Source organism: Haladaptatus salinisoli, assembly GCF_020614375.1.
In the GTDB taxonomy this organism is placed as follows: domain Archaea; phylum Halobacteriota; class Halobacteria; order Halobacteriales; family Haladaptataceae; genus Haladaptatus; species Haladaptatus salinisoli.
This window is the reverse complement of record NZ_CP085328.1, coordinates 228,144-285,814: the sequence shown is the minus strand read 5'-3', so window position 1 is coordinate 285,814 and position 57,671 is coordinate 228,144. Positions and strand designations below refer to the sequence as shown.

Below are 57,671 nucleotides of genomic sequence, written 5' to 3'. Positions count from 1 at the left end.
TCGGGCAACAAATGAACGCAGATTGTGTCTTGCCCTTCTTTCTAAGGATACGGTTTTTGAGCAACTGCACTTTCTCGCCACAAGTCAGGCAAGGCAACACCTGAGTTTGGAACGAATACAAAATCTCTGATTCTCTTCCAGTCCGCGGGTCTGTGGTCTTATAGAGAGAGCCGAGTTCTTTTTGTACACTCTTAAGGAGTTTCTCAGCCGATGCCTGGAGTTCAGTAGTATCGACCTCGTCAATATTTTTCTTGTTTACCCACCAAGCGACTGGGTTTAGTTCATACCCAATGGTCTGGGCTCCCAAACGGTTGAGTTCAAACAGAGTAGTTCCGCCGCCTGCGAAGGGGTCAAGAACGGTTTTGTCGCTGAATTTGTTTTCTTGAGACTGGAGGTACATCCCTTCGTACCGAGTCTCCGATTGGTTCATCCGGAGAATATCGTCCTTAGTTGTGCTATCGTCCGTGAGAGCGGCTAATCCAAGGATACGAAAAGTAGAACCTGGTCGTCGTGCCCACCACTTGTGCAAGGAGTAGATGGGTCGGTATACGTCCACTCTGTATTTCTCGCGCTCAGCTAGGTCATCCATATGGTTTAGCGGAAGTTTATCCCATGTTTCCATTTTCAGTTTCCTCCAGTCGTGTTGATACGCAGTACCGGAGTCATACACTCAGGGAGACTGAACCCACCGTGCATGATTTTCTTCGCCGCGCCTCGCTTCGTCCACTTGTGGTGGCCGCGTACGACGTAGTGGTTATCTATTCGTTTAATAATGTTCGCACGCTCAAGTAGCTGGAACGCTTGGCTGTTGGAAACTTCGGTGAACCGACTACTAAACTTGCCCTTCAGCGATTCTTCCAACTCGTCCGAAAGCGTGTATGGAGAAGTGCCGAGGTGGTTCACGTACCCGTGGTCGCTCGTCACGAGGAACTCTGTGTGGACGCTCTCGTAAACGATGTTCTCGAGAAGACCCTTCACATCCTCGTAGATGTCTTCTATCTCTTCGGTCGAGTAATTACCCTGAAGCGCTGCTTCGAGTCTCTTATCTGGGTGTCGTGTCCAAACGTACTCCGGCGACGTACCTGGAAGCTGTGGTACGTCGAGATCGCCGATGTAACGGTAGTCGTCGCGGTTGACCGCCGACGGGCTGTGTGCGTCGAACCATTCTTGGCAGACGAACTGCGTCTCACTCGGGAGGCGTTCGATAGGTGCCCACGTGAGCGACACGTCCCAGCCGTGTTCATCCGCGAACTCACGTTCGAGGCGAAATCCCTCGCGGAGACTGAGAGCGTCCATGATGACGCCACAACCCTCTTCAAGCGACGTGATGGGGTGGTCACCCATCTGCTCGGCTAGCTCGTCGTAGAGTGGTGGGTACAGCTTGGCGAGTTCGCGTTCGAGGAGCCGAGTCTGATATTCCGACCCTCCGAGTTCGCGCTCACCGAGTGCATCCTCCTCACCCCAGATTCGTCGGAGGCACTCGAAGACGCCATCGAAGATGCTCTCCTCGGTCAGGAGAGCATCGAACTCCGACCGTCCGTAGAGTCCGTCAGTCACCTTTGTTCACCTTCAGCTTGACTGAGAGGGAAGCGTGTTCTGGGACGTTCAAATCCATCACGAGACCGAGGAACGATTGCTTGTTCATTGGATCGTCAGGCCTGATAGTGAACGTCTCTTCGAGCGAGACGCTCTGGTCAAGGGCACTCACATTGATACCGTACTCTGAGAGTTCGTCCGCGGTTAGCGTTCCATTCACGGTAATCTCTGCTTCGTGGATGTCCCACTCCAGTCCAAGTTCGCGCTCCAGCGTGTCGATGATGTCTGGCTTGTTGTCGGCATCAAGCGTCCCCATAATCGGGTGCGGACGAATCTTCGGCCCGCTCTCTTCCTCGATACCGAACACATCGAGCATTTCCTCCGCATCGAGTCCTTCAACGGAGATCTTGCCTTCTCGAACGTCGCTCGCGCTGAACTCGAAGCCACACTCACTACATTCCGAACCTTCCAACTCGGCACCGCACTGCGGACAATCGAATGCGGTCGGAGTCTTATCCATAGTGCGGCCCCCGGTCTCAGTCGTCGACCCCGTTGCCGTGGTACCACCGTTACTGGCTTTCGAGGGTTTTGGCGATGGATTGGACGACGATGAACCGGACATGTCGATGGTGATGGTCGACTCGTCCTCGTCATCTTCCTCCTCTTCAATATACTGCTCGTGGACGAGACTCGTGTCGCTCCCAAGACTCCTGATGCGTTCCTCGAAATAGTTCCCAACCTCGATGACGCCATCACGGCAGAGCGAGTCGATGGCGTCTTCAAGGTCGTCTTCACTGGTTAGCGTTGTGAACTTCGGGTTGCGGTAGAAATCATTCTTGAGGTGTTCATACTGAATCCCCTTCGCTCCAGCCTCTTTAACGACATTCTTGACCTCCGAACGAAGTTGACTGCTGTCTGGTTCGACAACTTTAACGGTCGCTGCGTAGAAATCGAGGTTCCCACTGGTAGGGAGTTCTTGGGGGAACAGACCGCGCTCTGTCGACGTGTGGACTGTGCCGTACTTGTCGCGCACGCGGTCTCGAAGACTCTGGTAGTTCTGGTCGTGAATTTCGTCGAACCCTTCTGGGAGAACGTCTTCTTCACGCTTGAGCTGTTCCCCAGCGATGACTTTCCGGGCGAGTTCGATGATTCCCGTATTCGTATCGACGCTCGACCGCTTCTCGGGTGTGACGAGGACGAGTGTGTTGTTGTACTCCCTGCTCTGCCCTGTTGTGAGTTCCTCGAAGTCTTCGTCGTAACTCCGCTTCGCGCCGAGTGAGACGACAACCTTCAGTGCCTTGTTGTCGGGAATGTTCTGTTTGGTGTTGACCGGGTCGATGATGTGGACGTTGTTGTGGCCGCCGAAGAGATCCTCACGGATGAGCGACTCGACGCGATGAATCGCGTCGTGCTTGTGAATATCTTGTGCCTTTTTCTCGATTCGTGCCGCCGGGTTCTCGTCTACGTCGAAGGCATACTCGCCATTAATGCGGTGAATGTGCCACGCGTGACCGTAGACCTCCTCAGTAAACACCTGGATGATTCGATGGGCGTTGACCCCTTTCCGCATCGTACCCATCAACATCTGGCGCTTGTTCGCACCTTCCTCTCCCGCGCGTGCCAGACTGTGGAGTAGAACAATGTTGAGAAGTTCTTCATGGAACTCCTCAAACGTCTCGTCGGGCTTCTGAAGCCGATGGTAGTCGTTGACGTATTTCCCGACCAACTCGCCGTCGATATACTGGAAGCGGTCGGTGTAGGAGAACACGTCCACGTCTCCGGAGAGGATGAAGTCTACCTCTGAGAAGTTATCTCGGAGAATCTCGGTGAGGAACCGGAGTAAACCACGTGCGTCCGAACTGATGCGCTGTTCGGAGTACTTCTCCATCAGGAGGTTCAGCAAGAGCGGGTGGAACGGGTAGTACCGCTCGATCCGCTCCTGCATGTCGTGGTAGTCGTCGAGTTGTATCTGGTCGTTCTGCCGATAGACGTCAGTGTACTCTTTCGCTAGAGCGGCGACGCCGTCTGCGTCGTCGACAGACCCGATGAGTCGGTGGAGGATAAAGTCGATTTTTTCATCCCGTCGGGACGAGAGGTCGTGAGTAAATGGGTTCGTCCGCTGAGTAATCGCTTGCACCTCCTCGTCGTTGTAGAGCAGTGAGACGAACACACTCAGAGGGGTATCGTCACGGCCAGCCGCTTCGAGCAAATTCTGTAGGAACGCAAGATTGTCGTCTTGGTACTCGGCGCGGTTGGCCATGCCGAACCACCGCTCAAGCTCGTCGATGAGGATGAGTGTTGGCTTATCTTCGAGTGTGTCCCTTATTTCGTGAACCTGTGGTAGATCCGTACCCTCTGCCCACTGGTCGATACCAAGGTAATCGCCAACAGCCTCGGACAAGCGGTTGTAGTTCTTGTCCAAGTTGAACATCTGGAGCGCCGCTGTCCGCGTCTCGTTCGGAAGCTCCACGTCGATACCACGTTGGTCAAGCCAACGTTGTCCGAGGTCGGGAGAGTTAAACAGATGATATACCACGAGTTCGATGTGACTTTTCCCACTGCCGTACCCACCACCGACAATCTGACTGCCCTCTGAGAAGTCGACGTCTCCGTCGAGCTTGCGAGCGGTATTCTTTATGATTGATGTGAGTGTCTCGGTCGGGTATGTGATTTCGAGGATTCGCTCTGCGTCCTGTTCGGGCGAATCTCGCTCGTCATAGAGGTTGTAGAGCGAAATCTCGTCGAGTAAACCAGATGGATCTATGGTTCCATCAGCTGCTCGAATCTCCTCGCTTGGGGAGATGTAGTCTGCGATGACGCTCTCAGCCATTGATTCCCTCCTTAGAGTAGATTCTGAAGATTGAACGCATATTCCAACCCATTTCGTTATACTGGCATATATGTTGTGGTGTTAGTATTTCAAAAACAATTGAGACTCTAGTTCATTAGCTCATTCATAATGTTAAAATTACAGTCATGTGAATACCCTGTCTGATATATTAGTTCGACACCAACGTGGCCACAATTCCGAGATGTACTCAGGGTAGATGAGATCATCTTCTTCGTGGGTGGCTCGCGGGAAGTCTTATAAATCAGACAGAAGATAGTCGAGGTTCAAAGACAGCCCGAAACGCATTCATTTGCTGAACAGCCCACTCAATGAGCGACTCCTTTTGCATCGCACTCAACTCTTCGATGTTATCCTCGATTGACTGAGTGACTTTGATCCGACACGCTTGCTTGTCTGGAAGTTGCTCCCAAACCACGTTGCCCAACTCAGACTCAATGACATCCTGGTCAGCTTTGAGTTTGGAGTAGATGGCCTCGTTCCGTTCTTTGTCACTCGTGTCGATATAGAGTTCAACAGCCAATTCCGGACCATGATGAAATGCCCAGTTAAATGTGCAGCCACTTACTCCAGCACCGAACCCTAACCAGCCCTGGGGCTGTGCTTTGACTCGATACCAGCGTGGGTTTGCGTCCGCATATGCATCCGCCAAATCCGAGAAGAAGTCCTTGTAGGCTTGCTCTCGCATACTCAACGACTCTGAATCCTGTAGTTTTCGTTCCCAATCATTAGGTTCGACGACGACCATAAAATCGAAGCCCAACTGCTCAGCACCATTCAGACGCAGCACTCGTGGCTTCACACCGAAGAACATCGCACCACCCGGCGCTGCTGTGTTCAACCATTCAAGAACTGAACGGTGTTCATCTCGAAATTCCTCTGCAAGCCAAATAACGAATTCTGCGTCGATCCCGGCGGCATACGTGAGGAGTTTCCCGAGGTGATCATGATCAGTAGTTCCAAACTGATTCTCGATGACAACCTTCCCATCAGTGTTCACTTCCGTCCCTGTGATGTCCGCGCTATATCCTCCGACAGCGTCCTCTCGTTCAACGTCGTCAAGTTCAATTCCGATCGTTCTCCCAAGTTGGTCAATGTGTTCGACAATCCACGGTGTAAAATCGTGTTCCTCGTGATCCCAGATGGTGTTCGCACTGAGATATTCAACCGGATGTAGTTCCTATGGATTCATGTTCTATATCGTTGTAGACTAGACGTAAATATTGATCTATCCCATCAAACTGAACTTACTTATCCACGAGAAGCTGCCAAATAACCGCTTGTAAACTCATTGTCCCCATCCCGTTCGCCATACTCGTAGTGCTCGCCTTTACTGGTGAACACACTTATTGTGCTCTTTTCGCACATTACAATATGGCCTCTACGCAAATTCTTTCGACTGATTCACAAGCAATAGTAGAGAAATGGAGTGAGGTCGCCCACCAATACCGACAGGGAATACATTTCACACTATTCGGTGATTATACCCCGTCCAACGCACGCACGCAGCTCAACCAGTTACTCGAGAATCCAAACCATGATTCCTTCTCCAACCTCTGGGATCTTCTCCATAGCGCCCAACGCTCGGGAAGCTCGGAGGTTATCTATGAAAAGTGGCGAACCGAGAAAGGCAATAGTGATCAAGAATTAGCCGATCTCTTCACGGAGATCAGAGATGCAGATCAATACAACCGAGCGTGGCAATCCCGTCTGGGCGCACGAAAGACCTTGTGGGAACTATTCGGCCTTATCCACAACGAATCGTATCCCATTATCAATGGCTCTGCTGAACGCGGACTTGCGTTCTTCGGGTATCCCCGACCAAGCACCTATGAGAAAGGCGTTGAGATATTTGAGGACTTCAAAGAAGCCTACCTAGAGATCTGTGGTCATGCGACCGCTGGAACCGATCATGAAGTCCCCGTTAATCTCGAGATCGACCAACTGCTGAACGTCATCGACAAAGTACGTCCGGGCGATGTCGAACGTGAATCCCACGAAGAAGCCAAGGAACTGTATCGAATGGTTCTCGAAAAGAAAGAGAAGCAATCAGACGATGATCTAGCAGACACCGAAGCCTCGGTTTCCATTTGGCAGATAACTCCCGGGCGAGATGGAAAGTATTGGCCATACTGGAACGACAAGGGCGTTGTCTCTATTGGTTTTGACTCCGCGAAAACGGATGATACTGGTACAGACCTCACCACAGAACAAGCCACCTCTGATCCAGCATCTGCACCAGTCAATCATGGCGATGGCATGTTGTATCGGTTCCAACATGAGATCAAAGAAGGCGACCTCGTCGTCGCAAAACGAGGAACACGGGATCCAGAATCCGTAGATACTATTTACGGTATTGGCGTCGTCACCAAGCCGTACTACGCCACCTCAGACCAAGAAGAGATTCACCATACCAAATTCATCGATGTCGATTGGATCGCGACATTCGGTCAAAATGGAGTTCAGCTCAGAGTCAACGAGTCCTCTGATACGATCAAATCGTACACGCTTGACGACTTGTCCCCAGAGTACTATCGTACACTCGTTAGTGAGCTTGCCAATCACAAGGAGCTCGATCAACAAGCGCTCCTCGAACCACTCCAGGACTCACCAGAGACACAGTACTACTGGGTCAATCAAACAAACAGAGCAGAAATCGACGAAGGCTATCTTAGTGCGAGTGTAGACAACCACTGGAGTCATGACTTATCTATTCTCGACCGTGGTGACGTCGTCTTCCACTACTACGACGAAGCGTTAGTTGGCTACTCAACAGTCACAGAGACCGCAATCACACATAGATCAGGAGACGAAGAACGATACCGTGTCGAAGTTGATTTTCATCCATTCAACGACCCTCGACCACTCTTAGAGATCCGTGACGAGCTTTTACGAGAGGAGCTTCGAGGCGATCGGAAATACTACCCACTCGATCGGAATGGAAACGTCGTCCAAGCCTACCTTTGCCAATTGCCCACTGCCGCTGGTGAATATCTCCTTGAAGAACAGACCGAGACACAGTACTTCTGGGTCACAGCGAGCCCGAAAATCTGGGAAGTAAGAGAAATCGAAGGTGGTGGTGAGATATTCTACACGGCCTACAATGAGAAAGGCAACAAACGACGCATCCGTAGTGCGTTTGAACGTGCATCGCAAGGAGACCGTATCCTATTCTATGAATCACACCCTGTCAAGAAGATCGTTGCAGAAGGAGAGATTGTCGAGGGACTACACAAAGAAGAGCCAGAGGGATATGACGGACCAGTCGAAGGAATACGGATTAGACACAAACGGCCCGTTGATGAGATAAGTTGGGAAGAGCTCACTCAGATTCCTGACTTAGAAGATTCAGAGCCCATCGCGAATCGTGCTCAGGGGAGCCTTTTTGAGTTATCAGTGGAGGAATTCGAGACGATACTCGCACTTGAAGATCCAGTCGAAACCCCACAAATTCGCACCGAAACCTTTGAACAGAAACTCCAACCACTCGATGTCTCGATCGACATTCCCGAGGAACTCTACTTCGAGAACAGCGATGCCATCCGGAGACAAGTCGAGGCTACACTCAATTCCGGCAAACACATCATCTTCACCGGGCCACCAGGAACGGGGAAAACCAAGCTCGCCAAGAGTATCTGCAATCAGTGCACCGAATACCCCCAAGTCAACGACCACACGTTTTTGACCGCCACCTCCGAGTGGACAACGTTCGATACAATTGGTGGCTATGTTCCCTCTACAGGTAGTGAAGGCGATGAACTGGTATTCCAACCCAGAGTGTTTCTTAACTGTCTACGAGATGGCAGCGTCACGAACGATTGGCTAGTCGTCGACGAAATCAATCGCGCCGATATTGACAAAGCCTTCGGACCTCTGTTCTCGGTTCTCGCCGGTGACTCCGTGACACTCCCCTATGAACGTGAGAATCCGATTGAGATCCGCCCAGTTGATGCTGATGCCGATCAAGACGAACTCGAGGATATCCTCACGAATCCCAATTGCTTCCCAGTGACGCCGTCGTGGCGTCTCTTAGCGACAATGAACACATTCGATAAGACTTCGCTCTACGAGATGTCCTATGCGTTCATGCGTCGCTTCAATTTCATCCACATCGGTATTCCATCGCTCGAGGATGAAACAGGCGTAAGAACCTCGCTACTCGATCCCAGCGAGAATGAAAACTATGCATCCGTCTGGATTGCGGATGACCCATCACTCGAACCTGTGCTTAATGCGGTCTACAATGAGGTGAGCGCTATCTGGGCGACGGTCAACTCATACCGCCAGATCGGGCCGTCGATTGTCCGAGACATGCTTGGGTACCTGAAAGCCTACGGAATCGCTGAGGACACCACTCATAAGGGAGAGGCACTGTCCTCAGCACTTGTCGCACTCGTGTTCCCACAGCTCGAAGGACTTCGACCGGAACGTCAACAAAAGCTGATCATTTCTCTCATGGATGGATCTGCAAAAGGTACCGAACTTGATCTTGACGACCAGTTCCTGCAGCGGAAAGCAGCCGACTACTTTGACATCGACTTCAGCACCGATGAGTAAACTCAGTCAAGACGATCTCATTCTAGGGGTCCAATCTGAATTAGTCACATTCCTCCAAGCAGGGACGATCAACGAGCGTTCGATTGCGAGAGCACTGGACTTTACAGCACTCGATATTGCGGACTTCGATCGACTCAAACGGATTCACTTCTGTCTTTCAGAGCAAGCCGTCGAGTTCGTCCGAAAGCTCCCAGAGCGTCTCCGGCGCATTAAGACAGTAACACAGCGGGAAGCACAAACGAGTCGGAATGAGGTTCGGGGGGCGATCAACTGGAATCAAACAATGAAACTCCGATCGACGACGAGCTATGGCGATCGCTCGGTGTTTGCCTGTGAGACTCCCGGTGTTGCCTATGATATCCCTGAGAATCGAGTTCTCAAGAAATTGTTGTCGGTGATTGAACAAACACTTTCCCGTGATCTCACCCAGACGGATCACGAATGGCGAATTCAACGCTGGGACGAGTCACTCATTGATGAATTCCAGCGACTGTTCGCACAGAACGTGCACTTGAATCGGATTCCAGACGCAAACGAGATCCAATTGACCCAGCGGGATCTGAACGCTGCTCGGACGTCTCGACAGGAGTTGTATGCCGAAGCATACGAACTTTATACGCTATACGAGCAACTGCTTGCGAACGAGTTTACGGATGAGGCAGTGCAAGAACTATTGCGGTCAACACTCGTTGTTCCAGATCGACTTCCCCGGCTGTTTGAGTTGTTCTGCGTGTTCCGACTAATTCGGGGTCTTGCCAAGGACTATCCAGGGGTCGAATTACAAGTGATCGAACCCGGCGCAGATGAGATAGCCGTGCTCGAGAGCGAAGATCTTCGGGTCGATGTTTACCACGATAAGAGTGGCCCACTAAGGTTCTATGAACCACTCGACGAGGAGCCAATTGAGCATCCGTTTTTCGAACGGTATCGAGAAGTGTTAGAGACCCATAGCGAGATGATCGAGTCATTTTTCAATCGATCTGCTGATTCACGCCTGTATCAAGGACGCCCCGATATTGTGATTACAATACATCAGACAGTGGGCGGAAGCCAGACGCTACAGGAAGTCACGCTTGGAGAAATCAAGTATTCAGATAATGACCGAACGTTTGGACGAGGGTTGAAAGAACTCTTAGAGTATATGAAGTACGCTAAAGTTGGTAAATCCTATTTAGACGAGACTGATGTCGTACTGAAGGGCGTCTTGATTACGGATGGTGTGGACGCTGCGTCTAATGTTGGAAGGATCAGTCATCAAACTGCCACTGAACTCGGTTCCGATACCATGATTGGTAGAATAGACAACTAATCTCACCTATTTAGATCGAAATTGTGAGACTCACCATCGTATACTATTTTTTCAAGGTTATATCACCAACTCATTGAGCATAATTCTCGGTTAGTATTCTATACTAACGAGTGCAGGTCGTGTTCTTGTCCCAGATGGTCATATTCATGGCGTTAACCTATCTCTCAAGCCATAGTTTCAAGTATGATTATTTTCTTTATCAATTCATGACCCAACTCTGGCTCATTCCAGTCGACGAACGGTCGTTCCAACGGACGCTCAATCAGAAAATCGATGTAAGTGACCGAGATGAGAAACCAAACAGATTCCCTGATCAGGCCCGTGTATGGGGTGTGCGGACTGATCAAGAGCAGGGCGATTGGGAGCGGAATCGTCGTAATTTCGACCGCATGGAGACTGGTGATCCGTTACTGGTGTATCGAAACAAAACGAGTCAGTACCACGCAAAGGGATGAATCGGTGAATTCTGGCAGACGGAGTATATTCGCGATGAATACTGGGACGGTGGCCCAGCAATAGACGTCTTTGCCGTCGACCAGTACGAAGAGATCGACATGCAGCCAGCAGAAGTCAATGCAGTTCTAGATTACAAAGAGCAATTCTGGCCGCAGGGTCTCTGGCGTGTCGCTGACGATCGACCGACTGACCGACTCGTACAAAAACTCGATATCTGAGACTCGGTGAGGTGAGCGTTACTCTTGGAATTCGTTTTACGAGTTCCGGAGTAACCCTAATGGGAGGACTGATCCCGATAGTGACCACCACGGGAAAGAGGGCACTATCACGAACGTCTTGCAGGACACTCTCGGAGACGAGACTGGGCGCGGTCAATCTCTTGGCGGATGTATTGCTCACCACCTTCGAATACCGCCATTCGTGTAACTTCTTATGCTCAGTCGCAATTATAAACACTTGGTGGATGGAATATAGACTGCTGAATTTGGAGCAGGGATTGAGTTGTATGGTCTTCGGAGTACTGTATGGCTTGCACCAAGAACACTGGATTGATCGATATCTTTGATATTTGCTGATGGCTCTTCAGGAGCAGAATTAAATTCTGGTACTGCTCGATCAACTACACTGACATCATCGAAGAGTTGATTAAACCCGACACTAGGACAGCACTATGCAGACTCACTCTCAAGATTTAGAATCATTATTTCTCGATGGGCTATTCGATATCCCAGAATATCAGCGCAGCTATGCATGGGAAACAAGCCAACTTGACGACTTAATCGATGACTTGCGATATCTACCGAAGGATCGCACTCATTTTTTCGGCAACGTAATTTTAGATAAGGAAAACGAGTCGTACACTACGGAATCCGGACGCCAACTTACCGTGTACCGGATCGTTGATGGACAACAGCGATTGACGACCGCGTTAATTCTATTGGATGTGCTGGGCGAGCATGATGACTCCGTACATACTGCTCTCGACGAAGCCAATCTAATTCAACTTCCGCGCGACCGCCCTAGACTCCTACCTCAAGGGCAGGACACAGAATTCTTCCAGGACTGTATTCTCGGATCTATGAATCTCGAAGCAAGTACACCCTCACAGACACGACTAGAGAACGCAAGAGATCACTTTGAAACCAAAATCGAGGAACTAACTGATGAAGTATCGCCACTACAACTTGCTAGTCGTCTCCGGTATAACTTCCAATTAAACGTCGTCGAAGTCGACGATGATTCAGAGGCGGCGTCAATCTTCGAGAGTATCAACGACCGTGGGAAGCCACTTTCGTCATTAGAGAAAACCAAAAGCTTCCTAATGTACATGCAGAACCGCGCGGGGGGTGGCCAAGCTCTCAGAGATCAGATTAACAAGCGCTTTGGTGGTATATACCGCGATCTCAACGTCTTCGAGAATGGACACAGTCGAGTGACGGATTTCACCGAGGATAGCGTTCAACAGTTTCACTGGGGATTGTACAACGGCTTTGATTCGAATGAGTACTTCAACAATCTCGATACACTGAAAAAACGGTTGCATGAGAAATATCGAGCTGGGGAGTATGACCAGACGCGATCGACTATCGATAATTACACAGCAGGACTTCGAGAGGCCGCTACAGCGTTTGATTCGATATTCAGACCGAGTCAGAAATCAGGGCGATTACAAAAGCGGCTGCTGCGATTGCTGACGTTAGGACGACTTGCGAACATCCTTCCAGTCTTGCTAGCCGCCGAACTCAGGTTTGGAGATAACCCCAATGATCTGACCGAGATCGTAGCGGCATGTGAGACGCTCGTATTCCGTATGTATGCCATTGATCGACGGCGTTCGGACACGGGGCAAGGAAAACTCATCCGACTCGCTCATGATATTCATACCAGCTCAGAATATACTGTTAAAATGGCGATTCAGCGGCTTGAGTCTATAACACGTGATTACACTGATGATGATCGTTTCGAGCGAGCCCTTCGTAGCCCAGACTTCTATAATTCAGTCGCGAGCCGTGATATCCGGTATTTATTCTTCCACTATGGGCAAGCGTTAGAAGCCGAAGACCGAGAGTCTGTACATCAGAATCTCGAGCAGATACTCTCTTCGGAGTTTCAGGTTGAACACGTACTGGCACAAGCCCTTGATGAAACTCACATCCCGCCAGACTTACAAGGCGAGTACGAAGATTTCGTCCATCGACTTGGGAACTTGACGGTCGCAAGTCGTTACTGGAACAGCACCTACGGCGCCATTCCGTTTGATCAAAAGAAGCGTGTGTCTGATGTTGAGGATGAAAATCGGCAAACAGCGTACGCAAACTCGATGCTGAAGGTCCAAAAGGTGCTTGCGGATATCGAAACGTTTGATCGAGAAGCCATCGAACGTCGGGAGTCAGAGATCGTCGAGTTTGCGCTTAAGGAGTGGTCACTTAATGCCGACCCGCGTCCATTTCCGGTGGCAACCGAACTTCGCGACATCTATGATGCGTACAATCAAGGTGACGTAGACGAAGCAGAAATCTCACCAGCTGAGTTGGCCGTGATGCGTGCACTCCTTGATAAGCCGGGTTGGGCACTCAGAAGCATACACAAGAAGGCAGCTTCATACGAAGACTCACCCATCGAGTGGACAGACCGCTGGAGCAATCAACGAACTTCCGTACAACAAATTCTCTACGAACTCCGTCGCGAGGGACTTGCATACACGAAGCAAAAATCCTGGTATCCAGCCACTGGAGAGGAATGAGTGATAGCGAATCGACTTCTCGTAGCAAGGCTGGACGGAATGTCTGCTCTGCTTTCACAGATCATTGGTAACGAGGATTTTCTCGATTGGAGCCTCCTCGGTGCTCGCTAGCTGATGGGCAAGCTCCCAATTACAGTTTTTATCCTACCTTCCGGCAAGGAGCGAACAACGGTCGCCCGCTTAGGTGTCGCTCCATGCGAGTTCGAACAACTGTCGGATCGTGTTCTGCAACTGCGAACTCTGAGTCGCCATTGCCACGAACCGATCTTCTTGGTCGCTCAGCCACGTCACGAGAACGCGCTTGGAGTCAAAGAGGTAGATGCGGCCCTCAATGGCGTCCCCGTTCTGGACGGTGGCCCACTTGTTTGCGGTGTCCAGCACGATATCTCTGACTTCGTCTTTCGGGACGATGATGCGAATGTCGACGCCGTGGTCGTGGCGGTCACGGAGTGTTTCTTTGTGAGTACTGACAACGCGCTCGAAGCTGTTGCCCTTGGTTATCATCAGGACTTCGTCGGTAGCGCTACGACAGTACTGGCCGAACTGCTTCAGAATGTAGTTCTTGCCTTTGTACGACCAGAACACGTCGATTTCATCGTTCTGGCGGTATTGGAACTGCTGGCCATCAAGCGCGTCGAGGAACTTGTCACCGATGTTCCGGCTACGTTTAATTTCGGCTTCCATGTTGCTTCGCTTGTGCTGGACGAACTGCGTGATGGCCAGTTCTGGTTCTATTGGGCCGAATTTCTTCGGTCGCCCCGGCTGGATGGTGACGAATCCCTTCGATTCGAGTGATTCAAGGACATCGTACACTCGTGACTGGGGGATGTCAGCGGCATCCGATATCTCTTTAGCGGTCGTCGTCCCGCTCTGTAGGACGCCGAGATATGCACGTGCTTCATACTCTGAGAGTCCGATTTCGTGGAGGTATATTTCGAAGTCGTCGGCAAGTGATGTTCCCATGTCTACGCGAAACATTATTTTGTTTGCATAAACCTATTAGCTAAATTTTCATACCTCGTATAATTCTGGACGCTTATGTGTGAGTGATGGCAATTCTTTTTGCACTTGTTGGAGGTAGTTGAAGTCGAGATCGGCAGTCGTAACTCCGACCGTGTCGCTGGCCTTCGCGACCACGTTTCCCCATGGGTCTACGATTAGCGACCGCCCGTAGCTCGGGACTGAGTTCGGCTTGTCGCCGATCTGGCCCGGTGCGAGGACGTATGACTGGGTCTCTATCGCCCGAGCGCGAAGGAGTGACTCCCAGTGGTCCTTACCGGTGTGTTTTGTGAACGCCGCTGGGAGGACGATGACGTCCGCTCCTTGCTTGGCGAGAGTACTGAAGAGTTCCGGAAACCGCAGGTCGTAACAGATGCCGAGACCGATCGTCGCGAATCCAGCATCGAACGTCACGAGATCATCGCCGGGGACGACCCGGGCGGACTCCTGTGTCACTACCTCGTCGCCGATTTCCACGTCGAAGAGGTGGACCTTCCGGTACTGTGCGCGCTGGTCGCCGTCGGGACCGAGCACCACGGTCGTATTGTGAACTTTCCCCTCTTCGTCAGCTACCTCGAACATGCTCCCTCCGTGAACCCACATATCGTGCTCGTTCGCCTTCGCCGCGAGTTTCTCGGTGACTGGTCCAGGAACCTCTTCGGCTGCTCCTCGGTACTTGTCTTTGTCCCCCATGAAGGTGAACATCTCCGGAAGGGCGGCTAAGTCGGCTCCCTCATCGGCTGCCTCGTCGAGCAGCGCTAGCGCTGTCTCGACGTTGGCTTGTTTGTCGTTTTTCGAGTCCATCTGACAGACCGCAACCCTTGTCTTCGCCATAGGCCATGGTATCCACCCACACATAAAATACGTAATTCACTACCGCAGAGTGGTCGTAAACCATCTTATACAGCGAATTGCCTTCACATGCCATGGTCATCAACGACCTCGACCGTCCCGAGGAACGACTCGTCGAACGACTCGCTAGTATTTCGCCGAACGACGTCGGCCACCACCGCCACTTCGGCTTCCCATCCGCGGACGTGGAGTACATGGGTACTGGACCGGAAGGACCGCTGACCGTCGCCGGTCCCGCACTGACCGTCCGCATCCCGCCAGAAGACTCTACGATGGTCCACAAAGCAACCGAACTCGCCGAACCGGGCGACGTTATCGTCGTGGACATGCAGGGCCACACCGAGAACGCACCGTGGGGGGAAATGACGACGCGGGGTGCGATGGCGAGTGGTGCCGCGGCTGCCGTCATTGACGGTGCCATCACAGACTCGTGGGACATCGACGACCTCGACTTTCCAGTATTTGCCCGCGGTCGGTCCGCCCGGACAACCCGACTTCACGGACGCGGTGGCGACATCAACGTCCCGGTGCAGGTCGGTGGAGCGGTGGTCGAACCCGGCGACGTGGTCTTGATGAACGAGGACGGTGTCCTGTTCCTCCCGCCCGATAAAGCCGAACGCGCGCTCGAACAGGGCGAGACTGCCCTCGAAAGCGAAGCGGCGACGATCGACCGCATCGAAAACGGCGAATCGGTCGCCGACATCTCAAATGCAAATGACCTCGTCAAGGAGATGCGATCGGACTGACTATGACGTCGATTAGCCTCAACGCCGTCGGCAAGCGGTTCGGGAGTCTTCAAGCGGTTGAGAGCGTAGATGCACAGATTCAGGACGGTGAGTTCATCAGCATCGTCGGCCCGAGCGGCTGTGGCAAGACCACCACGCTCCGCATCATTGCAGGCCTTGAAGAGGCATCCAGCGGCACAGTCTTGTTTGGTGGAGAGGACGTAACCGACGCACCGCCAGAGAAGCGTAACGTCGGAATGGTGTTCCAGAACCTCGCGCTCTACCCGCACATGTCCGTCCAGAAAAATATGGAGTTCGGCCTCAGCGTCGGCGGCGTCTCCAAAGGTGAGCGCACCGACCGGGTGGTTGAAGCCGCGGAGATGCTCGACATCGCGGATCTGCTTGACCGCAGTCCGAGTGAACTTTCCGGTGGCCAGCAACAGCGCGTTGCCATCGGTCGAACGACCGTCCTCGACCCGGACGTGTTCCTCCTTGACGAACCGCTCGCGAGCCTCGACGCGAAACTCCGTGTCGAGATTCGCGAGGAGTTACAGGAACTCCACCGCCGCATTGGCGTGACGACGGTGTACGTCACCCACGACCAAGAGCAGGCGATGACGATGAGCGACCGTATTGTCGTTATGAACGACGGCGAAATACAGCAGTTCGCCGCACCCGAGGAGGTGTACGCCAACCCGAACAACGAGTTTGTCGCCCACTTCATCGGCACGCCCTCGATGAACTTCTTCGACTGTGAACTCGCTGGCAGTAACGATGACCTCCGCGCCGATCTCGGCTTCAACTCGGTCCGCATCGACGGGAACGAAACTGACCAACTGCTGTCATCCGGCGAATCGATGCGCTTCGGCGTCCGCCCTGAACACGTTGATCTCGTGGGCGACGATGGCGAAGAGGGCTTCGACGCTGATGTAAAATTCGTCGAACCGACCGGCAAAGACAAAATTGTCCACTTTGATGTCGGCGACCACGCATTCAAGGCCATTGTGGAAGGCGAAGAGCGCGTCGACGCAGGGGAGACCCGCCGGGTGACCTTCCGCCGCGAGCGCATCCACCTCTTCGAGACCAGATCCGGCGACTGCGTCTACTGACCGCTCTCCTTGTTTCCACAGTAGTTTGGCACAGTCTCTGTTCTTCCTAACTCGCTATTCGGGGTGTGACCTCGGCCACCCGCGTATGACTCCATCCCGTCCCGGACTCCTCTGTCTCGCGTCGTCCTGACGAGGAGAAGCACCTCCGCTGTCGCCGATCGATGGTCGCTAGCGATCCGACGCCGCCAGTTTACCACCGTGCGACCCGAACGTAGGCAAAGCTACTGCCGACATGAGCAAGTTCGTACTTCTAGACGGACCGTCAAGCGCCTCGCTGGTCGCGAGGGCGACGTTCAATAAAAAATCGCGAGAAAGAACGGAGCGTCCGCGTTACAAGGTGCTGACGCTGAAGCCTTCTAGGAGGTAGTCATAGAGGAAGAAGATGAGTATCATCGGCGGCAGACTCATTATCATCACCCCACCGAGAATCAACCCCCAGTTGGTCGTCGCGATATTGACGAGGTTCGCAATGCCGATTGGGAGCGTGTAAAGGCTATTGTCGTTCATCATCAGGAGTGCGAAGAAGTACTCCTTCCACGACAGCGCCATGACGAAGATGACCGTCGCCACGATACCAGGGAGCGACAGCGGCAGGATGATCTTGCGGATGATGGTGATCCGGCTCGCACCAACGAGTCGCGCAGACTCCACGATCTCGGGTGAGATGTCGTTGAAGAACACCCGCAGTAGCATCAACGCGAATGGGAGCGCGAACGCCGTGTGCGTCAGCGCCAGTCCGATGCGGGAGTTGGTGAGGCTGAACCGTGAGAAGATGACGAATAGCGGCAGCCCCAACAGCACGAGCGGGAACATGTAGATGATCGTGCTGAGATTAGTGATGTACTTCCGGCCGTGGAACTCGTAGCGTGTTACTGCGTAGGCGGCCGGGGTCGCGATCGCCAGTGTAAATACCATAGCGAGCACGGCCGTTATCAGGCTATTCGTAAAGTACTGGATGAAATTCGTTGTCTCGAATAGTAGCCGATAGTTTTCGAGCGTTAGATTCGATGGGATGATCTTCGGTGGCCACGAAAACAGCTCTCGCGAGGGCCGGATCGTCGAAAGAACGCCCCAGATCATCGGAATCATCAGGATCACCGTCATCGTAACGACCAGACCGTATGTTGTTGCACGTTCGACGTAGTGGCGCTGACGGAGCGAGAGGTCAAACATCTACGCGCTCGCCTCCCCGAACGCCTTGAAGTAGATGGATGTGCCGATGGCTAATACAATGAATGTGAGGAACGCTACTGCGGTCCCTTCCCCGAGTTTCAGGCCATCGAGCGCGATGCGGTAAGCCATCACCGGTAGCGTCTCTGTTGCATTGCCAGGGCCGCCTTGGGTGCCCAGCCAGATAATGTCGAAAAGATTGAAAGTCCAGAGCATCCGTAGAAGGATGGCGACGAACAGGACGCTTCGAAGCTGTGGCAGGGTTATTGAGAGGAATTGCCGAGTTCGAGACGCACCCATCAACTGGGCGGCCTCGTAATACTCCTCGGGAATCGTCTGGAGTTTTGCCAGTACGAGCATCGTGACGAACGGGTACAGTGCCCACCCGCTGATGAGGATGAGTATTGGCATCGCGTACGCGGGATCACTGAACCACGCAATTGGTTCACTAATGATACCCAGTTGGACGAATGCATAGTTCGCCACACCTGACAGGCCATTGAAGAACCAGCGGAACACGATGACGATTCCGACGATGGGAATCATGTACGGCGAGAGAATGAGTCCAGTAATCACTCGCTCGCCTACGAACGACCGATTGAGGACGAGTGCGGTACTGACGCCGATGACGAGCGTAACGGCGACTGACCCGATCGTGTAGACGATGCCGTTCTGGAACGCATTCCAGAAGCGTCCGGACTGCAGTATTTCGATGTAGTGGGTTGCCCCGATCCACTCGCCACCAGTGGCGAACAGGCTAATCTCCTGTAAGCTGAACAGGAACGCCTGCAGAATCGGGTACAGGTACAATATGGCTAGCAAGACTACGAGCGGTGCGACGAGCAAAAGACCGACTTGATTCTCGCTTAAGTCGTCGAACTGGCTTCGAACCCGCTCGCCGATATCAGTCCTCGTCGCCCGACTATCACTCACTTCCGCCATGATTCTATTTGAGGTCCTCGCGCATCTTCTTCGCCCACTTTTCGGCCGACGACATCGGGTCCATGCCGTTCAACACCACGTCCTGGGCCGACTTGACGACATGTGTCTCGCTCAGCGCCTGCCCAGTGATAGAATTAACAATGCCAGGATTCTCGTTGACGGCGATAATGCGACCGTAGTCCTCTGCAATGCTGACGAGGTTCCGGTAGTGATCCTCGTACTCTTTGAGCGTCTCGCTCTCCCAGAGTTTATCTTGTTCGAGGATGCCCTTGACCATCGGCACCTTCGCCGCGGGTTGGGACAACAGAAGACGTGTGACGTTCTCCTTGCGCGTAACGAATTTGATCAACTCCTTAGCTAATTTCGGATGCTTGGTCTTGCTGCTAAGACCATAGCCTGTCCCCGTCATCCGGGCGACCGGCGTGTGACTGCTATCTTTGGCGGGGACGTGGGTTACGTGGACCTTTCCTTTCAGGTCTGGGTTGTACGACTCGATGTCATTCGGCATTAGATTCGTTGAGTACCACGTCATCGCGTACTGGCCCTTGTACAGCGGCGGCCGCATATTTGGGATACTGGAATTGTGGGCGCTCTTTGGGCTGAACTGGTCCATCTCCTTAATGAATGAGAGCGCTTCGGCGGTCTTCTTCGAGCCGTAGACGATCTTGCCTTGCGGGTTAACGAGATGGCCACCGTTGCCCAGCACCAGCATCATCGGCCACACGCCGTGGAAGTGGTTGCTTCCGAGGAACACTGGATGACCGTACTGGTTCTGGTCGGGTTTGGTCAGCATCTTCGCGGCCTTCTTATACTGATCCCACGAGTTGAACGGCGGCATCGGTGCCCCGGCCTCCTTGAAGAGGTCCTCGCGGTAGAGCAAGTTCAGCACAGAACCGTAGTGAGGTGCGAAGTAGTTGTCACCGTCCAGTTTGAAGATGGCCTTCTCAAGCCAGTAGTCGGACCCGCCGCGGTCCGAGATGATGTCGTTGATAGGCTGGAACAGCCCCTTCTTCGCGGCCGTCACGTTGTTCCCCGGCGACGCGAGGTTCATGATGTCATATGGGTTCCCGGACGCATGTGCCTGCGACGCCTTCTGTGGGGCTTCGGCGAACCCGACCCGGTTGTACTCGATTTTCACGTTGCTGTGTTCGTCCTCGAACTCTGAGAACAACTTTTTGAACTCTTTCTGCGTGGGTTCGTACGCTGAGTTGAGGACTCGGAGCGTCTTTGTTCCGCTACTTCCAGTCTTACTACTGCCTAATCCGCCCAGACACCCTGCGAAGGCGACGGCACCACTCGCGCCAGCCGTTGCCAGAAACCCCCGGCGTGTTCTATTCGACATTGTGACATCGTCCGATCGTGTGTTGTTATCGCCAACCATGACACTCCCTCTCTCAATATTGTATATAGCATTTTTTCACCATGGAAGAGTGGTAAACTGCATTGAGGTCAAGCCCCACAACTTTCGCATGGACTCCTGTTCAATGACTCTGAGAACTCTGTAGTAGAGGATACGTACTCCCTATCCACGTTCAGCATCCCGCTACTCAAGCGCACGTCTACAGATGCGCCTCTACGTCTGCATTTTGTCAATCACGGAGATAGTGTCAACGCATCGTCGTACTTCCGCTGTAATCCGAGCATTTCCAGCCCCTACCGGTCGGAACCATTAACTGGCAGATCTCACATTGCGCGAAACGGCAGGTAGGCAGGCATCACAACGTATGAACCTGTAACGGACGAGATTACGATCAGGCTCAGCTGGGTCGCCTCCAACTTTCTGGGCAAACTGCATCAATTCGAGGTATCCACAGCCGCGTTCGTGGAGGAGTTTGTGGGAGAGTTGTTACCCTCTCGGGCGTGATTGTGACCCGGGTACGCTACCTTCCGGCAGCCTCGGCTGTGGCCGAAGTATCGTCACGTGCCTCGCGTCTCTCTGTAGTGTACTATCCTTCTGTTCTGTGCCGTCAAATTTGAGATTGAATTTCTCAGAACGATCCTTGTTAAGCAATCCCATATGTGAGACGTAACCATGATGATTTGAAAAGCGGGATATAGAGCGGAACAATGCCAAAGAAGCAAGAAGGGGTAACATATAACGAAGTTGACGATAGCTATTTCGAAGACCGTGAGTTGAGTCGGGAGGTTGGGATCCTGGGACTGTGGGCCCTTGGTGTCGGCGCTGTTATCTCAGGCGATTTCTTCGGCTGGAACTTCGGTCTTACAGCCGGTGGGTTCGTCGGCCTCCTTATTGCTACGATTATCGTTGCCGTCATGTACTTAGGCCTCGCGTCCTCCATTGCAGAAATGTCGCCAGCGCTGCCTCACACCGGCGGTGCTTACTCGTTTGGACGTACGGCCCTGGGCCCATGGGGCGGTTTTATTACTGGTCTGGCTGAGAACATGGAATACGTCATAACTCCAGCCGTCATCGTCGTCGGCATCTCCGGTTATATGAACTCCATAACGCAGGCGCTATTTAGCTTTGGTATGCCCGATCCAATTTGGTGGGCGATATTCTACGCCATCTTCGTGGGCCTCAACGTGTGGGGAGTTAAAGAGAGCTTCTGGTTCACGGTTTTCATCACTTTCATCGCATTGGGCATCTTGTCCGTCTTCTTCATTGGTGCAATTTCGCACTTTAACCTTGAGTTGGCTCTGACTGTGCCAGCCGATCCAGGCCAAACCAAGATCTTGCCTCATGGCATTAAGGGCATCTTCATGGCCTTGCCATTCGCGATTTGGTTCTTCCTCGCAATTGAAGAACTACCACTAGCGGCAGAAGAAGCGAAGAATCCCGAAGAAGATCTACCCAAGGCCACAATGCTAGGTATCGGGACACTGCTTGTCACTGCGTTTCTGACGTTGTTTCTCAGCGCCGGGATCCCACCTGGCGCGGCAGAGGTTGGCCAGGCAGACAATCCGCTGTTCTTGGCTTTCAAAACCATATTCTCGGGTAGCGTAGGCCCAGCATTGCTATCTCTTATTGCCGTGGCCGGTCTAGTGGCGAGCTTCCATGCCATCATTTACGCGTACGGACGCAACATTTACTCGCTTTCTCGAGCGGGTTATTTTCCGCGTTGGCTGTCGCCGACTCACGATGACCGTAAGACGCCGCACATCGCTCTGATAGTCGGCGCTCTGGTAGGCTATGTTGCGGCGGTGGTGATCTGGCTTGTGCCGAGCGACAGCCCCGTGGGAGCGATGCTGCTGAACATGGCGGTGTTCGGCGGCGTGATCTCGTACGTCATGCAGTGTCTGGCGTTCCTCAAACTGCGGCGCGACCACCCCGACCTTGAGCGACCGTATAAGGCCCCGTTAGGTGTGACCGGCGGGGTTCTTGGGCTCATTATCGCGGTCGTCACACTCGGGGCCCTCTTCTTGAATCCAGACTATCGGCTCGGTGTTTTCGGAGCCGCTCTCTGGTTTATGGGCGGTATCATCTACTTTGCCGTAATAGGCCGGCATCGAATGGTGCGCTCGCCGGAGGAGGACATCGCCCTGGCCCATCGCGCAAAGGTAAAGAGCACTACTGAGAGCGACACCGGTGGCGACGCAGGTAGTACTGCTGGTAGCGCTGCTGGTAGCGACGTTGGTGGCGATACCTAGTCGGGCTTACTGGTCCGCAGGCAGATAGCACCAGCTTTCATACCTTCCACGACTTCAGTCGTGGATTTTCTCTACTTGTAACTCAATAAACTGCCTGATTCTGCTGGAAAAGGTCTTTAGTGGCCAGTTCTCGTTTAGATATTCTCCTACCTCGCTCAACAACTCCCATACTTCAGATGCTATCATTTTGAAATAATGCTGCTGCGAAGAGCTTCCGACGAAAACGAGGAGAATTGCACCCCATTCGATAGTGTACGTCCCGACGAAACGTACTAGGTTAGAATGTACTATTAATGAATCGCAAGTTTGGGGGTAAACTCCTATTTTCTCATACTACCTTGTCACACTGTCTCAATGACCTCCCTTTCAAATTACGAGACGATCCGCTTGGTCTGGACAGACCTCAATGGTGTCGCCCGCGGCATCACGATGCCCGGTAACGAGGCAGCACACGCGATCGAAGAGGGAGTCGGGTTCGCAAATGGGATTGCGGAAATGACCCTTGAGCCCGGCCTTCTGAATGATCCAGAATACGGCTCCGAAGCCGGTGATATGATGGCCGTACCCGACGTCGATTCTGTAACACCAGTAGAGTGGGCCGACGACACGGCCGCGGTTTTCACCGAACTGACCAACGTCGATGGATCACGCTTCGACCTCTGCAGTCGGAGTGCGCTTCGGAACGTCCTCGACGACCTTGAATCAGAGGGGTACAGGGCATGCGTTGGTGTCGAAACCGAGTTCTCACTCTTAAGTCCGGACGAGAAAGGTGAATGGGTTCCATTTAACGATCGCTGTTCCTATGATCTTGACGCCCTCGACATGGGGTCAGAACTCATCCACGACTGGATGAGCGCAATGGAAACGGCAGGGACCGACGTCCTTGGTGTTCACCAGGAGTCACAACCTGGGCAATACGAGATCAACATTGAGTACGACGACGCCCTAACGACAGCGGACAGCATCATGTTCCTTCGGCATATGCTCAAGTCTGTCTCGCGACAGCACGGCCACAAGGCGTCGCTTATGCCCCGACCCCACTCGGACGAGGATGCCAACGGGATGCATCTCCATCTCAGTCTCTGGAACCGCGACAGATCAGAGAATAAGTTCAAGAGCGAAACCGGCGACATCCAATTCCCCGCGGGGACACACCCGGCCGGGAAGTCTGGACTCTCCGAGACAGGGCGGCACTTTGTCGGGGGGCTCCTTGAACATATGAAGGCACTAACAGCGATCTGCGCACCGACAGTCAACTCGTACAAACGACTTCTTCCCGGTATCTGGGCGCCGGTCAATATCGCGTGGGGGCCCGACAATCGTTCGACAGTGCTCCGCTTGCCGCCAGAACTTGGATCGGCAACACGTATTGAACACCGAGTTCCCGACTCAGCGTGCAACCCCTACCTCGGCATTGCGGCCTCGTATGCCGCTGGACTCGACGGTATCCGAAACGAGATCGATCCTGGAGAACCAACAATCAGGAATGCATATCATGAGGAGTATGAAAGTCTCCCCCGTACCCTCTGGGAAGCACTCGAATACCTCGAGGACGATGACGTCATCGCAGATGCACTCGGTTCGACGCTCGTTGAGGAGTTCATACAGCTCAAGCGCGATGAGTTCAACCGCTCGATGAACTATGTATCTGAATGGGAGCAGGACGAATATCTGGACGAATTTTAGGTGTCCTTGGGGGATTGGTCAAGCATCGGCTCGATCGCTTTCAGGATTTTTGATTCAGAGAGGCGAAGGTGCTCACCGACCGTTGAGATGCTAGTAGGGTCTAGCTCGGCGAGATCTTCGAGATTACATGAGCGAGGCGAGTCATAATAGCCCTCTTCAATTGCGAGTGAGAGCACTTCGCGTTGTCGGGAAGAGAGATCCTGAATGGCCTTCTTCACTTCGAGCAATCCCGTAAACATCCGTTCAAAGTCAGTTGAATGGAGTGAGTCAATGTTCACAGAGCCAAGTTGCTGTAGTTCCTTGTGGGCTTGGCTCACCTGCTGGTGCGTCGGAGAAAGTACGTCCCAGTGCTCGTGGCCGTGAGCGACTGTCGCCGGAATTGTGGGAAAGCAGCTGTTCCGAAGCAACACGTTCAGAACAGGCTCCGTATCTACGTCGTAGTCCCCCTCTAGACAGATAATGCCTCGGTTGCTGGCGCTTGTATAACTGACCAACCGACTTGTGTTCATGATCGGATGGTTTTGTAGCCAGTCGACAATTTCGTCGATCTCGTCTTCCTCGACCTGCGTTACCTCGATCATTGTAATACTCGTTTCCCGAATGAGATAGGAGTAGACTATCGATGCTTGTAGGTTTGGAAAATCGTCGTTGATTCCTTCCGTCCAGCAACCATTATGTTGAATCTGGAATGAGTATTGGATCATTCTGCACCAGCACAATCAGACTAGATCCCGTTTGAAGACTATATAGTTCTGGGTCGATGACGCATTGATCGATTGAACGTCCGTGCAGCTGGAATTTGCAGGTTTCGTCACCCCCTGTGTAGTAACCCAGACGTGAGTATCGGAGATCGCTATCGAGAGCGGAGAATCAAAAGATACTACATTGTCGTTTAGTGACATGGTCGCACCGTCAGAGATTGCGATCACAGTACCACCGTGAGTGTGACAATCCTTGAACAACATCCTGTGGTTAAAAATAGTCCCACATCAACCGAGTAACGCTTAGGCGGAATACAGGGAATGTGGGTGATATGCGCTCGTTTAATATGCAAATCGCAGGTGAGCCCAGAGACGGGGAGAAATCCACCGTTGAAAACCCAGCTACTGGTGAAACCGTCGGCACTGTCTCAGTGGGGACACGCACGGATACGAGCGACGCGATTGAAGCGGCGGCAGATGCACAGGAAGAATGGGCGGAAAGCAGCCCGAATCAGCGGGAACGGGCGTTGCTCACCGTCGCGGAGTGTATCGAAGCAAATCTGAACGAACTCAGCGAACTCCTCGTCGCGGAGACCGGAAAATGCCTCGCGACAGCGGAAGGAGAGGTTATGGAGACCGCTCAGCACTTCCGCTTTTACGCGGGTATCGCAGATAAAATCCGGGGAGACACCGTTCCAACGCCGACGAATCGATTCAACTACACGAAACGTGTTCCCTACGGCGTCACGGCACACATCGTCCCCTGGAACTATCCACTCCTCCTCGGATCACGAGGGATTGCGGCTGCACTCACATCGGGGAACACGGTCGTTGTAAAACCGCCGAGCCAGGCACCACTGTCCACGATGTGGTACGGTGAGTACCTCGTCGAAGAGTTCCCCACTGGCGTTGTGAACATCGTTCCAGGGCCAGGGAGCGAGGTCGGTACAACTCTGAGCGATCATCCCAGCGTTGACGCAATCACCTTTACTGGGTCGACTGGAATCGGACAGCAAGTACTGGAGGCGGCGGCAGCGAACATCACGCCGGTCGATCTCGAGCTTGGAGGAAAGGCACCGGCGATCGTCCTTCCCGACACGGACGTTGAGAACGCCGCACGTGGCGTCGCGCAAGGAATTTTCTCGAATGCCGGCCAGAATTGCGTCGCCACCTCTCGCGCCCTTGTTCATGAAGACGTGAAATCGGAGTTCACTGAGCTGGTGGTTGAGAAAGCTGAACGGATCAGCCTTGGTTCTGGGTTGGACCCGGCGACTGATATGGGACCAGTCATTTCGGCACAAGCGCAGGACGATATTATCAGTTACGTTGAAACGGCTCACGAAGATGGGGCAACCCTTCGAACCGGCGGTGGTATTCCAGACGACCCGAACCTACAACATGGCCACTTCATCGAACCGACTGTGTTTGACGGCGTGACGCCTGATATGCAGATTGCGCGCGAAGAGATATTTGGTCCGGTTCTCTCGATACTAAGCGTTGAATCAGTCGATGAAGCCATCGCGGTAGCAAATGACTCGCCGTATGCGCTTGCAGCGTCACTCTGGACCGACGGATTACATGCAACCCGCATTGCCGATCGACTCGACCATGGTCTCGTTACGGTCAACACATTCCCCATATCGATGCCTCAGAGCCCATGGGGTGGAAACAAGGAGAGCGGTCTCGGACGGGAAGGCGGTTACGAGGGCGTAGAGGCGTTCACGACTGTAGATAGCGTTGTGATCGAACACAACGAGATGGAGGACCCCTTCTGACGATGACGACGAAGACGGTAGTGGTCGGTCGAATCAAGCACGAGACGAATACGTTCTCGTCTCTCACTACCGACTATGAGGCATTTGCAAACACCTCGTTGTTCTGTGGGGACTATATCATCCCGGAATTCCGGGGAACGAATACCGACATCGGTGGATTCATCCGAGTCGCCGACGATAACGGGTGGGATATCATCCCAACTGTGGCAGCGAACGCGACGCCAGGCGGAGTCGTGACGACCGAGGCACTCAATGCATTTCTCACGCCGCTCGTTACGGAGATTGAACGATCAAATCCGGATGCCGTACTACTCGGGCTTCACGGTGCGATGGTGAGCGAAAACAAGCGTGATGGCGACGGTGAAATCCTAAAGCGCGTTCGCGAAGCCGCGGGAGACATCCCCATCCTCGCGACGCTCGATCTTCACGCGAATGTCACTGAACGGATGGTGGCGAACGCCGACGGGCTGTTCGGCTACGACACCTATCCGCATGTAGATATCGGTGAGACTGGTGAAGAGGCAGCTAGAGTGCTCGCATCGACGTTCGCTGGCGAGATCAATCCCCAAGTCGTCGTCGAGCGGGCACCACTCCTTCCACCGCTACCGTCATTACGAACTGAGTGTGAGCCAATGTGTTCTCTCCTCGCAGACGCGGCCGATGCCGAAGATGACCATATTCTAGATCTTTCGGTTTTCGGTGGGTTCGCGTATGCCGACGTCCCAGAAGCAGGGTTTAGCGTCGTCGGTGTGTCTGATACAGAACGCGTCGAGGAAACGCGAGAAATGTGCGAACAGTTAGCCACATCGGCGTACGAGCGACGCCATGAGTTCGACCGGTCGTATACTAGTGTCGAGGAGGCGGTGGCCGAGGCGTCGACGTGGGTGGATGAGAATCACGATCAACCGATGCTCCTCGCAGACATCGCAGATAACCCAGGAGGTGGGAGCGCACAAGATGGAACTGTCCTCCTCAAGGCATTGCTCAACGCAGAAGTCGATGATGTCGCAGTCGCGACGCTCATTGATCCGAGAGTAGTCGAAGCGGCAGTCCAAGCGGGTGTCGGCGAACGAGTCACCGTCGAGTTGGGTGGTCACATCGAAGACAACGGCAACCCAATCGAAGTAGCGGCCACCGTCCAACATATTTCTGATGGGACGTATCGAAATAGAGGGCCGATGTCGACCGGTCTAGAGGTGACGTTCGGACAGACGGTCGTGCTCGAGTGTGACGGCGTCAAGATTATCGTAGGGTCGCACCGACAGCAGCCATATGATCCGGAAGCGTTCCGAGCACATGGCCTCAAACCAGAGCGGGCAAATGTAATCGTCCTTAAGAGTACAGTTCACTACCGTGCCGGTTTCGAACCGCTGGTTGAGACGATTCGTGAGGTGGCTGCACCTGGGCTTTGTTCGCCGGATCTATCGCGCTTTGAGTATGAGCATATTCCGCGTCCGCTGTATCCCCTCGACGAGAACATGTAGCTAAATCACCTCGGGGTCACGCTCCGGATCATTCACCTTGACCGCCTGTAAATCATCTCAGGCGGTAGCTGTGGGTAGATGACTTAAATACTCATAGGTATGGGGCGTAACAGGTATGGATTAAATACCGGTATTATCTCACACGGAATCGGAATTCGGATCACAGTGACGGTTATGCATTGACGATCGTCACGAAAACAAAGCTACAATCATGAATCAAGGATTGACTGAATGGAATGTGCCGAACAGGATAGTGTTCGGTTCTGGAGCAGCAGACGAGATTGGCTCATATATCGAACAGTTCGACGCGGAACAAGCACTCATCGTGACTGACGAGGGTGTTCGCGAGGCAGACGTTCTCGATCCAGTTCTCGAATCAATTGAGGCGGCCGGAAAGGAGTACACGATCTTCGACGGCGTTCAACCTGATCCGACAGACACCGTGGTTCACGAGGCAGCAGACGCCTACGACGACGCCGACGCGGATCTCGTCCTCGGAATCGGTGGAGGATCGTCGTTAGACACCGCAAAGGCTGCATCGATCGTCGTGGCAAATGGCGGCCGTATCCTCGATTTTAAAGGAAGTGGAAACGTTCCCAAATCACCCCCACCAAGTATCTACGTTCCAACGACATCTGGAACAGGGAGTGAGGTCGGCCACTGGTGTATCGTGAAGGACTCCGAGACCAACATCAAAGAGGAGATTGGGGACGTGAAACTCCTTGCCGACCTCGCACTTATTGACCCTAATCTGACGGCGAGTGCCCCACCACCAGTAAAAGCCGCGACCGGGATGGATGTGTTGACGCACGCAATTGAGGCATATGTCTCGATCAAGGCGCAAAGTCAGACCTCTGCAATCGCACTCGACTCGATCGAAAAGGTCGGCGAGAATCTCACCCGGGCCGTCGAGTATCGTAATGGCGATCTCACCGCGCTCACGGCGATGGCGAGAGCGAGCATGCAGGCTGGTATGGCGTTTAATGGCGCTGGGTTGGGCGCAGTGCATGCGCTCTCTCACCAAGTCGGCGGTCAGTTTGGTGTCCCTCATGGACTGGTCAACGCGATCCTCCTCCCGTACGTGATGGAGTACAACCTGCCACAGGTACCTGAGAAGTTCTGCAATATCGCCGCAGCTCTCGGCGAATCCATCGACTACGACCGCCGGACGCAATTGGAGGCTCACAAGGCAGTTCGTGCTGTGCGCGAACTCGGCGATTCGGTCCGGATTCCCGTGACGTTAGACGCAACGGCCGCAGAACGGGATGCAATCCCACAATTGGCGGAACAGGCACTCGACGATGGGAGTCTCACTGGCAACCCGCGTATCACGGATCAAGACGATATGGAATGGATCCTCAACCGGGCGTTCGACGGCACGTTCGAGTACGAATCTCGTCTTTGACATCTTTCCCATTTCCTCTGCACCCTGGTGCTATCTGCTCACCCCGTTATTCTCGAAGTTCCCATCCGTCCAATGTAAGTGTTGCAGCCACAGCGACTGGAAGAACACGAGACGCCGTCGACGTGCTGTCCGATCCGACAACAACTCGGAAGGTTTCGAAGCGAACGGCACCCTCAGCAACGCGTCTAAACAGCCATTCGTACCGCCGGTCATCGATGGTACAGTAGATGACGATGCGATCGAAGTCGACGCGCTCAATCGTAAGATCGCCACCGGTGATATCCAGTGAGGGACCGCGGGAAGCGTGGACTGCAGCTTTAAGTCCCTCTCCTTCGTCGGCAAGCATACCGAATCCATCCAAGAAATCCGCTTTCTCGGCAGGGTCTTCGACATCTTCATCCTCGTCAGAATTGTCATCGGTCATGGTCAGTACTTCGACAGCGGTTCCTATGAGCATATCGAGAGTGGTCCCTCGTGCCTACTTGATGCGGTAGGGATTCTGTTCGTCTTCGTCGTCCTGGTAGTCAATTGCGACGGTCAGCTCGATTTCTGCTCTCATGACATCGTCTGCAAAGCCGCTTTCATTTCCTTTGAGCTTGAGGGCGGTACTGTTCCAGCCTTGGCTCTGAATCAATTCGACGAGTTTGTTCTGATCGTGATTATTGCTCTTGGTGCGTTCTTTCTGTGGTTCATCTACGGCGTCGTCTGTCCGGTCGGGAGCCTTGAGATTTAATGGTGTGAGGTCGCCCATTGAGACTCGCAAATATGACGTAAAACAGTTAGATGCAGTACTCTATTCACCACAGTTTGCACTAATCACGTAATGGCTAGACGCTCGTCGAGAAGTTGCGAAACTAACCAATCCCTTTACTTTCGCCTCGCTTAGCGCTTCTATATCACCGCTGAGCACGTAGGAGGGTAGTGGAGGAAGGACCTCCAAGAGGAGAGCGAGTTCCATGACACACACAATCACTTGGTTCGAACTCCCAAGTACTGACTTTGATAGAGCTGTCGACTTCTATACCACAGTCCTCGGTCGCGAGATGGAGGTATACGAACCCGACGAAGATGACGCCGAAAACGGGAAAGCGGGAATGTTCCAAACCAACGACGGTGAGGTTGGGGGCATGATTGTCGAGCTCGATGAGTTCACCGCCGAGAACGGGGCGACGATTCCCTACGCGCCGACTGCTGACAGTGGGGTCGTCGTCTACTTCTCTGTTGATGGTGACTTAGCTGACGCACTCTCACGGGTTGAATCAAGTGGCGGCGAGATTCTCATCCCGAAAGAGGAGATCCCCGAGATGGGTGGTCACTACGCGGTCATCACAGATACCGAGGGGAATCGAGTCGGGCTGATGTCCGACGAATAGCCACATGGCGGACAGTGATATTTTGGTGCAAGCAGCGCTCAACGGTGGCCGTGAGCATCCCGCGGTGCCTCGTACGCCGGACGAACTTGCTACGGAGGCGCGTGCGGCAGTCGATGCTGGCGCCGAGTCGCTCCATCTCCATCCGTACGACGAGCACAACCACCAAACACTTGCGGCGGAGCCATGCGCCACGGCACTGCAGGCAGTCCGAGACGCATGTCCCGGGATTCCGATCTCCCTCAGTACATCAGCCAGTATCGAGCCAGATCCGAAGCGGCGACACGAACTCATCGCTGCCTGGACGGAGCTCCCGGATCTCGTGACGGCCAACATGGGTGAAGAGGGAATCCTCGAACTCTGTGAATTGCTCGACGAACGTGGCATCGGGATTGAGGCCGGTCTGTTGTCGCTTGATGATGCACGCATCTTCGTCGAGTCGGGAATCCCGCCACGCTGCGTCCGAGCGATGGTCGAGCCATTGGACGCCGACCCAGACGACGCGGTCGAACACGCCGCGGCCATTGAACAGACACTATTTGATGGGGGCGTCCAGCTCGAGCAGATCCACCACGGAGATGGCATCGCCTCCTGGGCGGTCAATCGGCGTGCTGTGGTACGTGGTCACGGCATCCGTACAGGACTGGAAGATACACCCGTGCTGCCCGACGGGCAGATGACTTCAGGAAACGGGGAGCTTGTCGCTGCCGCTGTGTCATTGGTGGCAATGGATCAGTGAGGTTGTGTCGCCCAGACGCCGGGGCAACTCGACTGCTTCCACGAAGTCATGGAGAAAGCCCACGACTGAAGTCGTGGGAGGATGTCGGTGAGTGAGCTAAGCGCTTCGAAGCGTTACTCCGAGGTGGCTCTCGAAGACGTTCTCATCTCCTTTGTGTATGTAGTTGGTGGCGATGGATCTTCTCCGCCGTTTAGGATGCGATCGACCAAGTCGTTGAGGTCGGGCGCATCCTCCTCGTCTGGTTCGTCCGACGGATAGTGTGGAACCGGTGCCATTGAAATCGCCTCCGATTGGCACTCGTCTCTCCGACCAGTTAATGGTTTGCCCACTGTGCACACAGCACATGATTATCTTGACAATATTATTGCTACGCACTGAATCCACACGGAACAACCATTTTTCGTCGAGTTAGTACGTGCATGGCTAACCAATCAGCGGACGTGAGTACGGCGAATGCGTGCACTATCGCTCCGGAACACCTTTCGTGACACAGCACTGTCCCTCGTCTTGGTGGATTACTCCGTGATGCGCAATTTGTCGGCGACTTCGTAGAGATAGCCTCGGAGCAACAGCGTTTCGAGGAGATCGTCGGCAAGGACGGGCTCCATTTCGTGCGTTCGTAGCACGTGCATTGCTTGGTCATAGGTGAACGATTCATCCGGCTCGAAGTGGGAACGGAGATGAGCGAGAGCTTCCTCAGCCATCGGCGAGAGCGACGTGGAATCAGAATCACGGGGAGACATCGTCGACAGGAGCAATTTTGGTCCTCATTGAGTTAAGAATTCGGCTCCAAGCGCCGGGTTCACGTGATTCAGAGGGGATCGAGCAGGGCGGGGAGGATGTCAATTGAGCTGTGGGAGGTCACCATGTTGTTCTCGTCGTGCGAGATCACGGACGAACATCCGGAGCTGACGGACGAGATCATCGCGGCCATCATACGGGTAGATGCGAGCGTCCCACCGGTCCTGGACGGCAGCAATCATCGCACTCCGAACACCGGATTCGTGGATGAACAGGACCCGTTCTTGATGCGCGCTCGTCGGCGTTCGCTCGTCGCGCTCACGAAAGATCGCTTCAAGAACGGAGCCGGTCTCGATGCCGACACCGAGGTTATCTCCGATCCTTGGGACGATGTAGATGACAGCGTTGCTCGCGAGCGCGAATTCGATGCTCTGTGTTGCCGCGTCCATCTCCTCCAACGGGATGTCGATATCGATGGCCAGAAACGCGTTGACACCCGGCTCAGTCCGGAGTCGATCACGGGCGTACAGCAACAGATCGAGTGCAGCCTCTTGCTGGTCAAGGTCGATGTCCGACCCGACAAGCGCACCGAAGTCTACCGTCTCCGGGATCGAACTGAGCGCCTCGTGGTCGTCGTTCTCAGCCGCGTCCAGCAGTGCATCGACGTCGAACGTCTTGTATGGACCCATCAAATAAACGAGAAATCGAGAGTGAGCAACCTCGCCGAGTTCGTCGAGTAGACGGTCGCGCATAACACCACCATTCCGCCCAGTATATAAATAAGCTACTTTTCTGTAGGTGCTGAGTCAGCGAGCACTTATACGACTGTGTGAGTAAGTATTGAATATGGCTGAAACCGATCGTTCGTCCCCCGATGGAGACGATTTGGCAGGGCTCCTGCCGGAGCATAGTCTTCTCTCTCTCGAGCAGTATCTGGACATGCAGCGAGCCATCGGTAACGAAACCCGCTTTCGGATTCTCCATTATCTCACTGAAAAGGGAGCCCACAGTGCAAAAGAACTCGAACAGGGACTCAACCTCCCGTCGAACACGCTCCACTATCATCTCGACGCGCTCATTGATGTGGGACTCGTCGAGAATCGAAAACGGAAGACGCCCGACTGCGAAGGCCTCTACTCGTACTATCAGGCCACCTCACTCGGTGAGGGAATACTTGAGCACGGCGTTCGAGAACTGATGCGCGAGGAGTGGGATCTTCTCGACGCGTATCATGACTAGCGGGAGTGTACGTATCTGGCCCTGAAGGTGCTCATTCGGGATCTTCATCTGACAGCAGTGGCCGGTGTCCAGCGGTACTGATTCGGGTCGAAGGCAGAAGGATGCGCTCTATGGGAGTTCGTGTTTGAAACTGGGTGTACCCGATTTCGATGAGGTTGATCCCGTGGATTCCAAACGCGACTTTGGGATGCCAAGGATGCATCGTAAGAACAGCTTGTCCGAGGTGGCGCTGAACGCTTGCTCGAAATACGCCGACTCATACCATACAACGAACATATGAATTCATAAGAAATATATTATATTTTGTCATTATTACTGGAATCTCATCAACACCGTGTCCATTGACGAGAATCGACATACGCTAGATGTCCAGCCAATAAGTCTCGATTCCCCCATCGTTCGATACTCTGTTTGAGGTCGTCTTCAGGTTCACCGACTGCATTGCTGTCTTCGTCCTGGATTTCTACTGTGGGGTGAAGCGATTGCTACGCAATTCATATCCAACAGAAAGACAGTGTGTGGATAGTCGTCGAAGGATGGCTGCTCACACTGTCTCAAGGCCTATCATTACGGTCGATGGATAAATTCCGTCCTCCGCGACATATCCTAATTTGATTGTCTCTGCACTATATTTGCTAATTAGACAGCCTCGTCTGTTTGATCCGCCTCAAACACGCCAAGCGCCTCGGGAGTGACAAAGGAATCTATACTCCGGGTATTCGCTCCACGACAACACGTGAGCGACGTCTAACAGCCCTGGATGATCAACACCAGAAATTGGGCACGTCCGGTCGTGCCGAGCAATCACTGTCGCACGGAACTCCGGATCTACTACTCGGGTATGTATCGTAGTTTGGTACGTGCCAGCCGAGAATTCCTTGTCAGCTACTTACGCGGACCATTCTGCATCCGCCCACTCTTCAACTGCACCCTCAACGAACCCTCGACCTACAACGTAAGCGATGTACTCTGAAATCGATCGTAGGACCGCTTATCCTAATACGAAAGTAGTACCCTCAGAGTTGCAATGTAAAGATAGTCAATCCCCAGAACAACCTAGTCGAGAACTCAATTTCTCTTTCTACCCAATACACAAAGCTTCGTTCGGTGTCCGATGAGAAACCTACGTTCATCTATATGCCTGGGAAGCGCTTCTGTCCAAAGACGGAAAACAGTATCAAGAGTGCTGTAGAAGCTATGAGTTGTCTATGCGTACTCGGGTTTACTTGTAGTCCCGTCTTCTCACTTCAGTGTCGGTAATCGCGTCTGTATTGGTTCTGTTCTCCGCTCTCGTGCTTCGAGATCGAGCAATTGGCGCTTCGTGGCGACGCCATTAGCAGCTGAGTAGCCCCTGAGGCTACCGTTGCTTCCTACGATGCGATGGCAAGGAACGATCAACGGGAGAGGGTTACGTGCGCATGCCTGTCCTATAGCGATGGGCGAGGTATCGAGTTGAGTAGCGATTTCACCATACGTCCGAGTTTCCCCGTAAGGGATGTCAGTCATCGCGGTCATCACCTCGCCAGTTACTCCCTCCGGAATGGTAACTCTAAGGTCGAATGTCCTGCGTTCACTTCGCTCGTACTCGGATATCTGCTCGCGAATAACAGTCGGTGATTCGGCGATGAGGTCTTCATCGATTTCAATGGTGGTTCTGAAAATATTTACGTTCATGCGTGGACATCTCCTATCCCGGATTAGCAACTACTGGCACGTCATGAGGGTGTATAACGACTTACCACGGAGCGAAACTGATTTCGGCGTTTCATGGGGTATTTCAGACGTGTTATCGGTCGTAGTCAGTACTTCGACAGCAGTTCCTATGAGCGTACCGAGCGTATGACTCGTACCTACTTGATGCGGTAGGGATTCTGGTCGTCTTCATCGTCCTGGTAGTCAATTGCGACGGTCAGCTTGATTTCTGCGCCCACGACATCGCCTGCGAACCCGCATTCATCTTCTGTGAGCTCGAGGGCAGTAATGTTCCTGCCCTGGCTCTGAATCAATTCGATGAGTTTGTTCTGGTCGTTGATCGTCTGATCTTTCACTGATGACACTCAGCGAGAGCAGCTCGCTGAAGCACGTCCAGACGTGAGTATAAGGTGCTTGTGGGAATAGTTCGAGGTTGCTAAGCGGCACGAGGTCCTCTTGATGAATTAGTGTCGTCCCACGCGTTTGAATGGCGATCGAAATATCTGATCCGCTGATTTTTGCGCCTTGAAGACCGATGACACCGAGATCAAGGTTATCGTAGAAGCGAACGACATGTGGTGTAAGGCCTTCCTCCTCAATCCCAGCTATCATCTCATGGCTATCTCGCCGTATCCATCATGCGATTCAATTGTTGTTCCGTACGGTTCCGAGAGATCACGTAGCGACGCAAGAATTCGATCTGCGGCGTCACCGTCGGCTATGACCGGTCGTCCACGTCGGGGACGTGGTTCCTCATAGCCAAGATCCAGCGGATACAGGCGGACAGTCGCTAGTTGCCCATCCTCGAAGTCACAAACGGCGAGGACCGACTCCCAAAACGACTGCTTTGAGAGGAACCCAATTTGGTTGTCGTCCGCATCCTGAACTCGTTTATCGAATAAGTCAGCAGGTAGTGATCTCGCGGGGTCAAGATCATACCGGCCATAAATCTCGGCCGGAAGTCGCGTCACCGTTTCATTCTGCATGAAGAAGTTGCCAAGGCTATAGAAGATCGGTGCATCATCGTAGATTTCGATTCCACGGAGTACGTGTGGCCCATGCCCAACGAATGTATCTGCACCAGTGTCGATGCAGTCATGGGCGAATGACTCGAGGAACTCGGGAACCGAATCATCGTTGAAGAAGGCACCCGTTCCCTCGTGAGCGTGGAGGCTGACGATGACCCAGTCCGCCTGTTTGCGTGCAGCGGCGATTTGGCGGTGGATTGCCGCCGCGTCGTCTTCGTTCACCGCACGATGAATCCCGTATTGATCACCGATTTCGAACTCAATCTCAGTCTCTCCGCCAACATTCATGAGCGTGAATCCATCAGTATCCTCGCCAGGAACTGGGAAGCCAAGCCGTTCTCTGCGTTCTTTGGCAGCCTCTAATCCAAGCTTTTGACTGAGGTCTCTAAGGGACTCAGAGACAGACTCCGGGACCGTATACCGGGTTTCCAACCGAAGTGGCGACAGCCCCGGCCGTCCGTGCATATCTGGTCGTTGCTGTCCAGCGATACTCCCGGGGGTGATTGTCGTACAGGCAGCAATCAACGCAACTCGTCCCGCTGGAGTATCGATAAACGTGGGTGCTCGTGCACTCGCGAGATTTCGGCCAAGACCCGCGTAGGCGAGGTTGCGTTCCTCAAGTGCCTCCATCGTGGCTATCATCCCACCGTGTGAGAAGTCGCCCACGTGGTTTGTTGCTGCCGCGAAGAGATCAAACCCAGCCCACTCAAGTTCGTCGGCAATCCACGGTGGAGCCCGCATGTACGTCCCACCGCTCTGAGACGCCGGATAACCCTCCTCGTAGTCGTGAAGCAGGACTTCGAGATTTGCGAACGATACATCTGCACCTCGAATCTCATCGATCAGCGTTCGGAATTGGGGGTCCTCGTACATGGAGAATTTCCGCGTAACGAGGGCGTCTCCAACAGCCGCGAGCGTGAGATTCTGGCCTTCAGTTCCGTACATGGGATTCGTCCATCGAGTAGGTTCGATAGTAGTGTTCGGAAGTTCGTTCTACCATCATTGCTGCGAGTGTGTTAGAGAAAGCTGCTTGAGCGTCTCGATAACGACATCTACACCGATGTCAAGCGCGTCCTCGTCAATATCGAATCGGGATGTGTGATGACCGGATGGATTGCTGGCACCGACTCCGATGTACGTCGCTTGTCCGCCCTCTGCTTGCACGCGTTTAATCAGGTACGAAGCGTCTTCGCTGGCGCCAATTGGTTCTCGTTCGACGACGTTCGTTACGGTCCCAAGGGAGTGAGCGGCGTCGGCAACTACTGTCACCAGCTCAGTATCGGCTTCGAACGTCGTTGTCTTGCCGTAGAGGTTGGTATCGTACTCGACAGCATGCATCCCGGCAGCGTGCTCTATGACCCGGTTTGCAGTGTCGAGCATGTATTCATTGAGGTCAGCCGCTTCGCCGCGGACTTCAACGCGCATCTGGGCATTGTCCGCTATCACGTTCTGTGCATTCGGTGAGTGCACTTGCCCGACGTTGATACGGGTCGCACCATCCTCGTGTCGCGGAATTGCGTAAAGATTCTGAATCGCCGTCGTCGCTGCTTGAAGTGCGTTCCGACCTTCGTTCGGTGCCTTCCCAGCGTGCGCCGACTCACCGTGGAACTCAACGTCGATTTTCGCGTTGGAGAGTGGCCGCTCGTATCCTGCGATTATCGTTCCTGTCTCGTTGCCCAAGCCGAGATGGAGCGCGATGAAGTGGTCGATGTCAGTGAAATGTGCCGTTTTACTCATCGGCAGTCCGCCACGCCCACCCTCCTCGGCCGGTTGGAAGAAGAGTTTGATCGTCCCGCTGAAGTTGTCTGTGACATCGAGAGTTCGTGCGATGCCCACGCCGATCGTCGTGTGGCCGTCATGCCCACAGGCATGCATTTCGTTTGGATGGCAACTTGCAAATCCGTCAGTTGCAGGCCGATGCTCTGCATCGCTCGATTCGGTCATCTCAAGCGCATCCATATCGACGCGAACACCGACCACTGGACCACTTTTCTCACCGAACGTCTTCTCAGCAATGAGGCCAGTGACCGAACTCATTTGGTCGAGGTATGGCTCGGGTGCTCCCTCATCCCGGGCTCGGTCTCGAGCGCGTTCGATTTCGTCGTTATTGGGGACACCAAGGCGCTCATCAGTGTCGATCGCATCAGCACCCAGATGCACAGTATACCCTCGCTCATCGAGTTCCTCAGCGATGAGTGACGTAGTGCGAAACTCCTTCCAGCCCGCTTCAGGGTACTTGTGGAGATCGCGCCGGAGCTCCGATAACGAAAGCTCACTTATCGTGGCCATAGAGAGCATGTACCGATTGTCGCCAATAAACGCTCGCCAACAGGTAACATACGTGGGATGCTCCCGTTGGCATCTTCTCTGCCCCGAAGAGCAAGGCTGTGGGCCTATTCCAATGTACTCACCATCAGATTTTTGATTGCTTCCAGCAGTACTGTCGTCTGTGAACGCCTCACACAACGCCTCGCCGGTCGCATGGATGGCAAAACCATACCCAGAAATCGTCAATACCGCTGCAAAGGACGGGTCAGTACTGATTGTTCCCGTTGGGAGCCTTGAACAACACGGTTACCATCTCCCGGTTGCGACAGATACACTCCTCGTCGAAGCCGTTGCTCATGCTGGCGCTGAAGGCGTCCACGAATCGCTCCCCGTCCTCGTTACGCCGACTATCTGGTCCGGCCGTTCGCCACACCATCTTCCCTTCGGCGGCACGGTGTCACTAGACACGACGACCTTGCTTGATGTGCTCTCGGAGATCGCGGAGACGGTGTTTGAGAACGATTTCGACGCGTTGCTGTTTCTGAACGGCCATGGTGGAAATATGTCGGTGATAGCTGATGCAGTGAGTGAAGTCGGTGACGACCATCCTGATCGCGAGGTTCTCGGTCTGACGTACTTTCACCTAGCCAACGAGGTCGTTGCGGAGGTACGTGAGAGCGACGTCGGCGGTATTTCGCACGGTGGCGAGTTCGAAACTTCCCTCATGCTCCATCTTCACCCAGATCTCGTCGACGAAGACCAGGTTGAAGGAACGCGCCGCGACGAACCCTATAAACACGGCCGCCAAGACCTCTTTGCCGACGGACCGCTGTCCGTGTATAGGACGTTCGACGAGTATAGTCACTCAGGAGCGATCGGCGCACCCGAACTCGCGTCAGCGGACAAAGGCCAACGGTTCTTCGACCGGTTAGAACGGGAACTCGGGGAGCTCCTCCGTGAAATCCACGCGCAAAACAGTGAATCCGAATAGCGATTAGTCGTCCGCGACGGTTCCCGGCTCGCCGCGATGTTCGTCCATCGCGTTGCGGGTGCGCTTTTCCAGCGATTCAAGGTTGTGTTTGCGGGCCGTCTCTAACACCTTCTCGTACTCCGGTTCCTGCGCGAGTGAAATCGCGAAGAACAGGATGATGGAAAGTGGAAGTCCGACGAAGACTGGGTGAAGACCCATGAACTCGGCGGTGTCGGCGAAGTATCCAGCCCACCACCAGGCGACGGTCATTCCCGCACCAACGACAAGGCTCCAGAAAGCGGCATCTGACGTTCCACGTGGCCAGTAAAAAACGGCCAACCACGGAACCAGAACGCCGCCGGTCAGGGCAACGGCCCCGAAGACGATGAGGTCGATGATTCCCGGCACGACTAGCGCGAGAGCGAGCGAGAACACCATGAGGCCGATGACCGTGATCCGCGACACCTTCTGCTGTTGTTCGTTACTCGCGGTCGGATTGAGGTACCGAAGGTAAATGTCGTCGACGATGTTGGACGAGCCCGACAGGAGGAAGCTGTCACCACTGCTCATCACAGCTGCTGCCAAGGCAGCGAGGATGAGGCCTGCGAGCCAAGCAGGGAGGATATCCATTGCCATCTGTGGCATGATTAGCTTGGGGTTGTCGATGTTCGAGTACATCACGAGCCCCATTGCGCCGATAAGGAGCGGAATCGGAATATATGCAAATCCGATGATGCCATTCAACGTCGTGCCGACGAATCCATCCCGATCACTGCGGGCGGACATAATACGCTGGAGGTAGCCTTGACGGACGAGCATCGTCGGGACGAGGGTTACGATGTAGCCCGCGATGAGCGTCCACTCCATCGCAAAGAGATCGAACGCTTGCGGAGCGACGCTCGTTACCTCGGTCGTCATAGCCGAGAAGCCGCCAAATTCGAAAATGCCCATGACGGTGAGTATCCAGAGGCCAACGAACAGGATTATCCCTTGGATGAAGTCGGTCCACATCACCGCGGACATGCCGCCCATCACAGTGTAGGCCGTGATGATGAGCGCGCCGAGTATCGCGGCTTGGGTAACGGTGATTATATCACCGAGCAGAAAGCTGATGATCGTCCCGGCTGCTAACCACTGAGCGCCAAGCGTGCTGATGAATCGGAGGAGATAGAAGGGGACGGCCGCAATACGCGTTTTCTCGTCGTACCGATCCTCAAGCATCGACGGAATTGTGATGTTGTTCGTGCTTGGGAGTTTGTGTCCGAGCAGGACGGCAACGACGAAGAAACTCGCGAGGGCGATTCCGTAACTCCAAAACGCAGTGATACTCTGGGCGGTGAAGGTTGATTCTGAAAGACCAATTGTTCCACCGGCACCGATCGCCGTAGCGAAGAATGACAGCGCAACGAGGTACCACGGCGCGCCTTTCCCGGCGAGGAAGTAGTCCTCCAAGTCCTTCATCCCTTTCCGATGGAAGAAGTATCCGACCCCGAGCATTCCGATTACATACATTAATACAATCCCTGCTATGAGTTCCCGTGCCATGTCACCTGTATCCTGGGTGGAGTGAGTAAATAGATTCGGAAACCATACAATGATGCTGGTAAATAAATTGCTATTACATTAATAAATTCAGGGATTGCCGGCAATAAGTGACAAAAACGATATCGAGTATCATGATTAGTTGGCTATTCGATGTCTGATTAACGGCATGCTATTGGGGTGTAGCAAAGACTTTTACAGTCATTACTTGAATCGCACCTATGCCCGATTCAACGATGGCAGAACAAAAGCCATTACTTAATGCGTCAGTAGATGAGGTGGAGACACCTGCACTGCTAGTTGATCTCGACACGATGGAGGCGAACATCCAAGACTACGTCTCATTCGCGACCGAGAATGACGTCCAACTCCGGTCACACATTAAAACACACAAAAACGCAGAGATTGCACACCGCCAGAACGAGTACAGTGGCGGTGGCGGGATTGTCTGCCAGACACTCGGTGAGGTCGAGGTCATGGCAAAGAACGGCATCGACGATATCTACCTCTCCTACCAAGTTGTCGGACAGCAGAAACTCGAACGCCTCGTTTGGCTGGCCCAAAAACTCAACCGGTTTGCGACGACGGTCGACGGGCCAGGAAATATCACACCACTCCAGACCGCCGCTGCCGATCACGATGTGACCCTCGACGTAATTCTTGAGGTTGATGTCGGCTTGCATCGAACGGGTATTTCATTAGGGGAACCGGCGGTTCAGATGGCGCAGCTCATTCAAGAGCAGTCGAACCTGAACTTCTGCGGCCTTCTTGCGTACGAGGCACACGTCAAATCGAAGGCTGAAACACGTGCTGAATACAAAGAGTACTGTACCGAAGCCATGGACCGAACGCAGGAGACGGTTGAGCTCCTCGAATCGGAGGGAATCTCCGTCAAGGAAGTAAAAGTGGGCGGGACGGCGACCTCGAAATACAGCGGCACACACCCCGTTGTGACGGAGATCAACCCCGGAATGTATCCATTCATGGACGTCGGCGAGCTCGAACACAGACCGTTCGATGTTGGGAAATCAGATTGTGCGGCGACCGTGGTCTCGACCGTCATCTCGAAACCAACAGCGGATCGGGCTGTCGTTGACGCTGGCAGTAAGACTCTCTCGATGGATAAACCGCAACTTCCCGTGCCCAAATACCGCGACGATATTGAATACGTGAACGCATCCGAAGAACACGGATGGCTCGATATCAGTGAGAGTGAGGAATCAGTCGATGTCGGCGACCAAATCGAATTCATCGTCCCTCATGTATGTGCCACGATCAATCTCCACGACACCATTATCGGTGTTCGAAACGATCGCGTCGAAGAACTCTGGGACGTTCAAGCCCGTGGCAAAGTAAAGTAACGTAAAGAAAATGAGTACATTTTGACGTCGCTTATTGCGAATACTGCTTCGTGATCATTTTGTAAGTGCTTCGCCGGGGCGAGCGTCAGTCACAACGGAGTCGCGAACTACGAAGGAGCCGTTTACCATCACATGATGAATTCCCGTGGGGAACTGCTGTGGAGAATCGTACGTCGCATTTGTATCGATTGTGGCAGGGTCAAAGACGACGAGATCGGCGTCCAGCCCCGGCCGAAGTATACCTTTCGTCTCAAGCCCCATCGCACGTGCGGGCAAGGACGTCATTTTCCGAATGGCCTCCTCAAGCGTGAGGATATTCGCTTCGCGAACATACCGACTGAGAATCTTTGGATACGTTCCGAACACCCGAGGATGCGGTCGGCCCCCGAATAATCCATCTGTTGCAACGTTTACTCGCTCGTTGGCGAGAACGTCTCGAACATCGGATTCCGTCAGTTGGTGTAACAGCATTCCAACTTCGAGTTCTTCTTCGATGAGAAGGTCACACACAACTGCGACAGGATCTGTATCGCGCTCCGTAGCGATCGTTGCGATGCTCTTCCCTTCGACTGACTGATTACTCTCGGACGCAACGTTCGTGACTTCGATGTTCTCCCATCCCGTGTATGCACCCCGGTTTTCCCAACCGTCGATTCGCCACTCGGAGATATCACGCCGAATCTTCTCGCGGGTATCATCATCTCGCAAATACGAGAGCGTCTGCTCTGGCCCCTCTGCTTGAACCCACGGCGGTAGGATATTTGTGAGTGTTGTGCTGCCCGCCGTATAGGGATACTGTTCAACCGTCAGGTCAACGCCTCGCTCCCGCGCTGCCTCGAAGATGCTTACAGCACGATGTACCTTCCCCTGTTGGTCCGGCCCGGCGAGTTTGAAATGAGAGAGATGGAGCGGCACGCCAGTATCGGCTCCAATATCGATAAATTCGTCAAGCGCCTCCCAAATTTGACGACGTTCGTTTCTGATATGGGCGACGAACGGTCGGCCGTACGGTGCAAGTTGAGCGGCCAATTCTCTCACTTCAGCAGTGTCTGCGTAGCGAGCGGGTGTGTAGACAAGTCCCGTCGAGAAGCCAACTGCACCTGCTTCTAACGCCTCTGTGACGAGCTCTGCCATCTGGCTAATATCGTCCTCGGTTGGTGCCGTATCGCTAAAGCCGAGGACGTTAAATCGAACTGTCCCGTGTCCTACCAACGTCGCAACGTTCGGCGCAATTTCCTGGTCGTCAATTGCTTCGAGATAGTCTCCCAGTGACTCCCACGACCACTCTCCATCAAGTCGCCCAGCAATACCACTGAGATGAGTTTCCCATGCATCCGTATCGACGTCATAGAGCGGTGCCATTGAGAAGCCGTCCTGGCCCAGAACTTCCGTGGTGATTCCCTGGCGGATTTTCGGAGCAAGCGTCGGATCTGAAAATAATTGGAGATCGGAATGAGTATGTGTGTCGATAAACCCGGGACAAACAGCCATCCCATCTGCATCGATTTCAGTCGTGGCGTCCGTTTGTGATGTTTTTCCACGATGAATCTCAGTAATCTTTCCGCGCTTGATAATGATTGTCCCTCTAAACCAAGGCGCCCCGGTGCCATCAATAATGCGTGCGTTTCTGATAGCAGTCTCTGCAGCCATATTCCCTCTCATGGGATAATGCAAAATAAAAACTGCTAGCGCCTACTCTTAGTTCAGACGTTGAGGGGTGGTTGGTCTCCAGTACACTATCAAAGTACGAGTTTCTCTCGAGTCTCAGTGCTGTATAGAGAAACTCCAAACAACGAAAATTGGAGAAGCAGTAATATCAACTGGTGGGGGAATGAGTCTAACAACAATGATGAGAGTGGGGCCAACTGTTATATTGTGTTGCTACTATCTATAAATTAATGACATCGCTTCAGCTTGTTGATGGTTTTGAACTCCTCTTTATAGCCCTGATGCTTATCGTGTATGCATCCATCCTTTTCGGAGTACTCGGTGGACTTGGTTACTTCATTCTTCGCGTCCGGTCAGGCGGTAGTGTTGACGAACGTCTTGACCGCATGGAACGGAAGATTGGTCGGTTAGAAGCATACGTTGAGCACCTCCAAGACGAGCGTCACGAGTAACGATAGCATCGGCTTCAGATTACTACTTCGGACTGTGCATAAATTAATCATCGATCGTGTTGTCTACTATATCATAAGCGAAACAATCGTCTCGACACCTGAACACACACCCATCCCACCCATCCTTTGCCCGGACGACACAGTTCCAAAAGTTAATGAGAATTGTGTGCCAACGGTTACCAAATGTTTAGGGCAAAGCTCTACTTAGACCTGCAAACTGATTGCATCCTGAGTGAGGTTACTAGTCGGTGGAATACGTCGTTTACCGCAAATCACGAAGAGGTTCTCGACGATGAGTATCTTAATTTTGTTATCGATGCAGAGGACAAAGTCGAGGAGTTTATCGATGCGTTCGAAAACTCTGAGCAGGTTAAACATGTCGAACAAATTGACGCAACCCATATCAAACTCACCAAGCGTTCCTGCGGGGCCCTTCCCATTATCAGACGGAATCACGGTATGCTACAATGGTGGGACCAAGTAAGTGGCACACAGCGTGTGTTCAACATCATCGTCTTCCGGCGAGAAGACCTCCGAAATATCGTCAAAGAACTCCGTGAGATTGGATCCGTACAGCTTGCACAGCTAACACCGTATCGTGCCTCAGAGGGACTCCTCTCGGATAGACAAGCTGAGGTAATTAATGCTGCCCTCGATGGTGGGTATTACGAATGGCCCCGTGAGAAGGATGCAGAATCGCTGGCTACCGAACTAGATATTAGTCACACTACTTTCCTCGAACATCTCCGAAAAGCAGAGCAGACACTGCTTAGAAATATCCTGAATCAAAACATGCAGGATGAGGAGTCTCGTGGAAATAAGCGGCAAGTAAGCCACGAACCCCCAATTAAGAATACGAACTAAATTCGACCCTATTTAAAAAGCCAACAAGTGAAGGGGAGAGAACCATCTCTCATTGCGGATGTCATATATTGTCATGGCGGATGAGCCCACAACACGAAGACGGTTTCTCCAATTAGCCGGAACCGGATCGATCGTCGCCGCTGCAGGATGCACCAGTAGACCAGACGACAGCGGGTCAGAAGGAGGACAAAATGGAGGACAGAATGGTGACCAGTCGAAGACGATCAAGTATCTCTCAGATCGCGGTGATTCGAAGCAGGTTATTAACCAGATAATCTCGGAGTTCGAGAAGAATCACGACTACACTGTCGAAGTCACGTACACGTCGAAGGGGAAATCGACCGACGAGCAGTTACAGAAGATGAAGGCAGCGGGCAATCCGCCGGATGTCGTCTTCGACACGTCGGCGGATGCGTACCGCTACCATCGCAATGGGAATCTTGCGCCGGTAAGCAATGCTGTTCAAGGGACAGGACTTCCTGACCCCGTCAATGTCGGGGGCGAGTCGTACTTTGCTGCAACCATGGTCGAACCCCTGATGGGATGGTACCGTAACGATCTCTATCAGGAGAACCCCACGACGTGGGAGAAATGGACATCTGAAGCTAAACGGATCTCAGAGCAAGAGGGCATCAAAGGGTATGTCGTACAGTCAGGGCAGACGAACAACGCCGATACTCAAATCACCCAATACCACTGGCAAAACGATGTCAACCTCTACAGCGGACCGTCCGATGATATCAAAATCACCATTGACAAGGGTGACAACAGAAAGCGTGCTGTCGAGACGTATAAATGGATCAAGCAGATGGCGGAATACTCCCCAAACGGAGCTGGGTGGGAATGGGGCGATGCAATCGCCGCACTCCAACAAGAGAACGCTGCGGCCATCATGAGTGTCGGTGGACTGCCGATCCTCACGATTGCTTCTAACCGACCAGATCTCGTGGAGAAACTATCACCAACCCCATTCCCTGTTCCGAGCAGCAAGAAGCAGGATAAGTGGTGGGCGTACATGGAGGGGCACGTCGTTTGGAAAAATGGCAAGGCCACAGAAGGTGCGAAGAAGTTCGTGGATTTCTTCAGCAAGTCAGATAAGTTCATGGACTTCGTCCTCTCCGCGCCGTTGTTCCAGTTCCCGCCGACGAAGAAGATGTTGGGTAGTGACGCGGTGAAGAACAACGAGACGATCAAACAACACACGGACGTACTCGATCTCGTTCGAAACAACTGGGACGCATTTACCTCAATTCTGGCAACAGGCAAGAACGGCCAGCCAAATATCGTCGCCGCCGACGCGTACGGTCAGCAGGTGTTCGGTCAATCATCCGAACAGATGCTCGTGGGTGGCAAGTCCCCTGAGCAGACCGTCGATTGGGTGGCAAAAAAGCTGCAAGGGCTTCAGGGCTAATCACCGACTCTCATGAGTACGGCTAATCCTCTCAAGTCCTCGTTTACGCATCTCGACGAGCGTCAGTTGCTGCTATTGGTGACATTCATTCCATTCGCGGCGTTCTTTACAGTGGTCTGGCTTATCCCCATCGGATATGCCCTTTGGATGAGTCTTCTACACGAACCGACTGGCGTGGCGACGTTTGCGGGTCTATGGAACTACATCGATATCCTAACGAGCAGCGACTTTCCGATATTCCTGTGGCATAGTATCGTCTATGCCTTCTCGACAACCGTCCTTAGTCTGCTTGTCGGCCTCGGACTCGCGCTTGTCGTCAATCAAGAGATCCGAGGTGGAAGCGTCCTCCGGACGATGATGATCTTCCCGTATCTCCTGCCCACACTAGTCGTCATCTTCATTTGGAAGTTCATTCTTGACCCGAACGTCGGCGTTCTCAATCAGTGGCTCATTCAAGCAGGTTTTATTGAGGACCCCATTGCGTTCTTCTCAACCATCAAATGGGCGATGCCCGCAGTAGTCATCACCAGTGTGTGGAAATTTGGATCGTTTTCCTTTTTCATTCTCTTAGCGCGCTTGCAGGCCATCGATCCGAATCTCTACGAACGCGCTCGAGTTGAGGGTGCCTCGACATGGCAAGCATTCCGGGACATCACTCTTCCGCACCTACGTGGGGCCATCCTCATTATCCTCCTCGTACGGGGGATTTGGATGTTCAACAAGTTCGATATCATCTATCTCTCGACGCGAGGAGGTCCGCTGAAAGCGACGACTACCTTACCCATTCGGGTATACGAAATCGCGTTCGAAGCGGTTGACTTCGGTGGCGCGACAGCACTTGCAGGAATCATGTTTTTCCTGCTTGCAGGCGTGGCTGTGGTCTATTTCTACGTGTTCGAACCCGAAAAGGAGGTGGCTCATTGATGTCGTTCGGTGAAGGAGCCGCCGGTTCGATTCTTCCCCAACATATCCAACAGCGAGTAAAACGTATTGCCGTGATCCTCACGGCGTTGCTGGTGGCCGTGTTTGTGACTTTTCCAGTCTACATCATGGTCGCCATTGCAGTGCAGTCGCCCGCGGCGGTGTTCGAAGGTGGGACGGTCCACTTGTTGATCGATTCGGTGACGTTCAGAAATTTCCGGGTACTGTTCGAGGAAACGAACACAGTTCGGTATTTCACCAATAGCATCATCGTCACTGCGAGTTCGACGCTGATGTCCACTGCACTCGCGGTAGCAGCAGGCTATGGACTCACCCGATTTGATTTCACGGGGAAGACACTGGCAGCACGGGCAGTTCTGTTCGCATACATGTTCAGCCCGATTGTGCTGGCGATACCACTATACGTCATCTTCTACACGCTCGGGTTACTGAACAGCTACTTCGCGCTGGCGATGGCGTTGACCGGCATCTCCGCTCCGTTCACCATCTGGCTCATGTGGCAGTACTTCCAGACGATCCCGATATCGCTAGAAGAGTCCGCATGGACCAAGGGAGCGAGTCGAATGCGTACACTCTGGGATGTCGTTCTTCCGGTCGCAAGACCTGGTTACATCTCGGCATCCATCTTCGCGTTCGCCGTTGCATGGAACGATTTCACCATGGCTCGCGTGGTCATGAGCAGCGACAAAATGTATACCATCACGGTCGGAGCGAGCCTGTTCCTCGACCGTGTTACGATCGGCTGGGGCGAGACAATGGCCGTCTCGCTGTTGATCTGCATCCCACCGTTCCTCATTGCCCTGTTTCTTCAGAACTACCTGCTACAGGGCTTCAACGTAGGTGGTCTTGAATAATGGCACGTCCAATTCACCTCGAATCAGTTCACAAGGAGTATCGATCCGCCGGTACAGTCCACGTCGCCGTCGATGATCTGTCGCTGTCGATCCCTGAGGGATCGTTTACGACACTTGTCGGTCCCTCTGGCTGTGGCAAAACAACGACGCTGCGAATGATTGCCGGATTAGAGACACCCACGGAGGGTCGCATAGCTTTCGGGGAGCAGGATGTTACCGACCTCTCTCCCCAGGATCGAAATTGTGCGATGGTCTTCCAGTCCATCGCATTGTATCCGCATATGACCGTTCGACAGAACATTGGCTACGGGCTGAAGGTTCAAGGGGTTTCACACGAAGAACGCGACCGCCGTATCGAGGAAGCTGCTACAGTCCTTCAGATCTCCGAACAACTGGAGAAAATGCCTGCAGAACTCTCAGGGGGGCAGCAACAACGAGTGGCACTTGGTTCGGCCTTTGTCCAAGACCCAGACATACTCCTGCTCGACGAACCAATGAGTGACCTCGATGCACAACTGAAGGCTGAACTTCGCGTCGAGGTTCAGCGGTTGCATCAGGAACTCGATGCGACGATGGTCTACGTCACGCATGACCAGACGGAAGCGATGACGATGAGCGACCACGTCGTCCTTCTCAACAACGGTCAGCTCGAACAGTTTGCCCCGCCGGGTGAGTTGTTTGACCGCCCCGTCTCAAAGTACGTCAGCCGTTTCATCGGAACCCCCTCGACGAACCTCGTGCCCACAACGGTCGTCGAACACGACGGCTCGTACGTCCTCGATGGAGACGGGTTCGAGATTCCGGCTCCGGCTGATCACTTTGCAAACCGTATCGGCGAACCGATCACCCTCGGAATCCGTCCGCAGTACCTCTCCCCCGACGGCGGTAAGCATCGATTCACCGTGATCGTCGACGTCGTGGAGCAACTCGGTACGGAATTCGTCGTTCATGGTCGGTCGACCGCAGGCAACAACGTCGATGTCGTGTCGTCCACTCTTGGGCACGTCAATCACGGAGACGAAATCGTCGTCGGGTTCGACGAGGATGACTTGTTTGTGTTCGATAACGACGGGAAGACGATTTGTTACGGTGACGAACTCACGAATCACTCCCCGAAACAGCAGCGGTAATCAGTACGAAACAAAAAATGATAGATAATAATCGACCCACGGAGAACGGTCAAACAGATGATACTGATAAGCAGCACTCATCCAACCCTCGCAACGATTGCGACGTTCGAACGGATGGTGGTCGAATTGCTCCTAACTTACTTCCCAGTGCGGACGGTCATCCACTCTCGGATGTCACGGTTCTCGAACTCGGTCATATCATTGCTGGACCGTTCTGTTCACTGTTGTTAGCTGATCTTGGTGCAGAAGTGATTAAGGTCGAACATCCCGAACGAGGCGATGCTATCCGCGATTCGAGTCCGATCGGCAATAGCTCGTTCAACTACGTCAATCGAAACAAGCTCAGTATCACTGTCGACCTCAAATCCAAAGAAGGAAATGCTGTTTTCCGTGATTTGGTTCGCGAAGCCGACGTTCTCGTCGAAAACTTTGCGGCGGGGACCGCTGACCGTCTCGGCGTTGGCTACGACGATCTGAATCAGATCAATAACGCATTGGTCTACTGTTCGATAAAAGGGTTCAATCCGGGACCGTACGAGAAATTCCCGGCACTTGACCCCGTCGCCGAGGCACTTTCAGGCGTGATGAGCGTTACTGGTCATCCCGATACCCCTCCCGTTCGCTCTGGTACGAGTCTATCAGACATGGCGGCGTCACTGTATGGAGCACTCACGATACTGGCAGCAATTCGCCACCACGATGCTACCGGTGAAGGCCAGCACATAACCGTCCCACTCTTCGAGAGTACTGTTGCACTGATGGGATACTGGCTGGCGTACACCCAAGCCTACGATGACATTCCCGAGCCAATGGGCGCGAGTCATCCTGGATGGGCCCCCTACGATGTCTTTCAGTCCAAGGATGACCAATGGGTGTTCATCGGACCGTCGTCGGAGAAGCAGTGGCTGCGCTTTTGTGAGGCACTCGATGTTGAGCTGTATGCAGATGAACAATTCAAAACGCTTCCAAGCCGGCTTGAGAACCGTGAAGTACTCAACGAGCGCGTCCAATCGATTTGTGAGGAGTACACCGCAACGGATCTGGTCGAATGCCTACAGGAGGCTAGCGTTCCGGTGGCACCGGTAAACGATACTGCCGATGTCTCAAATGACCTGCATCTCGAAGCAACCGATGCTCTTAGTGAAGTCCGGGCGACGGAGGGCGACGGTGATCGTATACGGACTCCGAGATTCCCAGCACATACTACTGGGTTCGACCGAGTCAAGTCCACCGACCCGCCAGCACTGGGCGAGGATACCGCCGCTGTCCTTGCGGCATGTGGCTATGATACAGAGCGAATTGAACGTCTTCGAGAGGAGGGGATCATATGAAACTGCTCGATCTTACACTACGCGAAGGCGAGCAACGACCTGGTGTTCACTATTCAGTAGATCAAAAGATCACCGCCGCACGCGAACTGGATTCGCTCGGCGTGGACTACATACAAATTGGGTTTCCAGTTGCAGATAGTCGAACGGCTGAGGTCTGTGATCGTACTGATTTGAACGCCTCCACTACTGGAATCGCCCGTTCAATTCCAAGTGATGTGATGGCTGCAATCGAAGCCGGGGTAGACGTCGTAGATCTGTTCGCCCCAACGAGTGACCGCCAACTTAACCACGTCCTTGGAATAGACCGAAACGAATTATCGGAAAAAGTAACCGAGGCTGCCAACGTCGCCCACGATCACGGTGTTGAGGTACACTTTAGTGCGATGGACGGATTCCGAACAGAGCCATCCGCTCTTGACGACTTGTTTGCTGCTATTGATGCAGAAGTATATACGATTGCTGACACAGTGGGTAGTCGGACTCCAGCAGGTGTTGTTGAGCACCTCGAAGCACTCAACATCGAACTCTCCAGTATTGGAGCCCACTTTCACGACGATTTTGGCGTTGGAACAGCAAATGCGCTCGCGGCTGCTCGTCTTGGCGTCGGTAAAGTAGATCTTTCAGTTGCTGGCCTTGGTGAGCGAGCTGGAAATGCCGCACTAGAGGAGTTCGTTGTTTCGGCGATCGTTGGAGACGAATCAATTGACATAGACGTCACTGAAGACGAGCTACTTCCTATCACAAAGAATGTTCTCACTATCTTGGACGAGGCTGTAAAACCTGAAAAATCGCTCCTCGGAAGGGAGGTGTTCTCTCACGAGTCCGGTCTCCACACCGCAGCGATGTTAGACGAACCAAGTACATTCGAGCCGTTCGACCCAGCCCAGTTCGGTGGCAAACGACAACTTCTCTTCGGTAACGCTACTGGCCGGGGTGCTGCACAACGGCTCTTAGAACGGAGCGACAGACAAGCAACTGAAGAACGAATTGATCGGTTATTAGAACAGCTCCATACAAACTCCCAAGAGTTATCTCTTGATGAAGCGATATCACTTGCAGAAGAGATTAACTGAGTCATCACTGTTGGTTCGGTATAGATCAAACTATCTCTATTCGCTCGGAGTCAGTCGAAACTAGTCACTATGATGTTACCGGAGGGTATCTATTGCTCTATTCCTCCGAAATCCACCAGATAACAACCCGCGGACTCAACTTCCCACGCTCTATCTTTCCATTCCCATGTAACGCTTCAAGCCGTCGATGCGCATCCTCGTTCGCATACGAATCGTACGTGCATTCACCGCGTGACGACGACTCGGATTTCCTTCTGCGTGAGGAAGCCACGTTGTTTACTACAGAGAGAATGACACTGTACTTTGCCACTAGCATCAGTTACCTTAAAATCTCGGTGAGCGTCTTAAGATCATAATTTCGTATGGCATTTGGTTCATTCTTAATTGTCGAAATCACGAATTTGGAGCTAGTTCGCTCAACCCCCTCGATCACTTCGTATTCGTTAATTAAACGCTGAATATGGTCACTGTTGGGAAGATGTGCCACAACGATAAAATCAGTATCACCCATCATGAAATGGACTTCAGAAACACCTTCTATTGCAGAGAGTTCTTCGCCAACGCGTTGTTGATAGTTTGGCTCATACTCTGCGAGAACTTCTGTGATTACGGTGATGTTGAATCCTGCAACTTTCGAATCAAATTCATAGAGATCGTTTTGAAGGACACCTTGTTCTTGGAGCTTGGAAAGTCGATAATGAACAGTTGACTTTGGTATGCCAATTTTCTCTCCGATTCGTCGTGGGCTAGGATCACCAAGCTCAAATACTGTCTTGAGAATTTCAATATCACGAGAATCCATTGTCATCGCCTCTTGAACCTGTCTTCAGCCAATACCTCAGTTATAGAGGGGAGAACATGAACAGCACTCATTATGATATCTCCTCTGCCTCAGCGAGTTGCAAGACAGTATTAGCAAACACCTCTGCCCCGGCGACGGCATCATCCCACTCAGTGAACTCCTGCTCGTTGTGCGTTTTACCATCGACACTGGGAACAAAGACAAGCCCTGTTTCAGTCAAATCCGCTAAATACGAGGCATCATGACCGGCACCACCGATCATACGTTCATGTGATCGTCCGAGTTTGTTGGCATTGGTCTCAAGGCGAGTGCAGATCTGCTGTGAGAATTCCGTATGCGGGATCTTCCAGAGTTCCTCGAGATCATACTCGGTTCCCTCCCGAGCACAGGCAGATGATAGTTCGGTTTCGATCTGATCGATACCACGATTGACAACATCATCATCGTAGGAACGGAGATCGATAGTAAAACTGGTTTTGGATGGGATTACGTTCACCGAGTTGGGTTCGACGATCAATTCTCCAACAGTTGTTACCACATCGTCTGCAAGATGCGTACTTAGGCGTCGAACTCCCGTAACCACGTCTGCTGCTGCGACCAGTGAATCTGATCGAGTATGCATTGGTGAGGGGCCAGCATGATCGGCTTCACCGTAGATCATTGCTTCGAGCCACGCCATACCAAGAATTCCTTCGACAATTCCAATTTCTCGTCCATGCTCTTCAAGCACCGGGCCTTGCTCTACATGAAGCTCTAAGTACGCATGAGGTATCTCATTCGGGCCACATGGAGCGGTGCCATCATAACCGATTTCTTTAAGTGCATCTTCAACAGTTATTCCCTGCTCATCGGTGGTGGAGAGGATTTTATTGACGTCATGTACGCCAACCCAGGCACCACTCCCCATCAACGCTGGTTTAAATCGCGATCCTTCTTCATTCGTCCAATTGACGATCTCGACAGGACGGTGCGTTTCTATGTCTGAATCATCGAAGGCTCGAATAGTCTCAAGGGCTGTGAGAACACCGAGTTGACCATCATATCGTCCGCCTTTTGGCTGTGAGTCAAGATGAGAGCCGATAAGAATTGGGGCTGCTGCTTGATCAGCGCCTGGCAGGCGTCCGAAAATATTCCCAACTTCATCGATACGGACAGACAGTCCAAGCGCCTCTAAATCCGAGACGAACTCATCTCTCACCTCTCCATCGGTTGTCGACAGTGCTAATCGGTGAAGACCATCATTCGCCGTCCCACCGATTTTTGAGTATCGTTCGAACGTTTCGCGAAATCTTTCCGAATTGATTTCCAACATATGTGTGGTAATCTCACCCTCTCTACTTACATCTTGTCTAGAACAGCTTCTAATTCTCGAACAGAGTCCCGTTGCTGAAATCAAGATTGGGACAAACTGCCAGCCTAACCAGTAATTATTTATACCCTGTCTCTGAGTACAGTACCATGAGAATGAGCAGCACGTCACGCACCAACACACGACGGGGATTTCTCCGTGTTTGTGGGGCAGGAGCTGTTGGAGCGTTAGCTGGATGTCTCAAAGGGTTTGGAGGAGGCGGAAGTAAAGGTGAAGGTGGCCTGAAAATCGGGTTTTACGGGCCATTTTCGGGGCCAGCTTCAAACATAGGGCAACAAAAGAAGATGGCAGCGAATCTTGCCCGTGAGATGATAAACAAAGACGGTGGTGTTGGTGGCCAGGATATTACACTGGCATTCGGAGATTCAGAATCACAACCATCAGGAGGTCGGAACGAAGTTAGCCGGCTTATTCAAGAAGAACAAGTCGATGCAATGGGTGGTGGATTTCACAGTGACGTCGCACTGACAACAATCGACGTGACCAATCAACATGATACACCACAGATTATCGATGAAGCTGTCTCAAGCGAAATAGTTGCGAAAATCAACAAAAACAACCTCACAAACGTCTTTAAGACGGCACCTCCCTCGGAAGCGTATGCCGTAGGGTGGCGACAGCTCATCTCTCAATTTCAAAAACAAAAGATCGGCTATTTCCCATATCAAAGTAAGAAAATCGCGTTGATTGGCGAAGATACGTCATACGGGCTCTCAATCATGGATTTGATGAAAGGCGAGTTGAACAAAATTGGATGGAATGTCATTTCGGAAGATGAAGTTGGATTAGACGAAACCGACTTTACCTCTCTCCTTTCGCGAATCAAGCAGAATAACCCAGATATCGTATGGGGCGTCCAAACATCATCATCTGGTGCTGGTAACCTTGCAAAGCAGTTTGCTGGAGCAGGGTTTGAAAACACACACTTCTTTCACAACTATGGGCTTACGATCGAACAAGCACGAAAAACAGCTGGTAACGCCGCAAACGGAGCGATTACATTACTGAATGCAGGTCGTGTCGATAAATTGCTCAAGCAACAAGGGGCGCTCCAAGCATGGAATAAAAAATACGATGCTGAAATGACTGGAAGTGCGGCGCTCTCATACCAAAATATCAAACTAATTACTGAGTACGCCCGTTCGTTTGACGATTTAGAGGCGTTTCGATCTGCGAGTAACGAGCAGTGGGCCAACAAAGTGCTCAATTCTGAGCCGATCAAAGGAGGAACTGGATATATTAAATATCAGAAAAATCATCAAGCAGCATGGGGAAGCCCAGAATCACAATCTGCACTAGGCTACCAAATTATCGATGGAAATCTCAATTTCGTCTGGCCTCCAAAGTTAGCTGCAAAACAAATCGACGAGAGTGTCTACTAACGCAATGAGTGAATTGAGCATAGTAGTTGGTTTCAATCCATTTACAGGTGATCACAGTGAACATTCGGCAAGCTGAAACAGCCGAAGAACGCCAAGAAGCCTTCCCTATCCTTCAGGAGCTGCGATCTCACCTTACTGAAGATTCCTTCGATGACCTATATGCGGAAATGGTCGAAGAAGGGTATCGGCTCTTCGTGGGCTACGAAGAGGGTGACCCAATTGCAGTTGTTGGCGTCACGATATCAACGAACTTTTACTTGAGACGACATGCGTACGTTTACGACCTCGTAACAACGGAATCGCGTCGTTCCGAAGGGTTTGGCGAGCAACTTCTGTCGTTCGTACACGATTGGGCTCAACAACAGGGTTGTGCTGCTGTAGAGCTCGAATCAGGACTGTGGAGGGATGATGCTCATCGGTTTTACGAGAACCTTGGATACGAAAAATACTGTTACTCATTTAAATATGATCTCGACTAAGTCAGCACCCCGAGAGACTTTGTTCAGGTTTGAACAGGAAATAGTGGCGAAGCACCCAAATTGCCACGAAATCTGGACAGAAAACAAACTAATACGGGATAGGAGTTCACGCCAATGACATTGGAGGTTGATTCGAATGAGTGATGACTTGTGTTTCACCCCTGCTACTGAACTTGCAGACCGTATTCGGTCAGGTAATCTTTCCCCCGTTACTCTCGTTGATGCGTTCCTTGACCGGATTGATCGGGTAAATGACCGTCTCACAGCCTATGTCACAGTTTGTGAAGAGAGTGCTCGATCGGAGGCAGTGATAGCTGAGCAGGCCGTTGAACGAGGTGATAAACTAGGCCAACTCCATGGTATTCCAATTGCCATCAAAGATCTCACCCGGGTCAAGGGAGTTCGCACAACATTTGGTTCGCCTTCATTTGCCGAACATACCCCTACCGCAGATGATACAGTTGTTACACGGCTGCGAGACGCAGGGGCGATCATCCTCGGAAAAACAAATACACCGGAATTTGGTCGGAAAACCGTAACTGAAAATCCAATCTTTGGAGCATCGACCAATCCATGGGATCTCACTCGTACCACTGGTGGCTCATCCGGTGGCAGCGCCGCGGCTGTTGCTGCAGGACTTGCACCACTCGCACTCGGGTCTGATGCAGCAGGTTCGATACGAATCCCATCCAGTGCTTGTGGTGTATATGGATTGATGCCTGATTTTGGACGTGTACCCCACGGTTCGTCCAATGTAGACGCTTACGAGAACTGCTTACCGTACACGTACCTCGGACCGATTGCTCGGACGGTGGGTGATGCGGCGTTGATGTTGGATGTGATCACTGGTCCTGATGTGAACGATCCGTTCAGTCTTCCACAAATAACGTCATCATATCAGGATTCTCTCGAGGGAGATATATCAAATCTGTCAATTGGGTATTCGGTTGACTTCGGTGCATCTGTTGTCAGTACAGAGGTTCAGAATGCAATAGAAAGCGCACTAAAACACTTCTCAGATACTGGTGCAACTGTTGAGCCGGCAAATGTCTCGTTTG

General features: G+C 52.8%; 49 protein-coding genes and 2 pseudogenes (2 of these 51 cut by a window edge). 28 read left to right on the top strand and 23 right to left on the bottom strand.

Annotation, left to right across the window (positions count from 1 at the left end; all coding sequences use genetic code 11):
- From LIX00_RS17110 to LIX00_RS17095, 4 genes are all read right to left on the bottom strand, one after another.
- Window positions 1-622 carry the 5' portion of a DUF1156 domain-containing protein gene (locus tag LIX00_RS17110; protein WP_227355757.1) on the bottom strand. The gene continues 1,913 nt to the left of window position 1, outside the view, so 622 of the gene's 2,535 nt are visible here — the first part of the coding sequence; it begins with the start codon at window positions 620-622; its stop codon lies off the left edge, out of view.
- Between the two features lie 2 nt (window positions 623-624).
- Window positions 625-1,557, bottom strand: coding sequence for a PglZ domain-containing protein (locus tag LIX00_RS17105; RefSeq protein WP_227355756.1), 933 nt, complete (start codon window positions 1,555-1,557; stop codon window positions 625-627).
- On the bottom strand, window positions 1,550-4,366 hold the full coding sequence (locus LIX00_RS17100) for a DUF499 family protein (RefSeq protein WP_227355755.1): 2,817 nt from the start codon (window positions 4,364-4,366) through the stop codon (window positions 1,550-1,552). The genes LIX00_RS17105 and LIX00_RS17100 overlap by 8 nt, the downstream gene beginning before the upstream one ends.
- Before the next feature lie 262 nt (window positions 4,367-4,628).
- Entirely contained in the window at window positions 4,629-5,384 is a 756-nt protein-coding gene (locus tag LIX00_RS17095) for a DUF4268 domain-containing protein (RefSeq protein ID WP_227355754.1), read from the bottom strand.
- Window positions 5,385-5,758: 374 nt separating this feature from the next.
- Between LIX00_RS17095 and LIX00_RS17090 the strand changes: the two genes are divergently transcribed.
- From LIX00_RS17090 to LIX00_RS17075, 5 genes and pseudogenes are all read left to right on the top strand, one after another.
- Entirely contained in the window at window positions 5,759-8,941 is a 3,183-nt protein-coding gene (locus LIX00_RS17090; protein ID WP_227355753.1) for an AAA family ATPase, read from the top strand.
- Window positions 8,934-10,250, top strand: a complete 1,317-nt coding sequence (locus LIX00_RS17085) for a hypothetical protein (protein WP_227355752.1) — start codon at window positions 8,934-8,936, stop codon at window positions 10,248-10,250. Before LIX00_RS17090 ends, LIX00_RS17085 begins: the two co-directional genes overlap by 8 nt.
- A gap of 110 nt (window positions 10,251-10,360) precedes the next feature.
- The gene (locus LIX00_RS17080) at window positions 10,361-10,705 is read left to right on the top strand and encodes a hypothetical protein (RefSeq protein WP_227355751.1); all 345 of its coding nucleotides are present in this window, start codon (window positions 10,361-10,363) and stop codon (window positions 10,703-10,705) included.
- A gap of 295 nt (window positions 10,706-11,000) precedes the next feature.
- A pseudogene (locus tag LIX00_RS26540) lies at window positions 11,001-11,132 on the top strand (DUF8139 family protein); the annotation flags it as partial.
- 244 nt (window positions 11,133-11,376) lie between these two features.
- Window positions 11,377-13,449, top strand: coding sequence for a DUF262 domain-containing protein (locus tag LIX00_RS17075; RefSeq protein WP_227355750.1), 2,073 nt, complete (start codon window positions 11,377-11,379; stop codon window positions 13,447-13,449).
- A 180-nt stretch (window positions 13,450-13,629) separates the two neighbouring features.
- Here the strand turns inward: LIX00_RS17075 and LIX00_RS17070 are convergent, their stop codons facing one another.
- Together LIX00_RS17070 and LIX00_RS17065 are read right to left on the bottom strand one after the other, a co-directional pair.
- Complete coding sequence (locus LIX00_RS17070; protein ID WP_227355749.1) at window positions 13,630-14,412, bottom strand: TrmB family transcriptional regulator; 783 nt, start codon at window positions 14,410-14,412, stop codon at window positions 13,630-13,632.
- 48 nt (window positions 14,413-14,460) lie between these two features.
- A complete protein-coding gene (locus LIX00_RS17065; RefSeq protein WP_227355748.1) occupies window positions 14,461-15,282 on the bottom strand; it encodes a carbon-nitrogen hydrolase family protein in 822 nt (273 codons plus the stop codon).
- A 92-nt stretch (window positions 15,283-15,374) separates the two neighbouring features.
- Between LIX00_RS17065 and LIX00_RS17060 the strand changes: the two genes are divergently transcribed.
- Window positions 15,375-16,046 (top strand): RraA family protein, encoded by a 672-nt coding sequence (locus tag LIX00_RS17060; RefSeq protein WP_227355747.1) that lies wholly within the window; start codon window positions 15,375-15,377, stop codon window positions 16,044-16,046.
- A gap of 2 nt (window positions 16,047-16,048) precedes the next feature.
- Complete coding sequence (locus LIX00_RS17055) at window positions 16,049-17,134, top strand: ABC transporter ATP-binding protein (RefSeq protein WP_227355746.1); 1,086 nt, start codon at window positions 16,049-16,051, stop codon at window positions 17,132-17,134.
- 330 nt (window positions 17,135-17,464) lie between these two features.
- On the opposite strand, the gene LIX00_RS17050 is transcribed toward LIX00_RS17055, so the two are convergent.
- The 3 genes from LIX00_RS17050 to LIX00_RS17040 are packed head-to-tail and all read right to left on the bottom strand — an operon-like array spanning window position 17,465 to window position 20,627.
- Window positions 17,465-18,307 carry a carbohydrate ABC transporter permease gene (locus tag LIX00_RS17050; RefSeq protein ID WP_227355745.1) on the bottom strand — a complete coding sequence of 281 codons (843 nt, stop codon included), beginning with the start codon at window positions 18,305-18,307 and terminating at the stop codon, window positions 17,465-17,467.
- A complete protein-coding gene (locus tag LIX00_RS17045) occupies window positions 18,308-19,246 on the bottom strand; it encodes a carbohydrate ABC transporter permease (protein WP_227355744.1) in 939 nt (312 codons plus the stop codon).
- Window positions 19,247-19,250: 4 nt separating this feature from the next.
- Window positions 19,251-20,627, bottom strand: a complete 1,377-nt coding sequence (locus LIX00_RS17040; protein WP_227355743.1) for an ABC transporter substrate-binding protein — start codon at window positions 20,625-20,627, stop codon at window positions 19,251-19,253.
- Window positions 20,628-21,313: 686 nt separating this feature from the next.
- On the opposite strand from LIX00_RS17040, the gene LIX00_RS17035 reads away from it, so the two are divergent.
- Complete coding sequence (locus LIX00_RS17035; protein ID WP_227355742.1) at window positions 21,314-22,855, top strand: amino acid permease; 1,542 nt, start codon at window positions 21,314-21,316, stop codon at window positions 22,853-22,855.
- 354 nt (window positions 22,856-23,209) lie between these two features.
- A complete protein-coding gene (locus LIX00_RS17030; RefSeq protein ID WP_227355741.1) occupies window positions 23,210-24,541 on the top strand; it encodes a glutamine synthetase family protein in 1,332 nt (443 codons plus the stop codon).
- Here the strand turns inward: LIX00_RS17030 and LIX00_RS17025 are convergent.
- Window positions 24,538-25,245, bottom strand: a complete 708-nt coding sequence (locus LIX00_RS17025; RefSeq protein WP_497007347.1) for a helix-turn-helix domain-containing protein — start codon at window positions 25,243-25,245, stop codon at window positions 24,538-24,540. The genes LIX00_RS17030 and LIX00_RS17025 overlap by 4 nt on opposite strands.
- A 329-nt stretch (window positions 25,246-25,574) precedes the next feature.
- Here LIX00_RS17025 and LIX00_RS17020 point away from each other — a divergent pair, with 329 nt between their 5' ends.
- The 3 genes from LIX00_RS17020 to LIX00_RS17010 all read left to right on the top strand — a co-directional run bounded on the left by LIX00_RS17020 (window position 25,575) and on the right by LIX00_RS17010 (window position 29,906).
- On the top strand, window positions 25,575-27,017 hold the full coding sequence (locus LIX00_RS17020) for an aldehyde dehydrogenase family protein (protein ID WP_227355739.1): 1,443 nt from the start codon (window positions 25,575-25,577) through the stop codon (window positions 27,015-27,017).
- 2 nt (window positions 27,018-27,019) lie between these two features.
- The gene (locus tag LIX00_RS17015; RefSeq protein ID WP_227355738.1) at window positions 27,020-28,501 is read left to right on the top strand and encodes a M81 family metallopeptidase; all 1,482 of its coding nucleotides are present in this window, start codon (window positions 27,020-27,022) and stop codon (window positions 28,499-28,501) included.
- A gap of 238 nt (window positions 28,502-28,739) precedes the next feature.
- Window positions 28,740-29,906 carry an iron-containing alcohol dehydrogenase family protein gene (locus LIX00_RS17010; protein WP_227355737.1) on the top strand — a complete coding sequence of 389 codons (1,167 nt, stop codon included), beginning with the start codon at window positions 28,740-28,742 and terminating at the stop codon, window positions 29,904-29,906.
- 46 nt (window positions 29,907-29,952) lie between these two features.
- Here LIX00_RS17010 and LIX00_RS17005 read toward each other — a convergent pair whose 3' ends face one another.
- Window positions 29,953-30,363: a hypothetical protein gene (locus tag LIX00_RS17005; protein WP_227355736.1), complete on the bottom strand. Its 411-nt coding sequence runs from the start codon at window positions 30,361-30,363 to the stop codon at window positions 29,953-29,955.
- Between the two features lie 21 nt (window positions 30,364-30,384).
- Window positions 30,385-30,657, bottom strand: coding sequence for a hypothetical protein (locus tag LIX00_RS17000; protein WP_227355735.1), 273 nt, complete (start codon window positions 30,655-30,657; stop codon window positions 30,385-30,387).
- A gap of 205 nt (window positions 30,658-30,862) precedes the next feature.
- On the opposite strand from LIX00_RS17000, the gene LIX00_RS16995 reads away from it, so the two are divergent.
- Window positions 30,863-31,279 carry a VOC family protein gene (locus LIX00_RS16995; RefSeq protein WP_227355734.1) on the top strand — a complete coding sequence of 139 codons (417 nt, stop codon included), beginning with the start codon at window positions 30,863-30,865 and terminating at the stop codon, window positions 31,277-31,279.
- Window positions 31,280-31,283: 4 nt separating this feature from the next.
- The gene (locus LIX00_RS16990) at window positions 31,284-32,015 is read left to right on the top strand and encodes a 3-keto-5-aminohexanoate cleavage protein (protein WP_227355733.1); all 732 of its coding nucleotides are present in this window, start codon (window positions 31,284-31,286) and stop codon (window positions 32,013-32,015) included.
- 515 nt (window positions 32,016-32,530) lie between these two features.
- Here the strand turns inward: LIX00_RS16990 and LIX00_RS16985 are convergent.
- Both LIX00_RS16985 and LIX00_RS16980 read right to left on the bottom strand, forming a co-directional pair.
- Window positions 32,531-32,719, bottom strand: a complete 189-nt coding sequence (locus LIX00_RS16985) for a hypothetical protein (RefSeq protein ID WP_227355732.1) — start codon at window positions 32,717-32,719, stop codon at window positions 32,531-32,533.
- A gap of 138 nt (window positions 32,720-32,857) precedes the next feature.
- Window positions 32,858-33,508: a DUF7509 family protein gene (locus LIX00_RS16980; RefSeq protein ID WP_227355731.1), complete on the bottom strand. Its 651-nt coding sequence runs from the start codon at window positions 33,506-33,508 to the stop codon at window positions 32,858-32,860.
- A 94-nt stretch (window positions 33,509-33,602) separates the two neighbouring features.
- On the opposite strand from LIX00_RS16980, the gene LIX00_RS16975 reads away from it, so the two are divergent.
- Complete coding sequence (locus LIX00_RS16975; protein WP_227355730.1) at window positions 33,603-33,995, top strand: ArsR/SmtB family transcription factor; 393 nt, start codon at window positions 33,603-33,605, stop codon at window positions 33,993-33,995.
- A gap of 1,242 nt (window positions 33,996-35,237) precedes the next feature.
- On the opposite strand, the gene LIX00_RS16970 is transcribed toward LIX00_RS16975, so the two are convergent.
- The 5 genes and pseudogenes from LIX00_RS16970 to LIX00_RS16950 form a co-directional block, all read right to left on the bottom strand.
- Window positions 35,238-35,669, bottom strand: a complete 432-nt coding sequence (locus LIX00_RS16970) for a methylated-DNA--[protein]-cysteine S-methyltransferase (protein ID WP_227355729.1) — start codon at window positions 35,667-35,669, stop codon at window positions 35,238-35,240.
- A gap of 176 nt (window positions 35,670-35,845) precedes the next feature.
- Complete coding sequence (locus tag LIX00_RS16965; RefSeq protein ID WP_227355728.1) at window positions 35,846-36,043, bottom strand: hypothetical protein; 198 nt, start codon at window positions 36,041-36,043, stop codon at window positions 35,846-35,848.
- 52 nt (window positions 36,044-36,095) lie between these two features.
- Window positions 36,096-36,302 (bottom strand): annotated as a pseudogene (locus tag LIX00_RS16960) (glycerol dehydratase reactivase beta/small subunit family protein); the annotation flags it as partial.
- Entirely contained in the window at window positions 36,296-37,660 is a 1,365-nt protein-coding gene (locus LIX00_RS16955; protein WP_227355727.1) for a CapA family protein, read from the bottom strand. The pseudogene LIX00_RS16960 and the gene LIX00_RS16955, both read right to left, overlap by 7 nt.
- 54 nt (window positions 37,661-37,714) lie before the next feature.
- Window positions 37,715-39,004, bottom strand: coding sequence for an amidohydrolase (locus LIX00_RS16950; RefSeq protein ID WP_227355726.1), 1,290 nt, complete (start codon window positions 39,002-39,004; stop codon window positions 37,715-37,717).
- A gap of 196 nt (window positions 39,005-39,200) precedes the next feature.
- Between LIX00_RS16950 and LIX00_RS16945 the strand changes: the two genes are divergently transcribed.
- Complete coding sequence (locus tag LIX00_RS16945; protein ID WP_227356166.1) at window positions 39,201-39,974, top strand: creatininase family protein; 774 nt, start codon at window positions 39,201-39,203, stop codon at window positions 39,972-39,974.
- A gap of 3 nt (window positions 39,975-39,977) precedes the next feature.
- On the opposite strand, the gene LIX00_RS16940 is transcribed toward LIX00_RS16945, so the two are convergent.
- A complete protein-coding gene (locus tag LIX00_RS16940; protein ID WP_227355725.1) occupies window positions 39,978-41,498 on the bottom strand; it encodes a sodium:solute symporter family protein in 1,521 nt (506 codons plus the stop codon).
- A 218-nt stretch (window positions 41,499-41,716) separates the two neighbouring features.
- On the opposite strand from LIX00_RS16940, the gene LIX00_RS16935 reads away from it, so the two are divergent.
- A complete protein-coding gene (locus LIX00_RS16935) occupies window positions 41,717-42,856 on the top strand; it encodes an alanine racemase (RefSeq protein WP_227356156.1) in 1,140 nt (379 codons plus the stop codon).
- A gap of 54 nt (window positions 42,857-42,910) precedes the next feature.
- Here the strand turns inward: LIX00_RS16935 and LIX00_RS16930 are convergent, their stop codons facing one another.
- On the bottom strand, window positions 42,911-44,506 hold the full coding sequence (locus tag LIX00_RS16930; RefSeq protein ID WP_227356155.1) for an N-acyl-D-amino-acid deacylase family protein: 1,596 nt from the start codon (window positions 44,504-44,506) through the stop codon (window positions 42,911-42,913).
- Between the two features lie 248 nt (window positions 44,507-44,754).
- On the opposite strand from LIX00_RS16930, the gene LIX00_RS16925 reads away from it, so the two are divergent.
- The 8 genes from LIX00_RS16925 to LIX00_RS16890 all read left to right on the top strand — a co-directional run bounded on the left by LIX00_RS16925 (window position 44,755) and on the right by LIX00_RS16890 (window position 52,581).
- A complete protein-coding gene (locus tag LIX00_RS16925; RefSeq protein ID WP_227356154.1) occupies window positions 44,755-44,976 on the top strand; it encodes a hypothetical protein in 222 nt (73 codons plus the stop codon).
- Between the two features lie 183 nt (window positions 44,977-45,159).
- Window positions 45,160-45,840 carry a helix-turn-helix domain-containing protein gene (locus LIX00_RS16920; protein ID WP_227356153.1) on the top strand — a complete coding sequence of 227 codons (681 nt, stop codon included), beginning with the start codon at window positions 45,160-45,162 and terminating at the stop codon, window positions 45,838-45,840.
- 73 nt (window positions 45,841-45,913) lie between these two features.
- A complete protein-coding gene (locus LIX00_RS16915) occupies window positions 45,914-47,251 on the top strand; it encodes an ABC transporter substrate-binding protein (protein ID WP_227356152.1) in 1,338 nt (445 codons plus the stop codon).
- A gap of 12 nt (window positions 47,252-47,263) precedes the next feature.
- Window positions 47,264-48,175 carry a carbohydrate ABC transporter permease gene (locus LIX00_RS16910; RefSeq protein ID WP_227356151.1) on the top strand — a complete coding sequence of 304 codons (912 nt, stop codon included), beginning with the start codon at window positions 47,264-47,266 and terminating at the stop codon, window positions 48,173-48,175.
- Window positions 48,175-49,047: a carbohydrate ABC transporter permease gene (locus LIX00_RS16905; RefSeq protein WP_227356150.1), complete on the top strand. Its 873-nt coding sequence runs from the start codon at window positions 48,175-48,177 to the stop codon at window positions 49,045-49,047. Before LIX00_RS16910 ends, LIX00_RS16905 begins: the two co-directional genes overlap by 1 nt.
- Window positions 49,047-50,177, top strand: coding sequence for an ABC transporter ATP-binding protein (locus LIX00_RS16900; protein WP_227356149.1), 1,131 nt, complete (start codon window positions 49,047-49,049; stop codon window positions 50,175-50,177). Before LIX00_RS16905 ends, LIX00_RS16900 begins: the two co-directional genes overlap by 1 nt.
- A 17-nt stretch (window positions 50,178-50,194) precedes the next feature.
- Complete coding sequence (locus LIX00_RS16895) at window positions 50,195-51,508, top strand: CaiB/BaiF CoA transferase family protein (protein WP_227356148.1); 1,314 nt, start codon at window positions 50,195-50,197, stop codon at window positions 51,506-51,508.
- Window positions 51,505-52,581, top strand: coding sequence for a LeuA family protein (locus tag LIX00_RS16890; RefSeq protein ID WP_227356147.1), 1,077 nt, complete (start codon window positions 51,505-51,507; stop codon window positions 52,579-52,581). The genes LIX00_RS16895 and LIX00_RS16890 overlap by 4 nt, the downstream gene beginning before the upstream one ends.
- A 319-nt stretch (window positions 52,582-52,900) precedes the next feature.
- On the opposite strand, the gene LIX00_RS16885 is transcribed toward LIX00_RS16890, so the two are convergent.
- Together LIX00_RS16885 and LIX00_RS16880 are read right to left on the bottom strand one after the other, a co-directional pair.
- Window positions 52,901-53,389, bottom strand: a complete 489-nt coding sequence (locus LIX00_RS16885; RefSeq protein ID WP_368410769.1) for an Lrp/AsnC family transcriptional regulator — start codon at window positions 53,387-53,389, stop codon at window positions 52,901-52,903.
- Window positions 53,390-53,453: 64 nt separating this feature from the next.
- Window positions 53,454-54,695 carry a Zn-dependent hydrolase gene (locus LIX00_RS16880; protein WP_227356146.1) on the bottom strand — a complete coding sequence of 414 codons (1,242 nt, stop codon included), beginning with the start codon at window positions 54,693-54,695 and terminating at the stop codon, window positions 53,454-53,456.
- 152 nt (window positions 54,696-54,847) lie between these two features.
- Here LIX00_RS16880 and LIX00_RS16875 point away from each other — a divergent pair, with 152 nt between their 5' ends.
- The 3 genes from LIX00_RS16875 to LIX00_RS16865 all read left to right on the top strand — a co-directional run.
- Window positions 54,848-56,134 (top strand): ABC transporter substrate-binding protein, encoded by a 1,287-nt coding sequence (locus LIX00_RS16875; RefSeq protein ID WP_227356145.1) that lies wholly within the window; start codon window positions 54,848-54,850, stop codon window positions 56,132-56,134.
- 47 nt (window positions 56,135-56,181) lie between these two features.
- Window positions 56,182-56,613 carry a GNAT family N-acetyltransferase gene (locus LIX00_RS16870; RefSeq protein WP_227356144.1) on the top strand — a complete coding sequence of 144 codons (432 nt, stop codon included), beginning with the start codon at window positions 56,182-56,184 and terminating at the stop codon, window positions 56,611-56,613.
- A 136-nt stretch (window positions 56,614-56,749) separates the two neighbouring features.
- On the top strand, window positions 56,750-57,671 hold the 5' portion of the coding sequence (locus LIX00_RS16865) for an amidase (RefSeq protein WP_227356143.1). The gene runs 548 nt beyond the window's last position; only the first 922 of its 1,470 coding nucleotides appear in the window; its start codon is at window positions 56,750-56,752; its stop codon lies off the right edge, out of view.

Bases quoted from the DNA above. Each gene is read 5' to 3' on its own strand.
- LIX00_RS17100 (WP_227355755.1), bottom strand. From the start codon at position 4,366: ATGGCTGAGAGCGTCATCGCAGACTACATCTCCCCAAGCGAGGAGATT.
- LIX00_RS17090 (WP_227355753.1), top strand. From the start codon at position 5,759: ATGGCCTCTACGCAAATTCTTTCGACTGATTCACAAGCAATAGTAGAG.
- LIX00_RS17085 (WP_227355752.1), top strand. From the start codon at position 8,934: ATGAGTAAACTCAGTCAAGACGATCTCATTCTAGGGGTCCAATCTGAA.
- LIX00_RS17075 (WP_227355750.1), top strand. From the start codon at position 11,377: ATGCAGACTCACTCTCAAGATTTAGAATCATTATTTCTCGATGGGCTA.
- LIX00_RS17070 (WP_227355749.1), bottom strand. From the start codon at position 14,412: ATGGGAACATCACTTGCCGACGACTTCGAAATATACCTCCACGAAATC.
- LIX00_RS17065 (WP_227355748.1), bottom strand. From the start codon at position 15,282: ATGGCGAAGACAAGGGTTGCGGTCTGTCAGATGGACTCGAAAAACGAC.
- LIX00_RS17060 (WP_227355747.1), top strand. From the start codon at position 15,375: ATGGTCATCAACGACCTCGACCGTCCCGAGGAACGACTCGTCGAACGA.
- LIX00_RS17055 (WP_227355746.1), top strand. From the start codon at position 16,049: ATGACGTCGATTAGCCTCAACGCCGTCGGCAAGCGGTTCGGGAGTCTT.
- LIX00_RS17050 (WP_227355745.1), bottom strand. From the start codon at position 18,307: ATGTTTGACCTCTCGCTCCGTCAGCGCCACTACGTCGAACGTGCAACA.
- LIX00_RS17045 (WP_227355744.1), bottom strand. From the start codon at position 19,246: ATGGCGGAAGTGAGTGATAGTCGGGCGACGAGGACTGATATCGGCGAG.
- LIX00_RS17040 (WP_227355743.1), bottom strand. From the start codon at position 20,627: ATGGTTGGCGATAACAACACACGATCGGACGATGTCACAATGTCGAAT.
- LIX00_RS17035 (WP_227355742.1), top strand. From the start codon at position 21,314: ATGCCAAAGAAGCAAGAAGGGGTAACATATAACGAAGTTGACGATAGC.
- LIX00_RS17030 (WP_227355741.1), top strand. From the start codon at position 23,210: ATGACCTCCCTTTCAAATTACGAGACGATCCGCTTGGTCTGGACAGAC.
- LIX00_RS17025 (WP_497007347.1), bottom strand. From the start codon at position 25,245: ATGATCCAATACTCATTCCAGATTCAACATAATGGTTGCTGGACGGAA.
- LIX00_RS17020 (WP_227355739.1), top strand. From the start codon at position 25,575: ATGCGCTCGTTTAATATGCAAATCGCAGGTGAGCCCAGAGACGGGGAG.
- LIX00_RS17015 (WP_227355738.1), top strand. From the start codon at position 27,020: ATGACGACGAAGACGGTAGTGGTCGGTCGAATCAAGCACGAGACGAAT.
- LIX00_RS17005 (WP_227355736.1), bottom strand. From the start codon at position 30,363: ATGCTCATAGGAACCGCTGTCGAAGTACTGACCATGACCGATGACAAT.
- LIX00_RS17000 (WP_227355735.1), bottom strand. From the start codon at position 30,657: ATGGGCGACCTCACACCATTAAATCTCAAGGCTCCCGACCGGACAGAC.
- LIX00_RS16995 (WP_227355734.1), top strand. From the start codon at position 30,863: ATGACACACACAATCACTTGGTTCGAACTCCCAAGTACTGACTTTGAT.
- LIX00_RS16990 (WP_227355733.1), top strand. From the start codon at position 31,284: ATGGCGGACAGTGATATTTTGGTGCAAGCAGCGCTCAACGGTGGCCGT.
- LIX00_RS16985 (WP_227355732.1), bottom strand. From the start codon at position 32,719: ATGGCTGAGGAAGCTCTCGCTCATCTCCGTTCCCACTTCGAGCCGGAT.
- LIX00_RS16980 (WP_227355731.1), bottom strand. From the start codon at position 33,508: ATGCGCGACCGTCTACTCGACGAACTCGGCGAGGTTGCTCACTCTCGA.
- LIX00_RS16975 (WP_227355730.1), top strand. From the start codon at position 33,603: ATGGCTGAAACCGATCGTTCGTCCCCCGATGGAGACGATTTGGCAGGG.
- LIX00_RS16970 (WP_227355729.1), bottom strand. From the start codon at position 35,669: ATGAACGTAAATATTTTCAGAACCACCATTGAAATCGATGAAGACCTC.
- LIX00_RS16955 (WP_227355727.1), bottom strand. From the start codon at position 37,660: ATGTACGGAACTGAAGGCCAGAATCTCACGCTCGCGGCTGTTGGAGAC.
- LIX00_RS16950 (WP_227355726.1), bottom strand. From the start codon at position 39,004: ATGGCCACGATAAGTGAGCTTTCGTTATCGGAGCTCCGGCGCGATCTC.
- LIX00_RS16945 (WP_227356166.1), top strand. From the start codon at position 39,201: ATGGCAAAACCATACCCAGAAATCGTCAATACCGCTGCAAAGGACGGG.
- LIX00_RS16940 (WP_227355725.1), bottom strand. From the start codon at position 41,498: ATGGCACGGGAACTCATAGCAGGGATTGTATTAATGTATGTAATCGGA.
- LIX00_RS16935 (WP_227356156.1), top strand. From the start codon at position 41,717: ATGCCCGATTCAACGATGGCAGAACAAAAGCCATTACTTAATGCGTCA.
- LIX00_RS16930 (WP_227356155.1), bottom strand. From the start codon at position 44,506: ATGGCTGCAGAGACTGCTATCAGAAACGCACGCATTATTGATGGCACC.
- LIX00_RS16925 (WP_227356154.1), top strand. From the start codon at position 44,755: ATGACATCGCTTCAGCTTGTTGATGGTTTTGAACTCCTCTTTATAGCC.
- LIX00_RS16920 (WP_227356153.1), top strand. From the start codon at position 45,160: ATGTTTAGGGCAAAGCTCTACTTAGACCTGCAAACTGATTGCATCCTG.
- LIX00_RS16915 (WP_227356152.1), top strand. From the start codon at position 45,914: ATGGCGGATGAGCCCACAACACGAAGACGGTTTCTCCAATTAGCCGGA.
- LIX00_RS16910 (WP_227356151.1), top strand. From the start codon at position 47,264: ATGAGTACGGCTAATCCTCTCAAGTCCTCGTTTACGCATCTCGACGAG.
- LIX00_RS16905 (WP_227356150.1), top strand. From the start codon at position 48,175: ATGTCGTTCGGTGAAGGAGCCGCCGGTTCGATTCTTCCCCAACATATC.
- LIX00_RS16900 (WP_227356149.1), top strand. From the start codon at position 49,047: ATGGCACGTCCAATTCACCTCGAATCAGTTCACAAGGAGTATCGATCC.
- LIX00_RS16895 (WP_227356148.1), top strand. From the start codon at position 50,195: ATGATAGATAATAATCGACCCACGGAGAACGGTCAAACAGATGATACT.
- LIX00_RS16890 (WP_227356147.1), top strand. From the start codon at position 51,505: ATGAAACTGCTCGATCTTACACTACGCGAAGGCGAGCAACGACCTGGT.
- LIX00_RS16885 (WP_368410769.1), bottom strand. From the start codon at position 53,389: ATGACAATGGATTCTCGTGATATTGAAATTCTCAAGACAGTATTTGAG.
- LIX00_RS16880 (WP_227356146.1), bottom strand. From the start codon at position 54,695: ATGTTGGAAATCAATTCGGAAAGATTTCGCGAAACGTTCGAACGATAC.
- LIX00_RS16875 (WP_227356145.1), top strand. From the start codon at position 54,848: ATGAGCAGCACGTCACGCACCAACACACGACGGGGATTTCTCCGTGTT.